Origin of the sequence: Chromobacterium sp. LK11, assembly GCF_001043705.1 — a bacterium.
Lineage (GTDB): Bacteria > Pseudomonadota > Gammaproteobacteria > Burkholderiales > Chromobacteriaceae > Chromobacterium > Chromobacterium alkanivorans.
Genome location: NZ_LDUR01000016.1, coordinates 342,728 through 400,217 on the forward strand (window position 1 = coordinate 342,728; position 57,490 = coordinate 400,217).

Sequence of the window (57,490 nt, forward strand, 5' to 3'; positions counted from 1 at the left end):
CCTGGCCACGCTGTGGGCCGGCGGTTGCTATGTGCCGCTGGACCCGCACGGCCCGCCCACGCGGCTGGCCATGGTGCTGGACGACGCGCGGCCGCGGTTGGCCGTCACCCTGAGCGCCTGGCGTCCGCTGCTGGGCGAGGTGCCGGCGCTGTGCTTGGACCAGCCGCCGCAACAGGACGCGCTGGCCGCCGCGGACCCGGCGCCGGAAGCCGGCCAGGCCGCCTATGTGCTGTACACCTCCGGCTCCACCGGCAAGCCCAACGGCGTGCTGGTCAGCCACGGCGCGCTGGCCCAGTTCGTCAGCAGCGCCGGCCAGCTTTACCGCATCGGCGCGGACGAACGCATCCTGCAATTCGCGCCGCTGCATTTTGACGCCAGCATCGAGGAAATCTTCCTGGCGCTGTGCCACGGCGGCACTCTGGTGCTGCGCACCGACGCGATGCTGGAATCGATGCCGGCCTTCGCCGCCGCGGTGGCGCGCCAGCGCATCAGCGTGCTGGACCTGCCCACCGCCTTCTGGCACGAGTTGGCCTTCGCCATGCAGCCGGAACTGGCCGCGCAACTGGCCAGCGTACGGCTGACCATCATCGGCGGCGAAGCCGCGCTGCCGGAACGCGCCGGCCGCTGGCAGGCCCTGTTGCCCAATAGCGTGCTGCTCAACAGCTATGGGCCCACCGAGGCCTCCATCATCGCCACCAGCGCCATCCTGTCCGGCCCCGGCGCGGTGTGGGACGGCGGCGACAGCGTGCCCATCGGCCTGCCGCGCCCCGGCGTGCGCGCCGCCATCGTGGACGAGCGCCTGCAGCCGGTGGCGCAGGGCGAGGACGGCGAGCTGTGCCTGCTGGGCGAGGCGCTGGCCATCGGCTACCTGGACCGCGAAGAGCTGACCGCGCGCCGCTTCGTCATGCTGGACGCCTTGCCCGGCGCGCCGCGCGCCTACCGCACCGGCGACCGCGCGCGCCTGAGCGACGGCCAGCTGCGCTTCCTGGGCCGGCTGGACCATGAAATGAAGATCAGCGGCCTGCGCATCGACCCGGCCGAAATCGAAAACGCGCTACTGGCCTGCCCGGACGTGCGCGAGGCCGCGGTGGTGGGCCTGCCGCTGGCCGGCGGCGGCTATACGCTGGCCGCCTTCCTCAGCGGCGGCGAGACCGAGCCGGCGACGCTGCGCTCGCGCCTGGCCGAGGTGTTGCCGGCGGCGGCGATCCCGGATCACTGGCGCTGGCTGGACAGCCTGCCGCGCAACGTCAACGGCAAGATAGACCGCAAGCAACTGGCCGCCGGCATCGAAGCGCAAGCGCCGGCCGCCGCGGACGACGCCAGCCCGCTGGAACGCCAGGTGATGGAGGTGTGGCAGCAGGTGCTGGGCGTGACCCCGCCCAGCCGCCACGCCAACTTCTTCGAACTGGGCGGCAAATCGCTGCAAGCCATCCAGGTGGCCAACCGGCTGGCGCAGCGTCTGAACCGCGAAGTGGCGGTGTCCGCGTTGTTCAGCCACAGCACGGTGGCGGCGCTGGCGCAGGCGCTGAGCGCGCCCGCCGCGCATCGGCCGCCGTCAGCCAGCGAGGGTCAGGAGTTCGCGCCGCTGCTGACCATCCAGCCCGGCGCGCTGCCGGCGCTGTTCTGCCTGCACCCGGCGGAAGGTCTGTCCTGGTGCTATCTGGGCCTGGCCAAGCACCTGCCCGGCGTGGCCATCTACGGCCTGCAGGCCAGCGGCATCACCGGCGACAAGCCGGCCAGCTTCGACGCGATGGTGGCGGACTACGTGGCCCGCGTGCGCGAGGTCCAGCCGCAAGGTCCGTACCGCTTGCTGGGCTGGTCGCTGGGCGGCGGGCTGGCGCAGGCGATGGCGGCGCAGCTGCGCGCCGCCGGCGAAACCGTGGAACTGGCGGCGATGATGGACAGTTATCCCACCGCCAGTTGGCAGGGCCGGCCGCAGCCGACATTGCACGACGCGCTGGTGACGGTGCTCAGCGTCAACGGCGAAGTGGACGCCGACGAGAACGGCCAGCCGCTGGACAATGAGGCGATCTACCAACGCCTGCTGCGCCCCGGCAGCCCGCTGGCGCCGCTGGGCCGCGCCGCGCTGGAGCGGCTGGGCGAGGCCTCGCTGCACGGCATGCAATTGTTCCGCGATAGCCAAACCCCGCGTTACGACGGCGACTTGCTGCTGTTCCGCGCCGGCGTTCACCCGGAAGACGCGCCCAAGCCGGAAGATTGGCAGCCCTTCCTCGGCGGCAAGCTGGAATGCGTGGAGCTGGACTGCGATCACTTCGGCATGAGCGACCCGGAGCCGATGCGGCGGATAGGCGAGGAGTTGGCGCGGCGTTTGGCTTGAGCCGCGCCGGTTTTAGGAAAAACGCCGTTCACCTTGGGGGGAGCGGCGTTTTTGCTTTTTGAGCGTTTGTTGTTCTGTACGGATTGGTTTTTTAGACGGCCTATCGCGCGGTGAATTTGCCATAGATGTTCCCCGCTTTAGCGGGGTAGGGATCAATACGGCGTTAAATAATATGGGCTTCATTCACCCGTGCCGGTTCAGCCGCAGGGCATAGCAGCCATGCGCGGGGAAACGCAGCATCGCGAAAGCGATATCTGGTCGCGCCTCCCAGCGCGCCAGTGCCGTCTCTACCTCATGCGTTGGCAGCAGCACGGCTTCCAGCATGGTCTGTTCGGTGTCGTAAGCGCGCAGCGCCACATGGTCGCCGAGGTAGGGATTGCTGCCGACACGGCGCAGTATTGATGTCAGTTCGGGCGGGGGCTCTGGCTGTGGCCCTGCCGCCAGGAAAACCGGCCCATATTCGCGGTATGGCCCGACTTGGTGGAATGGGCTGTAGCTCGCCAGAATCAGTTCCTCTCCCGGGATGGCGCGGCGCAGCGCGTCGCGGAAAGGTTCGCCGCCGGCGGCCGTCATCCGCCGCACGGCTTGGCCCTGCGCGTCTATCCCTTTGTGTCGCGCCCGTTCGACGAAAGCCGGGTCCAGGGTTTCCAGTTGCCAAGCCATGCCGTTCTCCTTCGCATTATTGAAATGTCCGAAGTCTATGGCGGCGCGACCCTGTGGGCGACCCGATTCTTGCTGCGCTCGCTTTCAGAACATTGGGTGTGCATAGCGAGTTGAGTTGCCTCGCTTTGGCTTTCTAAGCTGCCTATCCGGCAGTGAACACCCGCGAAGAGGCCGAAGTGCAGATCGCACATTTCTAAGCTGCCTATCCGGCAGTGAACGCAGTTAGCCAGTTAACAGTCCGCCGAGAGTGTTTCTAAGCTGCCTATCCGGCAGTGAACTCAGACGCGCGGACACCTTCGACACGCAGACTTTTCTAAGCTGCCTATCCGGCAGTGAACTATTTTGATCGCCGTGACCGACGGCGTTTTGATTTCTAAGCTGCCTATCCGGCAGTGAACGACTGCCCCGTACTGCGAGAGATGCTTGGCATTTTCTAAGCTGCCTATCCGGCAGTGAACATGGAGTATTACCGCATCGAGCTGGACCGGCATTTCTAAGCTGCCTATCCGGCAGTGAACATAACGGGCGATATCGACGAATGAGCCGTAGTTTTCTAAGCTGCCTATCCGGCAGTGAACAGCCTGCCAATTCTCGTGATGTAACAGCAAATTTTCTAAGCTGCCTATCCGGCAGTGAACGATAGCCGCCTGGCTCTGGCTGATGTGCCATTTTTCTAAGCTGCCTATCCGGCAGTGAACTCAGTCGCTTCCACTCCGCCCAGCGCGCTTCCTTTCTAAGCTGCCTATCCGGCAGTGAACGCCGCGATCCGCGCCCAAGCCGCCAAGAAAGTTTTCTAAGCTGCCTATCCGGCAGTGAACGAGAACGACAGCTTGCCGGTTGTCACGAACTTTTTCTAAGCTGCCTATCCGGCAGTGAACTTGTCTCTGGCCGTTTTGATGGTGTTATCGGTTTTCTAAGCTGCCTATCCGGCAGTGAACCGCCGCCGCCAGCGAAGACGACCTTGCCGTCATTTCTAAGCTGCCTATCCGGCAGTGAACTGGCCTTGGCCGTTGGCGATAGCCGGGGTCAGTTTCTAAGCTGCCTATCCGGCAGTGAACGCACGAGCACAGCAAAATGCCGAGTCGCAGATTTTCTAAGCTGCCTATCCGGCAGTGAACCGTTTTCGCGTAATCAGTACCCGCCGCCGGCATTTCTAAGCTGCCTATCCGGCAGTGAACTCGCCGCGAGCGCCGAATTGCAGCTTGCTGTATTTCTAAGCTGCCTATCCGGCAGTGAACGGTTCAAACTTTGCCATCGCTCTTTCCTCTCTTTTCTAAGCTGCCTATCCGGCAGTGAACTAGAGTCTACACCGCCCCCTCGCCTTATGGCGTAGGCACTTCAGTGATTTTTCCGGCTTTGACCCAAATTTTCAGATACAGGCTAAGTGATTGTTTTTACATGGGAAGATGTGGGGGCTGGAAAAAAGGGTTGATCTCGTCGGCTGTCACACCCTTCATGCTAATGGCAAAATGCGCTGTCGCGTTCCATCCCGAAGGTATCGCCATGTCCGATTTTTCCCCGTCCGATCTCAAGACCATTCTGCATTCCAAGCGCGCCAATCTTTACTACTTGCAGCACTGCCGAGTGCTGGTCAACGGCGGGCGGGTGGAGTATGTCACCGACGCGGGCAAGGCTTCGTTGTATTGGAATATCCCCATCGCCAACACCAGCTGCATCCTGCTGGGCACCGGCACTTCGGTGACGCAGGCGGCGATGCGGGAGCTGGCCAAGGCCGGGGTGATGGTGGGCTTTTGCGGCGGGGGCGGCACGCCCTTGTTCAGCGCCAACGAGCTGGAGCAGGAGGCGGCGTGGTTCGCGCCGCAAAGCGAGTACCGGCCCACGGAATATCTGCAGTACTGGGTGCGCTTCTGGTTTGACGACGCGCAGCGGCTGGCCGCCGCCAAGGATGTGCAGCTGGCGCGGCTGGGCTGTTTGCAGCGGCACTGGCTGAGCAGCCGCGCCAAGCGCGGCGCCGGCACGGACCCGGCCAATGCGTTTCTGGATCATGGCAATTATCTGGCTTACGGCCTGGGCGCCACCGCGGCCTGGGTGCTGGGTTTGCCGCACGGCCTGGCGGTGTTGCACGGCAAGACCCGGCGCGGCGGGCTGGTGTTTGACGCGGCGGACCTGGTCAAGGACGCGCTGATCCTGCCGCAGGCCTTTGTCTCCGCGATGCGCGGCGACGATGAGCAGACCTTCCGCCAGGCCTGCATCGAGGCGCTGACCCGCGGCGAGGCGCTGGATTTCATCATCGACACCTTGAAGGACATCGCCGAGCGGCGGGGGCGGGCGGCATGAATATCCTGCTGATCTCGCAATGCGACAAGAAGGCGCTGACGCGCAGCCGGCAGATCCTGGACCAGTTCGCCGAACGCCGTGGCGACCGCGTCTGGCAGACGCCGATCACCCAGGCCGGGCTGGACACGCTGCGGCGCTTGCTGCGCCAGAGCGCGCGCAAGAACACCGCGGTGGCCTGCCACTGGATACGCGGCCAGGACCATAGCGAGCTGTTGTGGATAGTGGGCGACGCCAGCCGCTTCAATGCCGACGGCGCCACGCCCACGCACAGTACCCGCCGCAATGTGTTGCGCAGCGCGGACGAGAACGATTGGCACAGCGGCGAGGACATCCAGCTGCTGGCCGGCCTGGCGGCCTTGCTGCACGACCTGGGCAAGGCCAGTCAGGCGTTTCAGCAGCGGCTGCGCGGCGAGCGGACCGAGCGCAATCTCTACCGCCACGAGTGGGTGTCCTTGCGCTTGTTCCAGGCCTTTGTCGGCGACGACGACGACGCCGGCTGGCTGGCGCGCTTGCGGCAGCCGACGGAGCAGGACCATGCCAGCTGGCTGGAGCGCTTGCAGGCGGACGGCATGGGGGCGGAGTGCGAGCCGCCGTTCACCCGTTTGCCGCCGCTGGCCGCCGCGGTGGGCTGGCTGGTGCTGACGCATCACCGGCTGCCGCTGATGCCGGACTTCGCGGAGGGCAAACAGTGCCGCTTGGGCGGCAAGCTGCAGGGTTTTCAAAGCCGCATGTTGTTGAATATCCCCGCTCATATCGACGCGCGCTGGAACGAATGGCGGGAGATGGAAGCCGAGCCGGCGCAGCTGGCGCCGTACTGGCGCTTCCCGCTGGGCCTGCCGGTGAACACGCCGGCCTGGAGCCGCCGCGCCGCGCGGCTGGCGGACAAGCTGGCGGCGCGTTTGGCCGCGCGCGGCGAGACGCGCTGGCTGGACAATCTTTACGCGATGCACGTGGCGCGGCTGAGCCTGATGCTGGCGGACCATCATTTCTCCAGCCTGGATTACGCGCAGTTGCGGCACAAGCGCGGCCAGGCCGGCTATCCGCTGTGGGCTAACACTCATGGCGGGTCCGGCGATTTCAATCAGCCGCTGGACGAGCATTTGCTGGGCGTGGCGGAGCATAGCGCGCTGGTATGCCGCGCCTTGCCCGGCTTCGAGCGCGAGCTGCCGCGGCTGTTGCGGCGCAAGCGCTTGCTGCAGCGCAGCCCCGACGCGCGTTTCCGTTGGCAGGACCGCGCAGCGGATCTGGCCGCGGGAATGCGGGCGCGGGCGGCGGAGCAGGGCGCTTTCATCGTCAATATGGCGTCCACCGGCTGCGGCAAGACCTTGGGCAATGCGCGGATCATGTACGCCTTGGCGGACCCGGCGCTGGGCCTGCGTTGCGCGTTCGCCTTGGGCCTGCGCGCGCTGACACTGCAAACCGGCCGCGCCTTCCGCCAGCGGCTGAGCCTGAACGACGAGGATCTGGCCATCTGCGTGGGCGGCAGCGCCAATACCCAGCTGTTCGAGCACTATCAGCGGCAGGCGGAGGCCAGTGGTTCGGCCTCGCGCCAGGCCTTGTGGGACGAGGGTGGCGAGGTGCGTTACGAGGCCGGCGGCGAGCACCCGCTGCTGTCGCGCGCGTTGCGCGATCCGCAAACGGCCAAACTGCTGCAGGCGCCGCTGCTGGTGTGCACCATAGACCACCTGACGCCGGCAACGGAAAGCCTGCGCGGCGGGCGGCAGATTGCGCCCATGCTGCGGCTGATGAGCGGGGACCTGGTACTGGACGAGCCGGACGATTTCGATCTGGCGGACTTGCCGGCGCTGACCCGGCTGGCCCATTGGGCCGGCTTGCTGGGCAGCCGGCTGTTGTTGTCGTCCGCCACCTTGCCGCCGGCGCTGATTGAAGGTTTGTTCGAAGCGTATCTGGCCGGCCGTCGGCAGTTTCAGGCCAATCGCGGCCAGCCGGGGCGGCCGCTGGCGGTGTGCTGCGCCTGGGTGGATGAACAGGACCGGGCCCAGGAGGATTGCGCCGATGTCGACGCTTTCCGCCGGCGGCAACGGCAGTTTGCCGGCCGGCGCGCCGATTGGCTGGCCACGCAGCCGGCGCGGCGCCATGCCGAGCTGCTGCCGTTGAGCTTTGGCCAGGGGCAGGCGCCGGCGTTGCGCCGCGAGTTCGCCGCCCAGTTGCAGCCGGCCATTGAGCGCTTGCACCGGCTCAATCAGCAGCGGGACCCGATCAGCGGCCAGGCGGTCAGCTTCGGCCTGGTGCGCATGGCCAATATCCAGCCCTTGTTCGAGGTGGCGCTGGCCTTGTACGCGCTGCCGTGGCCGGCGCACTGGCAGCTGCATTTATGCGTTTATCACTCGCAATACCCGTTGCTGTTGCGTTCCGCCATCGAGCGCCAGCTGGACCAGGCGCTGAACCGCGAGAAAGCGGAAGCGATGTTCACGCTGCCGGCCATCCGTCGCGAGCTGGACGCGGAAGCGGAGCGCGAGCATGTGTTCATCGTGTTGGGTTCGCCGGTGACCGAGGTGGGGCGGGATCACGATTACGATTGGGCGATTGTCGAACCCTCGTCGATGCGTTCGCTGATCCAGCTGGCCGGCCGGCTGCGCCGTCACCGTCCAGATCCTTGGGAGGCGGTGAACGTGCTGATTTGCGAGCGCAATCTGCGCAGCGTGGAACAGCCGGATCAGCCGTCCTTCCGCTGGCCGGGTTTCGAGGACGAGGCCTTCCCCTTGGACAGCCATCTGTTGAGCGAGCTGCTGGAGGAGGACGAGTACCGGCATCTGGACGCGCGGCCGCGCATCGTGCAGCCGGAGCCGCTGCAGGCGAAGCGGCGCTTGTCGCACCTGGAGCACGCGCGGCTGGCGCAGCTGATGTCGCCGGCTGGCCAGGTCAGAGCCGCCAGCAGCCGGCCTGGGCGAGAGGGCCAGGCCATCGCGCCGCTGGGCGCGTATAGCTGTTGGCAGCAGCCGCAGGCGCTGCTCAGCGGGGTGCTGGCTCAGCAGCAGCCCTTCCGCGCTAGTCGCAAACGGGAGGTGGATTTGCTGTTGTTGCCCACCGAGGACGGGGACGATTACGCGCTGCACCGGGTAGTGGCCCAGCCATGGCCGCAGCCGCCGGATTTTGTCCCGGCAGAGAAGGAGCGGAACCAGCGGGTGCCGGAGGCGGCGTTGACGCAGCCGAATATCCGGCCCTGGGGCGTCAGCGAATATCCGGCGGCTTTGGCCGAACTGGCGGCGGAGCTGGGCATGGAGCTGGAGGCCTGCGCGCGACGCTTTGGCGGGCTGAGTTTGCCGCAATCGGACAATGGCTGGCGCTTCCATCCGGCGCTGGGGTTTTGCAAGGCTTGAAGCCGGGCTGGCCATGAAAACGGCCGAGGCTGCGGCGTGGGTATCGCTGCGCTCCAGCCACCCTAGCTATGACGGGCAGCCGGGCGTAGGGTGGGTGGAGCCGTAGGCGATACCCACCGGCAGGTTGTGGAGTCTGTTTACGATCTCGCGAGCCAAGGCGTTGCGGCTGAGGCCGCCGCGGCACCCGCCGCGCCGCATCTCGCGACGCGCAGCAGGTGATAAAGCGGTCCTCAGCGCAAACCGCTATGCAGCCCATCCACCAGCACATGCGGCACGCCCTGGGAGCAGCGCTCCACCCGGCCGCTAACGCCGTAGACGCGGCGCAGGCTTTGGCTGTCTATCACCTCGTCCGGCGCGCCGTTGGCTTGCAAAGCGCCGTCCTTCAGCATCAGCACCCGGTCGCAGTGGCGCAGCGCCACGTTGAGGTCGTGCAGCACGATGACGGTGACCATGCCGCGGCGGCGGGTTTCGCGGCGCAACAGGTCCATCACGTGGAACTGGTAGTTGAGGTCCAGCGCCGACAGCGGCTCGTCCAGCAGCAGCACCGCCGGTTCGCGGATCAGCGCCTGGGCGATGCCCACCAGCTGGCGCTGGCCGCCGGACAACTGGTCCAGATAACGCAGCGCCAGTTGCTCGATGCCCAGCGACTGCAGCTGCGCGAACACTTGTTGGTCGTCATGGCGGCGCGACAGGCCGGCGGCGGTGGCCTGGCCGGCCACCATCAGCGATTCGAACACCGACAGATGCACGCTGGGAGGCAAGGTTTGCGGCAGATAGGCCACTTCGCCGCGCTGACGGCTGAGCGCGCGCTGGTCCAGGCGGACGTCGCCACTGCTGTGCTGCAGGCCGGCCAGGGCGCGCAGCAAGGTGGACTTGCCGCTGCCGTTGGGGCCCAGCAAGGCCGTGATGTCGCCCGCCCGCAGACAGGGCACGTCCAGCGCGCGTATCACCTGGCGCTTGCCGTAGCTGACCGAGAGTTGATGGATGGACAGGGCGGAGCTCATTGGCGGCCTCCGTTGCGCAGCACGATGGCGATGAAGAAGGGGATGCCCACCAGCGAGGTGACGATGCCCACCGGCACGATGACGCCCGGCACCAGGTTCTTGGTCACCACCGAGGCCATGGACAGGATGGCGGCGCCGGTCAGCGCGCTCACCGGCAGGTAGAAGCGGTGATCCTCGCCCACCAGCCGGCGCGCGATGTGCGGAGCGATCAGGCCGATGAAGCCTATGGTACCGACGAAGGCCACCGCCAGCGCGGTGAGCAGGCTGGCGCGCAGCAGCGAGCTGAGGCGCAGCCGGCGCACATTGATGCCGAAGCTGGCGGCGCGATCTTCGCCCAGCCGCAGCGCGGTCAGCCGCCAGGACTGGCTCAGCGACCAGGGCAGGATCAGCGCGAAGGCGCCGAACAGCAATGCGATCTTGGGCCAGTCCGCGCGCGACAGGCTGCCCATCAGCCAGAACACCAGATCTTGCAGCGAGTCCGCGGTGGAAACGAATTGCAGCAGCGACACCAGGGCGTTGAAGCTGAAGAACAGCGCGATGCCGAACAACACCACGCCGCTGGTGGGCATATTGCTCCAGCGCGCCACCACGTCCAGCAGCAGCGCGGAGCCGAGCGCGAACACGAAGGCGTTGACCGGCAGCATCCACGGGCCGGGGACGCCGGGAATGCTGACGTCCAGCAGGATGGCCAGCGCCGCGCCAAAGGCGGCCGCCGGCTGCAGGCCCAGGGTGAACGGGTCCGCCAGCGGGTTGTGCAGCACGGTCTGCATTTCGGCGCCGGCCAGGCCCAGCGCCAGGCCGGCGGCGATGGCGATCAGCGCGTAGGGCAGGCGGATCTGCCAGACGATGACTTCGGTGGCTGGGTCGGCGGCGGCCGGGTGCCACAGCGTCTGCCAGAATTCGGCCAGCGGCATGCCGCTGGCGCCGGTGGTGACATCCAGCGTCAGCGAGACGGCGAGCAGGCTCAGCAGCACGGCCACCAGCAGCAGCCGGCGCAGCAGGGTGCGGCGGTAATCCGCAGCCACCGCGGCGGCGGAAAGCGTCATGGTCTCGCTGCTCATTTAACGCCCTTGACCCAGTAAGTGCCTTGCGGCTCTATGGCCAGGAAGTCGCGATGCAGCTGTTTCCAGCTGGCGTCCGGGGCCAGCTTGGCGAAGCGCGCCGGCTGCAGCTCCTTGGCGAAGGCTTCCAGCAGCACGATGTGGTAAGGCGTGTTGTAGAAGTGGTGCCAGGCGCCGAAGGTGCGGCCCTCGCGCACCGCGCGCAGCGCGCCCACCGGGCTGCGCGCGGCGGTGCGCTTGAGCGAGGCCTGCGCCTGCGCCGCGCTGATGTTGGCGCCGAACTGGATGCCGGTCTTGTCGGCGGCGTCGGCGGTGCCGGTGCCGATGTACAGGTCCGGGTTGCTGGCCAGCACATGTTCCATATTCACTTCGCCCACCGCGCCGGGAATCAGCTTGTCGGCGATATTGACGCCGCCGGCGGCGTCCACCAGCTCGCCCAGGCTGCCGCGGCCGGCGCTGGTGACGTTGCTGAAGGCGCCGGCGCGCAGGTCCAGGAAGGCCTTGGGTTTTTGCTGCGCCGGGATGGCGGCCACCACTTTGCGGATGGCGTCCATCTTGCCCTGGTAGAAGCGGATGAAGCGTTCAGCCTCGGCTTCGCGTTGCAGCGCCTTGCCCATGATGCGCAGGCTGGGCACGGTGTGCTCCAGCGGCGCGTTGCGGAAGTCGACGAACACCACCGGCACCTTGGCCGCCTGCAGCTGCTGCACGATGGGGTTGTTCAGGCCCGGGCCGTGGCCGGAGATGCTGAACACGGCGATGTCGGGGCGCAGAGTCAGTACTTTTTCGGCGCTGACCGAGTTCTCGCTGGTCTTGCCGATCAGTGGAATCTGGTCGATGGCCGGGAAGCGCTGCTTGTACTGGGCGTAGGTTTGCGGGTCCAGTTGGCGAAAATCGCCCTGCCAGCCGGCGATGCGGGCGATGGGCTGCTTGCCTTCCAGCAAGGCCAGCGCGTAGAACAGCCGGCCTTCGCCCAGCAGGATGCGGTTGACCTTGGCCGGCACTTCCACTTTGCGGCCGGCGATGTCGGTGACGGTGGCGGCTTGGGCCGCCAGCGTGGCCGCGGCCAGCGCGCCGGCCAGCAGCAGACGGGAGAACAGTGTTTTCATTGTGATTCCTTGAGCGATACGGCTCCGCTGCCAAAGCCCGCCGCGGGAGAAAGGGCGGGTGGACGGGCTTTAGCCGTGGAGCGGGTGGCAAGCATCATACAGAAACGGGAGCGGCCGGGCAGGCCCGGCGCGCTCGGAAAACGCCGCTGGGTTGTGGCTCTTACTCGGCCTTGGCCCAATCCAGCTTCAAGTCCGGCGTCTTGGCCATCAGGCCCAGGTGCTCGTCCATGATGAATTCGATCTTGGCCAGCTTGTCGGCGGCGTCGGCGGCACAGATCATGTCCAGGGTGTCGTCCTGGCGCTGGATCCGGCATTCGCCGATGGGGAAGTGCACATGGGCCTGGTGGCTGTCGAACTCCACCGGCACTTTCAGCGCGTAGTGCTTGCACAGCTTGTACAGCACCTTGTCGGCATTGGGCGTGGTCAATTGGGCGCGGCTGCTCAACATCATCAATTCTCCAATCGTAAAAACGGGAACAGGCAGTTGGCGAATCCGGCGGATTCGGCAACTGCCGTGCGGTGTTTCCGGCCCGTCCGGGGACGGGCCGTCAGGGTGCGGCTTAGAAGCTGTTCACAATCTGCTGCGCGTCGGCGATACCGCGTTGCCAACGGCTTCGGAATGCTCATGTACCAACTTGTACATTCCGCTTCCTCAACCGTTTGCGCCTTGTCTCGCTCTAGCTCGCGAGATCGTGAACACCTTCTTAGAACTTGCCGGTCAAGGTCAGCCAATAGCGGCGGCCCTCGTCGACCATCCAGTTGCCATCAAGACCGCCGTCGCGATCGCGATTGTCGACAGCGACGGTGCGGTCGGCCAGGTTGTACACGGCGAAGTTGACGTCAAAGCTCTTGTTCAGCTTGTAGCTACCGCCAAAGTCCCAGGTGCTGGAACCGCCTCGGGTACGTACGTTGTTGGCGCCGTTGCGGAAGCCGGTGTAGTACTGCTTGCCCTCGAAGTTCATGCGCGTGTACAGATCCAGCTTTTCCATCGGCGCCCAAGCCAGTTTCACATTGCCGGAGTGTTCCGGTGTTTTATCCAGCGGCTTGCCATCTAGAGAGTGACCATCGAAAGTGGTTTCCTTGCCGCCTTCGCGTTTGGACTTGGTGTAGGTGTAATTACCGGACAGCGTCCATTTCGGCATGAAGGTCCAACTGCTGGACAGTTCTAGGCCGCGGATGTTTACTGAGTCAACATTGTCGTATACATAGACAGTTTGCGGAGTGCCTTGAACCGGTGGAACGAGGGGGTTGACGACGCCAGTATCGAAGCTGACGACTTTATTCTTAAAGTCGTTATTGAACAACGTAGCGTTGGCGCTCAAGCCTTTCTCATTGTCAAAGTACAAGCCTACTTCATAAGAAGTGCTTTCCTCTGGCTTCAGGTTTGGATTACCGCATAGTGTGCCACGCTTTTTGGAGGAAGACCCCGTCGGCATGCAGAAGTTTGCGCTGCTTTGCCGAATGGTTGGTGCCTTGAAGCCTTTGCCTACGCCACCTTTTAGCGTCCATTGCGAGTTTAGGTGGTCAACAAAATACAAGCGTGGAGTAAAGTGCGTGCCGAAAGTACTATGGTGATCGACGCGAGCGCCAGCAGTAATGGTGAGGCTATCAGTGGCCTCATAGCTATCTTCTGCAAATAAGGCCCAAGTGTTGACCGTGATTTTTTCTGGGTTGCCGGCGCCTTGATATCCACGAATAGCTTCAGTATTACTCAGTCCGCTAGCTTCCTGGTTGCCGAATTGAACTCCCGTCTTGAGAGTATGACGATCCAGCAAGAAGGAAAGTTGGCCATCTAGGGTGGTGTTAGTAATTTTTATATTTTGATTGTTGCTGACATTGTTAATGTCTTGGCGATTTTTTTCAATCTCTTGATAAAGGGCGAGATTAGAGCGGACATTGCCGTATTTGCCATTGTGGCTGAGGCTCCAATGGTCGCGGGTATCCAATTGGTCGTATTTTTTATCGCTACCGTCTAAAGACTTACCGGGCGTTGTAGTTTTGCGAAGCTTATTATGCCCGGCTTCAAACGTAATATCGTGGTCTTGATTTGGAGTAAATGTCAGCTTGGCGTTGATGTCGGCTACATGATTGGCATCTTTGCCACCAATATCACCCGGAGAGTAGTAGATATTGTCCTCAGCCTGGTTGTTCAGCGCGCCGTAAACTTGCAGCGACAGCAGGTCCTTCACCAACGGGCCGCCCAGCCAGAAGCTGCTCTGGCCGGTATTGCCTTCGTTCGAATGCTCGGTGATGGTGCCGCCCAGAGTCATCGAGCCATGCCATTCCTTGGGCGCTTTGCGGGTGATGATGTTGACCACGCCGCCCATCGCGTCGGAGCCGTACAGCGAGGACATCGGGCCGCGCACCACTTCGATGCGCTCAATCGCTTCCATCGGAGGGATCTGATATTGCTGGAAGCCGCCAGTACCGCGACTGCGAGCCTCACGGGTATTCTGGCGGCGGCCATCCACCATAATTAGAGTGTATTCGCCTGGCATGCCGCGGATGGAGATATCTTTGTCCGTTGGGTCTGCGCCATTGATATTCACACCTTCCAGATCACGAATAGCATCGGTCAGATTGGTGAACGGTTTTTTCGCCAGATCTTCACGGGTGATCACCGAGATGCTGGCCGGAGCCTGTTTGATCTTCTGCTCGTAACCGGAAGCGGTCACCACCACCGAGGGTAGGGTGGCTTCGGCTTCCGCCGCATGGGCGGCGGGCAGGTAGAGCGCGGAGACGGCGGCGGAGAGCAGGGCTAGGCGCACGCCGTGGCGGGCGGCGGAGTCAAAGGTTTTCATTATGGTGGATACCTGGAAATCATCACATGAACGAAGCCCATTTGATCCGCGTCCCGGCATGGCCGGCGCTGTATGCATGCCGTTGGCGTTTAGTTTGCGCAAGGAATGTCAAATGGGACCACAAGTATCCCACTGAATTGATGAGAACGCAAATGCGAATCGTTATTGATTGGATTGGGATTTTAGCTTGCGCAGGCTGCCGAGCATAGAACATGATCTGGCTCAAACTTTTGAACGGGCCGCAAATAATCTGCAAAACCTTGGGAACCAAGGCTGTAGCGATGGGTCACAGGCCTGTTCTTCTCCACGCGGCGCGCTTGCCTCATGCCCCTTCGTCTGCCCTTGCTGCTGTTGCTAACTTGTCTGCTGCTCTTGCCGCAGGCGGGTTGGAGCATGGGCGGGCGCGTGGCCGCCAGCGCGCCCTGCGTCTGGATGGCCGACGACGGCGCGGCTTGCCACACCCAGCCCTCCAGCGCGGCCCAGGCCGCGGCCTGTTGCCAGTTGCCGGCCGCTCCGTGGCCGGCGGCGCCCTGTCTGCCCTTGCAGGCGATCCGCCCGGTTTTGCATGCCAAGGCTGAAACGGTGTGGTCCGGTTTCATCCCCGCGCCGCCGGAGCGCCCTCCCCAATCTTTTGAATGAGCCGTTTTTTGCGTCAGCCGCGTGTTTGAGGGCTATAGCGCTTTTTCATTCAAACAGCATTGGAATTCTCGTCATGAATAAACGTTTGTACTGGGCCGCCGCCGCGCTGGCCGTTTCCCTGCTTTCTCCGCTTGCCGCCGCCGCCGCCGACGGCGTGATGCACAAGGACCCGTATTGCGGTTGCTGCACCGCCTGGGCCGAGCATATGCAGAAAAACGGGGTGGCGATGCAAAGCCGCAACGAGGCCGACATGTCCGCGCTCAAGGCCCGCTTGAAGGTGCCGGCGGATCTGCGTTCCTGCCACACCGCCGAGATCGGCGGCTATGTGTTCGAGGGCCATGTGCCGGCGGACCTGGTGAAGAAGGTGCTGAAGGACAAGCCCAAGATCGTCGGCCTGGCGGTGCCGGGCATGCCGATGGGTAGCCCGGGCATGGAGGGGCCGAGCAAGCAGCCTTATCAGGTGCTGAGCTTTGACGAGCAGGGGAGGCGCAGCGTCTACGCCACGCGCTGAAGGTCAGCTTAGACCCGCTGACAAAACCCCTGATCCTGCGTTGCGCCGACTTGTCGTACTACTTGTACTGCCTGCGTCGGCGCGCCTTGGCTCAGGTACGCTGCTCGGTTTTGTTAGCGGCTCTTAGAACCTGTTTACGATCTGCTGCGCGTCGTGAAGCCCTGCACGGTGAGTACCAGCTCAAAATGCTCATGTACCGCTCGTACATTCCGCTTTTTCGCTCGTTTTCGCCTTGTCTCGCCTTAGCTCGCGAGATCGTAAACACGCTCTTAGGGTTTGAGTGAGCGACGGGCGGTCCGGCATGCCGGACCGCCCGTTTTACGTCAGCGCATCGCGAAGGCTTCGTGGTGGAAGACCGGCGCCTGGGCGCCGCGTTGCCGCAGGCCGCGTTGCAAAGCCGCGCCCAGGCCCTGCGGGCCGCAGAACCAGACCTCGTCCACCTCCGGCAGCATGTCGGCGCTCAGCAGCGCGCCGGCCTCGCTCTCGATCAGATGCAGCCGCACGCCGCGCTGACGACAGGCTTGTCGCACTTCTTCCAGCCGCGCCGCGTCGCCGCGGCTGCGCACGCAGTAGTAGAAGTCCACGTCCTGTTGCCCTTCAGCCAGTTCCCGGCTTTGCAGCCAGGCCAGGAAGGGAGTGACGCCGATGCCGCCGGCCACCCAGGCCTGACGCGCGCCGACGCGCGGCTGGAAGCAGCCGTAAGGGCCTTCCACGGTGACGGCCTGGCCGATCTCGAGTTCGTCCGGCAGGCGGCGGGTGTAATCGCCCAGCGCCTTGATGATGAAGCGCAGCCGGCCGTCGTCGTGGTCGGCGCTGGCGATGGTGAAGGGATGAGCGCCTTCGGCGGCGGAAAAGCTGACCAGGGCGAATTGTCCTGCGCGGTGGCCGGGCCAGCCGTCCATCTGGCAGATCACTTCCAGCTGTCCGGCGGGCAGCGCTTCGACGCCCTGCACCCGGCCGGCGTATTGCCGCTGCTTGCCGATGCGGCCGGCCAGCGAATACAGCGCGCAGCCGGAGCCGGTCAGCATCAGCGCGGCCAGCAGCCAGCCCACCGGCTGCGCCCACATCTCGGTTGGCATCAGGATCAGGCCGTGGAAGACCCCCATCAGGTAGAGCGGGCCGAACAATTTGTGCAGCTTGCGCCAGAAGCGGTAGGGAACGGCGCGCAGCAGCGCAAGGATCACCATGGCCAGCACCGCCCAGGCAGCCCATTCGCCCACGTCCTTGGCCAGCGATGTCAGCGGGTTTTTGCCGTCGCCGCTCTTGACGCGCGGAGCGACCCAGGCCATCGCCAGCATCAGTTTGGGCGAAAGCTTGATCAGCCAGTGAGTGGCCAGCAGCAGGCCGGCGGCGATGCCCAGGCGCTTGTGCAGCGCGTACAGGCGGTCCAGGCCGCCCAGCAGCGGTTCCAGCCGGCGCGGGCGCGCCGCCAGCAGCATGGAGGCGCTCATCACGGTCATCAATTGCACGCCGCTGAGCATCACCAGTTCGTGCCGCCATTGCCAGTAGTTGGCGGGCAGGCCGTTTTGCCACAGGCTGGCGGCGGCGTACAAGGCGCCGCTGATGAGCAGCAGCAGGCTGAGCAGGGGAAGGTTGCGCTTCATCGCCATATCCTTTCTTTTAGTAGGGGGATTAAGGCGATTGGAACATTGCAAGCTTAAGCCAAGCTTAAACGCGGCGCTCGGGCCGGCTTAGCGTGAAGATTCTCCGGGTGGTTGACGCGTTGGGGTGCCGCCAAGCGCCTTGTACAGCGCGATCAGGTCGGCGGACAGCGTTTGCCGCGCCGCCAGCCTTTGCTCGCGCAGCGCGGCGAGCTGCAATTGCGCTTCCAGCGCGTGGCTTTGCGCGGCCTCGCCGACGGCGACGCGCTGGCGGGCGAAGCCGAGCTGGCGTTGCAGCGCGGTTTCGCCGTCGCTCAGCCGCGCCTCCTGGGCGCGGCCGGCCTGGCTGCGCGACAAGGCGGTTTCCACGTCGGCCAGCGCTTGCAGTACGGCTTTGCGGTATTGCGCCAAGGCGGCGTCGTAGCCGGCCTCGCGCGCCCGGACTTGCGCCTGCAGCCGGCCGCCGGCGAACAGCGGCAAGCTTAGTTGCGGACCCAGGCTCCAGTAGCGGCTGGCCTGGGCGGCGAAGTCGCCGGGGCGGACGCTGTCCCAGCCGCCGCTGGCCAGCAGGCTGAAGCGCGGGTATTGCTCGGCGGTGGCCACGCCGATGTCGGCGCTGGCGGCGGCCAGCTGTCGTTCCGCGGCGCGCAGGTCCGGCCGGCGCAGCAGCAGCTCCGACGGCAGACCGGCGGCGGGCGTCGGCGGCAGGCGCGGTTCCGGCGCGACGCCGTCCAGCTGCGCGCGCAGAGCGGTCGTCGGCAGCGCAGTCAGCGGGCTTAGCGCGGCGAGCGCGGTCTGGCGGGCGGCGAGCAACGGTTGCAGCTGCGCGTCGGCGCGCAAGCGTTCGGCCTCGGCCTGCTCCAGCTCGCCGGCGCCGGCCAGGCCGGCCTGGACTTGCAGCCGGGTCAGCCGCGCCAGCTCCGCGCGCCAGCCGGCCTGGGCTGCGGCGTTGTCGGCGCGCAGGCTCCAGTAGCGGTAGTCCAGCGTCAGCCGCGCGGTTTCGGCGGCCACGCGCAGCGCGGCGTCGGCGGCTTGCTCGCGGCTGGCGTCCAGCCGGGCGCGGCCGGCTTCCACGCCGCGGGCGGTGTGGCCGAACAGGTCGATTTCCCAACTGGCGTCAAAGCCGGCGCGGTAATCGGTGAACAGGGTCTGCGGGTTGGCGAACGGTATATTGGCCAGCGCCTCGCCGCGCCGGCTCAGCTGGTCGCGACTGACGCGGCCGGCGGCGTTGAGCTGCGGCCATTGCGCGCCCGCGTTCATCTCCAGCGCGGAACGGGCCTGGCGGATATTGGCGTCGGCGCTGGCCAGGTCCGGACTGTGGCGCAGCGCGGCGCCGACCAGCCGGTTCAGCGCCGGGTCCTGGAAGGCCTGCCACCAGCCGGCGGCTTCCGGCTCGGCCTCAGCCGTGGCGGCGGGCAGCAGTTGCGCCGGCGTCGGCGGCTGGTAGTCGGGGCCGACGGCGCAGCCGGCGAGCAGGACGAGGGACAGCGAGACGGCAAGGCGGGATGGGGTCATTGTCCGCTCCGGTGACGGAAGATCAGGTAGGCGAGGCTCAGGGTGGCGGCGGCGATCAACAGCAGCGGCCACAGATGAGGCCAGGCCTCCGCCGCGCCGTAGCCTTTGAGGAACAGGCCCTTGACCACGACGATGAAATGGCTGAGGGGGTCCGCGGCGCTGAGCGCGCGCAGCGGCCAGGGCATGTTTTCCACCGGCGCCATATAGCCGGACAGGATGATCGCCGGGGCCATGAAGCCGAACACGCCGAGGAAGGCCTGTTGCTGGTTGGCGCAGACCGAGGAAATCAACAGACCGCAGCCGGACAGGGCCAGGCCGTAGCACAGCATGGCGAGGTAGAGCAGGGCGATGCCGCCGCCGAAGGGCACTTGGTAGAGCCACACCGCGGCGGCGGAGATGACGCTGCCTTGCAGCGCCGCCACCAGCATGCCGGGCACGGCCTTGCCGGCCATGATGTAGCCCGGGGTCAGCGGGGTGACCAGCAATTGGTCGAAAGTGCCTTCCTCGCGTTCGCGCGCCAGGGACAGCGCGGTGACTATCAGACAGCCTATGGTGGTGATGATGGCCACCAGGCTGGGCAGCACGAACCAGCGGTATTCCAGATTGGGGTTGTACAGATGGCGGAGCTGCAGCTGGGCCGGCGGCGGCGCGGGGCTGAGTTCGCGCGCGTATTGGGCGACGATTTGCTGGGCGTAGCCGAAGGCGATCTGCGCGCTGTTGGAGCGGCGGCCGTCGATGACGGCCTGCAGCCGCGGCGTTTCGCCCCGAGCCAGCCGCCGTGAGAAATCCGGCGGAATGCGGATGGCCAGCAGCGCTTGCTGACGGTCGATGACCTCGCGCAGCCGGGCTTCGCTGTGGAGATTGAGCAGATGCGGAAAGGCCTGGGCCGCGGCCAGGCGCTGAGACAGTTCGACGGACGCCGCGCCGCCGTCCTGGTTGTAGATGGCCAGCGTGCTGTTCTTGACCTCCAGCGTGGCGGCGAAGGGAAACAGCAGCAATTGCAGCAGCACCGGCATGATCAGCAGCCGGCGGCTTTGCGGGCTGGACAGCAGGGCCCGCAGTTCTTTATGGATCAGAGTCAGCAGCGCGTGCCACATGGTGTGTCCTCCTAGCTCGCGTCCAGCCGGCGGCGGAATTTGAGCGCGGTCAGCCCCAGCCAGAAGCAGGCGGACAGCAGCAGCCAGCCGGTGTTGAGCAGCAGCACCGGCCAGATGTCGCCGGCCTGGAACAGGGTTTGCAGCGCGCTGACGAAGTAGCGCGCCGGCACCAGATAGGTGGCGGCCTGCACCGGAGGCGGCATGCTGTTGATTTCGAAAACGAAGCCGGACAGCATGGTGGCCGGCAGGAAGGCGGCGGTGAGCGCGCCCTGGGCGGCGACGAACTGGTTGCGGGTGACGGTGGAGAGCAGCAGGCCCAGGCCGAGCGCGCTGCCGAGGAACAGGCTGCTGACGATGAACAGCAGCCACCAGGAGCCGCGCAGCGGCACGTTCATCAGCAAGGTGGCCGCTAGCACGCAGACCAGCATAGCGGCCATGCCCAGCAGGTAGTAGGGCAGAATTTTGGACAAGAGCAGTTCGGCGCGGGTCACTGGGGTGGACAGCAGCGCCTCCATGGTGCCGCGCTCCCATTCGCGCGCCACCACCAGCGAGGTCAGCAGCGCGCCGATGATGGTCATGATCACCGAGATTGAGCCGGGCACCAGGTAGTTGCGGCTGACGGTGTCGGGGTTGAACCAGTAGCGCGGCTCCAGTTGCAGCTGGGCCGGCGGCTGCTGGCCGCGGTCCTGCGCGCGCTGGGTCAGCCAGACTTGCCAGGCCCCTTGCAGATAGCTGGCCAGGAAGTTGGCGGTATTGGGCTCGGCGCCGTCGGTCAGCAGCTGCGCCGCGGCCGCGCCGCGTCCCTGCGCGGTCTTGGCGGAAAAATCGGCGGGAATCACCACCATGCCGCGCACTTCGCCGGCGGCCAGCCGCGCGCGCATGTCGGCGCGGTCATGGCCGGGGCGGACCTCCAGATAGGGCGAGCCGGCCAGCGCGGCGGCGAAGCGGTGGGCTTCTGCGCCGTTGTCTTCCAGCACCACGCCGATGCGCACCTTGTTGGCGTCCAGATTGATGCCGTAGCCGAAGATGAACAGCAGCAGCACCGGCAGCACGAAGGCGATCAGAATGCTGCTGGGGTCGCGCACGATCTGCATGGCCTCCTTGCGGCACAGCGCCAGCAGGCGGGCGGGCTTGACGGCGGCGCTCATATTCCTGCTCCGGCGCGGTCGTTGGCCGCCACCAGGCGGATGAAGGCTTCTTCCATCGCGATCTCCTCTTCCGGGCCGGCGGCCTGGCGCTTGAGTTGGTCCGGCGTGCCGCTGGCGATCAGCCGGCCGCGGTAGACCAGGCCGATGCGGTCGCAGTATTCGGCTTCGTCCATGAAGTGGGTGGTGACCATCACGGTGACGCCCTTGTCCACCAGGCCGTTGATGTGGGTCCAGAATTCGCGGCGGGTGATGGGGTCGACGCCGGAGGTGGGTTCGTCGAGAAACAGCAGCGGCGGGCGGTGCATCAGCGCGCAGGCCAGCGCCAGCCGCTGTTTGAAGCCCAGGGGCAGCGCGCCGGCGAGCATGTCCAGATAGGGCGCGAGCGCGAACACGCGGACCATCTCCGCGACGGTGTCGCGCCGCGCCTGGCCGCTCAAGCCGTAGATGCCGGAGAAGAAGTCCAGATTGTGGGCGACGCTGAGGTTGCCGTAGAGCGCGAATTTCTGCGCCATATAGCCCAGCTGCCGGCGCGCGCGGCTGGCGCTGCGCTTCAGGTCTATGCCCATCACGCTGGCCTCGCCGGCGCTGGGGCGCAGCAGGCCGCACAGCATTTTGAAGGTGGTGGATTTGCCGGCGCCGTTGGGGCCGAGCAGGCCGTAGATCTCGCCGCGCCGCACCTGGAAGTCGATATTGTCGGCGGCGACGAAGTCGCCGAAGCGGCGGGTGAGCTGTTTGGCGCGGATCACCGCGTCAGGGTCCACGCCGGCCGGCAGCTGCGCCGGCGGCATCCGTTCCGCCAGCGCCGAATCGCCGCCGGGGCCGCCGCCCAGCAGTTCGATGAAGGCGTCCTCCAGCCGCGGCGGAACAACGGCGAAATGGGCGTCCGGCCCGGCTTGCAGCGCCGCCAGCTCAGGCGGCTGGCCGGCCTGGCGCAGCACCAGCCGCAGCGCCTGGCCCTGGATCACGCCGTCCAGCACTTGCGGCTGGCGCAAGGCGCGCCGCAGCGTCTGGCGGCGGTTGCCGGCGATGCCGCGCAACTGCACGCTACGGCCTTCCATGCGGCGGATCAGCTCGCCGGGCGCGCCGGCGTAAGCCAGCTGTCCGGCGTTCATCAGCAGCACTTGGTCGCAGCGCTCGGCTTCGTCCAGATAGGAGGTGCTCCACAGCACGGTCATACCGTCCGCGGCCAGCTCGCCCACCATCTTCCACAACTCGCGGCGGGAAATCGGATCGACGCCGACGCTGGGCTCGTCCAGCAGCAAGACCCGCGGCTCGCCCAGCAACGCGCAGGCCAGGCCCAGCTTCTGCTTCATGCCGCCGGACAGCTTGCCGGCCGGCCGCGCGGTGAAGCGGGCGAGGTCGGTGAAGGCCAGCAGGCGCTCGAAGCTGTGTCGGCGGCGCTCGCCGACGACGCCGCGCAGATCGGCGTACAGCTCCAGGTTCTCCTGCACCGTCAGGTCTTCGTACAGACCGAATTGCTGCGGCATATAGCCGATCAGCGCGCGCAGCGCGTCGCCGTCGGCGATCGGGTCCAGGCCCTCGATGCGGATGGCGCCGGCGCTGGCTTGCAGCAGGCCGGCCAGCAGCCGCAGCAGCGTGGTCTTGCCGGCGCCGTCCGGCCCGGCCAGGCCGGTGATCGCGCCGCGGCGTATCGTCGCGTCGACGCCGGCCAGCGCCTCGTGCGCGCCGAAGCGCTGGCAGAGGCCGCGGAGGATGATGGCGTCCGGCGCGTCCATCTCAGTCACCGTCCGCCAGCGTTACCGTCACCGGCATGCCCTGGCGCAAGGCGGCGTCCGGGTTTCGCACCACCACGCGCAGCCGGTAGACCAGCGCGGTGCGCAGATCCTGGGTTTCCACGTTCTTGGGGGTGAATTCGGCGCTGGGGGAAACGAAGCCGACCACGCCGTCGTAAGGTTGGGCGCGACCGTCGCTGCGGACCTTGACCTTGGTTCCGGGCGCCATCTTGCCCAGATCGGGCTCGGCGACGTAGGCGCGCACCCATACCGGCCGGGTCAGCGACAAGGTGAACACCGCGCCGCCGGCGGGCAGCATGCCGCCGGGTTCGACCGCGCGGGTGAGAATGACGCCGTCGGCCGGGGCCAGCAGCCGGGTGTCGGCCAGCTGCAGCTTGGCCTGGGCCTGTTGCGCGGCCGCGCGCTCGGCGTTGGCGTCGGCCTCGGCGACTTCCTCCTTGCGGTAGCCGCGCTTGAGCGCCTGCCACTGCTGGCGCGCCGCTTCGGCCTGCGCGAGGGTCTGGTCGCGCTGCGCGCGAGCCTCGTCCAGCGCGCGCTGGGCGGAGGCGCCGGTGTCGGCCAACTGGCGCTGGCGTTGGTAAGTCTGCTCGGCGTTGAGCTGCGCGGCGCGGCGCGCGTCCAGATTGGCCTGCGCCTGCTCGATGTCCTCGCGGCGCGGGCCGGCGCGGTACAGCGACTGCCGCGCCTGGGCGGCGGCCAGGCCGGCGTCGGCGTCGCGCAAGGCGTTGCGGTAAGGGGCGGAGTCCAGTTCGCCCAGCATGTCGCCGGCGCGCACGGCGGCGCCCTCGTCCACGTTCAGGCTGTGCAAGCGGCCCGCCACCCGGAAGGATAGGCTGACTTCGCGGATGTCGACGTTGCCGGACAGGCTCAGACGTTCTTGGGCTAATTGCCGCTGCCGCCAGGCGTAGCCGCCGCCGGCGAGCAGGGTGACGACGACGAGGCCGATGAGCAGAGGGGGACGCTTCATGGCTGTGGCTCCAATGGGCGCAGACCGCGCAGCGCCCATTGCAGGCGTTGCTCGATGTGGCGCGGATCGATGGCGTAGGTGTTGAAAGCCTGCTGGATCAGGTCGGGCAGCAATGGTTTGCCGGCGATGATGTGCTGAGCCAGCGCCGGCAGGCCCAGCGCGGACATCAGGAACAGGGCCTGGTGCAAGGGATCGCCTCGCTCCAGCTCGCCGGCCTGCTGCGCGTCGACAATGCTTTGCAGCAGCAGCTTGGGATGGCGCGGCGCCAGCGTGGACAGGAAGGCCTGCGCGGCGGCTTCGCCGGCGGCGGCGTCCAGCAGCATGTGGGCGACGAGGCCGCCGTGCTCGGCGACGAATCCCAGCAGCTGGCGCAACAGGGTCTGCAGCCGCGGCAGGGCCGATGCTTGTTGCTGCAAGCGCGCTTGCATTTGCCGGAACAGCGGCGCGTACCAGTTTTCCAGCAACTCGGCCAGGTAGCGGTCGCGGCTGCCGAAGTGGTAGACGAAGCTGCCGGGGTTGACGTCGGCGCGCTGGCACAGGCCGCGCACGGTGATCGCGCGTAGGCCGGCCTCCTTGGCCATGGCCAGTCCGCAGTCCAGCAATTGCTGTCTAGTCGCGTTGTTGGGTTTCATATCGTTATTTTTATACGAGCGTATAAGTTCATGCAAGCTAAATTTGTACGGTTGTATAAATTGTTGGAAATCCTGGCGGGAACGCCAAGTGCTTGTTTTAAAAAGCGGCGGCCGCAAGCCTTGTCGCCGCGGGCAAATTCACCGCGCGGCGGCATGTGCCGGCGGAAAATAATCGGCCATAATTGGAGCGGCGGCGCAAGCCGCCACCAAGAATCCCGCAGCCGCGCCGGGCGTCTTCAGCCCAGGTTACGGTGAAAACAGCGATCCGTCGCACCATTATCAAAGGGGACACATAATGTTGGCCATCATCGGCGGCAGCGGCCTGGCCCAGCTGCCCGTACTGGAAGTCACCCATCGTCAAGTTGTGCGCACCCCGTATGGCGACCCGTCCTGCGCGCTGACCTTCGGCCGCCTGAGCGGTCAGAACGTGGTGTTCATCGCGCGCCACGGCTACGGCCATTCGCTGGCGCCGCATGAAATCAATTACCGCGCCAATATCTGGGCGCTGCACGATCAGGGCGTGAAAGGCGTGGTGGCCATCGGCACCGTGGGCGGCATCCGCCCCGACATGCCGCCGGGCCGCCTGGTGGTGCCGGACAACATCATCGATTACAGCTGGGGCCGCAAGCACACGTTCTTTGAAGGTCTGGACCGTCCGGTGGTGCACGCCGAATTCTCCGCTCCTTATGACGACGCGCTGCGTCAGCGGCTGATCCGCGCGATGGCGGACAGCGGCCACAGCGGCGTGGTGGGCGGCGTTTACGCCTGCACCCAGGGGCCGCGCTTGGAAAGCGCCGCGGAAATATTGAAGTTGGAGCGGGATGGCGCCGATATAGTGGGCATGACCGGCATGCCGGAAGCGGCTTTGGCGCGGGAGATGAACCTGCCTTACGCGCACCTGTGCCTGGTCAGCAATTGGGCGGCCGGCAAGGGCGGCGCGGCGACGGTGGAGTTTAATCCGGAGACCGGCGCGCGGGGCACCGAGGGCGTGATGGCTGCGCTGGCGGCGTTTTGTTGCTCGAAGTAGCTTAAACCGCAGAGGCGGTCGAAGAATATTTTCGCTTGGAGCAGGGGGCGAAGGCTTGTTGCCGGGAGCGCCGCATTGCAAAGCGTGTGTTTCATTTTGCGAAAATAATAAATGGGAGCAAATGTGAAAGCGGTGATACTTGCAGGCGGGCTCGGCACTCGGATATCCGAAGAATCTTATTTGAAGCCTAAGCCGATGATTGAAATCGGCGGCAAGCCCATTTTATGGCACATCATGAAAACTTATTCGCATTATGACGTGAACGAGTTCGTGATTTGCTGCGGCTACAAGGGCTACATCATCAAGGAGTATTTTGCCAACTACTTCTTGCATATGTCTGATGTGACCATCGATATGTCCAACAATGAAATCGAGGTGCATCAGCGTTATGTCGAGCCTTGGCGAGTGACTCTGGTCAACACGGGCGAGGATACTCTGACCGGCGGGCGTCTTAAGCGGGTTAGGGAGCATTTGAACCATCAGCCATTTTGTTTTACCTATGGCGACGGGGTTGCCGATATCGATATCAAAGCGTTGATTGAGTTTCATCGCTCGCACGGCAAGGCGGCCACGGTGACCGCCATTCAACCGCCCGGCCGTTATGGCGCCCTCAAAATCAAGGGCGAAACGGTGAGCGGTTTTCAGGAAAAGCCAGCTGGCGACGGGGCTTGGATCAACGGCGGTTTTTTCGTATTGGAACCTCAGGTATTCGATTACATCGAGGATGATCAGACCAGCTGGGAGGCGGAGCCTCTGGTGCGTTTGGCCAAGGAGGGGCAGCTGATGTCCTATCGGCATAAAGGCTTCTGGCAAGCGATGGATACGCTGCGCGACAAGAATCAGCTGGAAAAACTGTGGGCGGACGGCAATCCTCCGTGGAAGGTGTGGTCGTGAGACTGTTTGGCGATCGCTATCGCGGCCGCAGGGTGCTGTTGACCGGTCATACCGGCTTCAAGGGCAGTTGGCTGGCCGCCTGGCTGACGCGTCTGGGGGCCGATGTCACCTGCCTGGCTTTGGACCCGGAGGGGAGCCCCAATCATTGGGATCTGCTGGCGTGCCCGGTACGGGATCTGCGTGTGGATATTCGCGATTCCGCGGCGGTGCGCGCGGCCTTCGACCAAGCGCAGCCGGAGATGGTGTTCCATCTGGCGGCCCAGGCTCTGGTGAGGCGTTCCTATCGCGATCCGCTGGAGAATTGGTCCAGCAATGTGATGGGAACCGCTCATGTTCTCGATGCGTGTCGGCAAACCTCCAGCGTGCGCGCCGTGGTGGTTGCGACAACCGACAAGGTCTACGCCAACCGCGAATGGTCGTGGGGGTATCGAGAGGTGGACGCGCTTGGCGGCCATGATCCTTACAGCGCCTCCAAGGCGGCCTGCGAACTGTTGGTGGACAGTTATCGGAAGTCTTTCTGGCAGTGCGATGACGCGCCGCTGTTGGCGACGGCCCGCGCAGGCAATGTCATCGGCGGAGGCGATTGGTCGGCGGATCGATTGATTCCCGACTTGGTGCGCGCTGTGACGCAAGAAACCGCTTTGCACATCCGGTCGCCGGGCTCCACCCGTCCATGGCAGCACGTTCTGGAGTGTTTGTCCGGCTATCTGCTGCTTGGCCAGCGTTTGCTTGAGGGCGAGAGGGCGCTGGCCGAGGCCTGGAATTTTGGCCCGCAGCCTGAGGCCAACCGCAGCGTGGCGGACGTATTGGCTAAGCTGCAGCGGTTTTGGCCGCAATTGGACTGGCAAGTGTCGTCCGAGGAGCACGCGCATGAAGCCGGGCTGCTGTACCTGGATTGCGCGAAGTCCCGCAGCCGTCTGAATTGGTGCCCGGTGCTGAGCTTGGACCAAGCTCTGGAGATGACGGCGGACTGGTACCGGAGCCACCATGCTTCCGGTCAGGTCATCACCTTCGATCAAGTCGCGAACTATATCGAGTCCGCTCGCGCGGCAAACGCGGTTTGGGTTTCCTGATGCAGATTCGACAAACAGGCATAGATGGCGCTGCGCTTGCGGAGACGACGCCTTATGCCGACCACCGAGGCGCATTTTCCCGCTTGTTTTGCGAGCAGGAACTGACTGATTTGCTGGGTGGCCGGCGCATCGTCCAGATCAATCACTCGCGGACCCGAGCGCTTGGCGCGGTGCGAGGGATGCATTTCCAGCACGCGCCGCATGCGGAGATGAAAATGGTGCGTTGCATTCGAGGCCGGGTGTGGGATGTGCTGGTGGATCTGCGCGCGGGCTCTCCCACTTTTCTGCGTTGGCACGCCGAGGAGCTGAGTCCCGACACGGGACGCATGCTGGTGATTCCCGAAGGCTGCGCGCATGGATTCCAGGTGCTGGAGCCGGACAGCGAACTGTTGTACCTGCACACGGCGCTCTATCAGCCCGCAGCCGAAGGGGGGGTGCGTTACGATGAGCCGCGGGTGGGCATCCGCTGGCCGCTGCCGGTTCGCGATCTCTCCGAACGCGACCAAAACCATCCCTTGTTGTCTTTTGATTTCACCGGGCTTGCACCATGAATTGCCGACACTGCGCAGAGCCGTTGCAGCATACCTTTCTCGATCTAGGCTTCGCGCCGCCGTCCAATGCGTATTTGAGCGAGGCGGAGCTGAGCGCGCCGGAAACGTATTTCCCGCTCAAGCTGAAAGTCTGCGGCCATTGCTGGCTGGTTCAGACTGAGGATTACGCCAAGGCGGATCTGCTTTTTTCCAAGGATTACGCGTATTTCTCCTCGACTTCCAGCAGTTGGCTGGCGCATGCGGCCCGCTATGTCGACGAGATGGTTGGGCGCTTGGGGCTTGGCGCGGACAGTTTTGTCATCGAGGTCGCCGCCAATGACGGTTATTTGCTGAAGAACGTGCTGGCCGCCGGCATTCCTTGTCTGGGCATCGAACCGACCGCCAGCACCGCCGCGGCCGCGGAGCGGCTGGGCATTCCGGTGTTGCGCGAGTTTTTCGGAGAAGGCCTGGGCCGGCGCTTGGCGCGGGAGGGAAAACAAGCGGATCTGATCGTCGGCAATAATGTGTTTGCCCACATTCCTGACATCAATGATTTCAGCCGCGGGCTGAAGGCGGCGCTCAAGCGCGGGGGAAGCATTACGCTGGAGTTTCCGCATCTGATGCGCCTGATCGAGCATGTCCAGTTCGACACGGTCTATCACGAGCACTTTTCCTACCTGTCGCTGCATACGGTCTCTCGCATTTTGGCCGCCGCCGGTCTGCGGGTGTTCGATGTGGAAGAGCTGCCGACCCACGGCGGCAGTCTGCGCGTGTTCGCCTGCCACGCCGACGACGAGAGAGTCGACGCTCCTTCCATCGCGGAGGTGTCGGCCGCCGAGGACGCGGCCGGGCTGCGGGGGCTGACGGTCTATTCCGCTTTCCAGCGGCGGGTGGATGAGGTGAAGGATGGCCTGCTGACGTTTCTGCTGGAACAGAAGCGAGCAGGCCGGAAAGTCGCCGCCTACGGCGCCGCGGCCAAGGGCAATACCCTGCTCAACTACGCAGGGGTCAAGCCGGATCTTCTTCCTTTCGTCTGCGACGCCGCGCCGTCGAAGCAGGGCAAATACCTGCCGGGCAGCCATGTGCCTGTTTTCGCGCCGGCGAGAATGGCGCAGGAAAAACCCGACATTGTGCTGATCCTGCCCTGGAACATCGCCGCGGAGGTCATGCAACAGCTTCACTATATCCGGGAGTGGGGCGGCCGCTTCGCCACCGCGGCTCCCGCGCTGGAGATTCGATGAAACCGCGTATCCATTACACCAAGCCGTCCATCACCGAGCTGGAGGTCGAATACGCGACCGATGCCGCCCGCAACGGCTGGGGCGAACGCTGTTACGACTACATCGTCAAGTTCGAGACGGCGTTCAAGAGCCATCTAGGAGTGGGGTACGCGATTGCGACTTCCAGTTGCACCGGCGCCTTGCACATGGGGATGGCCGCGCTGGGCATCGGTCCCGGCGATGAGGTGATTCTGGCCGACACCAATTGGATCGCGACAGCCTCTCCCATTGTTCATCTCGGCGCCCAGCCGGTGTTCGTCGATGTTCTGTCAGACTCCTGGTGCGTGGACCCGGCCAAGGTGGAGGCGGCGATCACGCCGCGGACCAAGGCCATCGTGGCGGTGCATCTATACGGCAATGTTTGCGATATGGACGCTTTGCTGGCGATAGGGCAGCGTTACGGAATTCCCGTCATCGAGGACGCGGCGGAAGCGATCGGCTCCGAGTATCGCGGCCAGCGGGCTGGTTCGATGGGGCGGTTTGGCGCATTTTCTTTTCATGGCACCAAAACCTTGACCACCGGCGAGGGCGGCATGTTCGTCACCAACGACGCCGCGCTTTATCAGCAGGTGCTGACCCTCAGCAATCATGGCCGCGCCAGCGGGCAAAGCAAGCAGTTCTGGCCGGACATGGTGGGTTTCAAATACAAGATGTCGAATATTCAGGCCGCGCTGGGCTGCGCTCAGATGGAGCGCATCGAGGAGCTGATCCGGCGCAAGCGCGAGATATTCGACGCTTATCGTCAGCGGCTGGAGCCGCTTCCCGGCGTGAGGATGAATCCGGAACCGGAGGGCGTCGTTAACGGCGCCTGGATGCCTACCGCCGTGTTCGCGCCGGAGACCGGGGTCACGCGCGAGGCGCTGCAGGCGGCGTTCGCCGAGGAAAACGCCGATGCGCGGGTGTTTTTTTGGCCTTTGTCGGGTTTGCCGATGTTTGAGCCCAAACCCGATAACCGCAATGCCTGGTCCTTGCCGGCCTGCGCGATCAATTTGCCCAGCTTCCACGATATGACGCAGGATGACATCGAGCGCATCGCGGGCGTGGTGCGCCATGTGCTGCGAAGCCGTTGAGCGGATTAAGAGGCATGCCAAGGAGCGGATGGGCTGAGCGATGACGACGCAGAGTCTGATTGAAACCCTGACTGGCGCGTTTGCGCAGCATGCCGCGCGTCCGCTGTTCGAGTCGGAGGAAGGCGACGTCGTTTCATACGCCGAAGTGCTGACGCTTGCCCGCCCATCGTTGGCGAACGAGTTGTCGCGGCGATTGGTGTTCTGCCTTTGCGAGAATGATATTGGCGGCTTGGCCGGTTATTTCCATTTGCTCTGCGTCGACGCGGTGCCCTTGATGCTGGCGGCCAACTTGCCCAGTCAGCAACTGCAGCCTTTGTTGGATGCTTATCGGCCCGCATTCATCTGGTTGCCGGCTTCTAGGCTGGCCGAGTTTCCCGGCGCCAAGGCCGTGTTCGCCTACCGCGATTACCGCCTGATCGCTCATGAGGAGGCCGACTATCGCGTTCACGACGAGCTGGCTCTGCTGCTGAGCACCTCGGGCAGCACCGGCAGTCCCAAATTTGTGCGTTTGTCGCGGCGGAATGTGTTGAGCAACGCCACGGCTATTGCCCAGTATCTGGCGCTGGACGCCGATGAAGTGCCGATTACCACGCTGGCGCCCAGCTATACCTACGGGCTGTCGATTCTGCACAGCCATGCTTTGGCCGGCGGCAAGGTTGCGGTGACCCGGAAGACTTTTTTCGAGCGCGGGTTTTGGAGCTTCCTGCAAGCCGTGCGCGCGAGCAGCTTCGGCGGTGTGCCCTACCATTACGAGATGCTGAAAAAGTTGCGCTTCACCGGCATGGAGTTGCCCTGCCTGCGCACGCTTACCCAGGCCGGCGGGCGGATGGCACCTGAACTCAGCCGCGAGTTCGCATTGCATTGTCAGAGCCGCGGCATGCGATTTTTCACCATGTACGGCCAGACCGAAGCCACGGCCCGGATGTCCTATCTGGCGGCGGACAAGGCGGCGCTCAAGGCGGGCAGCATAGGCGCGGCGGTGCCGGGCGGGGCCTTCTGGCTGGAGGACGAGAACGGCGGGAAGCTGGAAGGCGCGGAGGCGGAAGGGGAGCTCGTGTACCAAGGGCCTAATGTATCGATGGGCTATGCGAGCGGATTCAAGGATCTTGCCCTGGGCGACGAGCGCAAGGGCGTGCTGAGAACCGGGGACGTCGCGCGTAGGGACGGCGATGGCGATTACTACATCGTCGGGCGCTTGAAACGCTTTTTGAAACTGTTCGGCCATCGCATCAATCTGCAGGAAGTGGAGCAATATCTGCTGGACGCCGGCCATGTCGCCGCTTGCGCCGGCGCCGACGACAGGCTTGAGGTTTATGTGCCGCAGGGCGACGCCGCCTTGGCCAAGGAGATCAAGATCATGCTGGCGCGCTATCTGACGGTGACGCCGCAGTCGGTCAAGGTGATGGCCGCTGGCAATTTGCCGCGCAATGCTTCGGGGAAGATCCAGTATTCGGAATTGACGCCGCAAGCTTGGGAGATTCAAGCATGAGCGCGCCGGATTTCTCGCCATGGCTGGAGCTGGGGGCGTATTCGCTGGATGCGGCGGCTAAGTCCGCGGCGCTCTCCGCGGCTTTGCGGGAACTGACGCAATGGCATGCGGATCAGTGTCCGGAATACGCGCGGATCTTGGCATTGCAAGGCATGAAAGACGCGTCGGCCGGCGGGCTGGAGGACATCCCGTTTCTGCCTGTCCGCTTGTTCAAGGAGTTTGACTTGCTTAGCGTGGAGCGCAGCCAGGTATTCAAGACCATGACTTCGTCGGGCACCTCCGGCCAGCAAGTTTCGCGCATTTATCTGGATAAGGAGACTGCGGCATGGCAGACCAGAATACTGACCCGATTGATGGGAACGGTGCTGGGCAAGAAAAGACTGCCGATGCTGGTGATCGACTCGCCTAGCGTGTTGCGGGATCGGGCGGCGTTTTCCGCGCGTGGGGCCGGCATACTGGGTTTCTCCATGTTTGGACAGGATGTGACTTACGCGCTGAATGAGAAGATGGAGTTGGACCTGGATCTTGTGCAGGCCTTTCTGGAGGGGCATGCGGGGAAGCCTGTCTTCATCTTCGGTTTTACCTTCATGATCTGGCAGCATCTGGTGCTGCCGCTGCGGAAAATGAACAAGCGGCTGGCTATCTCGGGCGGCATCGTGCTGCATGGCGGCGGCTGGAAAAAGTTGCAGGATCTAGCGGTGGGCAACGAGGACTTCCGGCGCGCGCTTCAGGAGTGCGCCGGCGTGGAACAGGTGGTCAATTATTACGGCATGGTCGAGCAGACCGGGTCCATTTTCCTGGAGTGCGGGCATGGACATTTGCATGCCTCCATTTACTCCGACGTCTTGATCCGCCGACCCGGTGATTTCAGTCTCGCGAGCACGGGAGAGGAGGGCTTGATCGAAGTCCTGTCCCTTGCACCGCGCAGTTATCCCGGCCATGCGCTGCTGACCGAGGACCTGGGCGCCGTACTGGGAGAGGATGACTGTCCGTGCGGGCGACTGGGCAAGTATTTCAGGGTGGCCGGCCGAGTGGCGCGGGCCGAGGCGCGTGGTTGCAGTGATACCTATGCTTATGAAGCGCATGTCTGATATCCCCGTAGAGATTCTGGCCGGCGCAAGCCCGGAGCGGATTGTTAGTCGGCCGCTGCCGCCTTACTCGCCGAGCGTCGTCGCGTTTTTGGCGGCTCTTTCCAAGGCTTTGTTGGCGCGCCGGGAGCTGCGGCCTTATCCGGATATCGCCGCGTTTGCCTTCTGGTGCCGCAAAGCCAATCTGCGGCAGCTGGCCGGCGAGTTTGGCGCTGCCGGGCAAAGACTTGGCCGCGGCTTGGTCCTGCATATCGCTCCGTCGAACGTACCGGTCAATTTCGCGTTCTCGTTCGCCTTCGGTTTGCTGGCCGGCAACGCCAATATCGTGCGCGTGCCCGGCGCGTCTCATCCGCAAGTGGCGATGATTTGCGAGGAGATCGAGCGGTTGTTCTCCTTACCGGAGCACGCGAACATCGCGGCGATGAACGCCTTGATCCGCTACCCGCGCAACGACGAGGTGACGGCGGCGCTGTCCCGCGCCAGCCATGCGCGAGTGCTTTGGGGCGGAGACGAAACCATCGCCCATTTGCGAGCGATACCGACGCAGGCGCGTTGCGTGGATGTCGCGTTTGCCGACCGTTACTCGCTATGCGTGATGGCGGCGGAGGCGGTGCTGGCTGCGTCCGAGACGCAACTGGCGGGGCTGACCGAAGGGTTTTACAACGATGTGTTTTTCCTGGATCAGAACGCGTGCTCGTCGCCGCATCTGATTTTATGGCAGGGCAGCCAAGAGCAGGCGGAAGCGGCGATGCTTCGCTTCTGGCCGGCGATGCGGCGTTTGTTGGCGAGCAAGGGAAGAATGCCGGCCTTGCACGCTGTTGAGAAGTTTACGCATTTGTGCCGCACGGCCATTCGTTTGGACGCGGCCGCATCTTCAAGCAGGCATGCCAACGATATTTATCGCGTGCGTTTGGCGGAGTTGCCCGAAGGCATCGATATGCATCGAGGGCGTTATGGTTTCTTTTTTGAATATGTCTGCGCCGATCTGAATTGCCTGAAGCGGATAGTGGGCGAGCGTTATCAAACCCTGAGCTGTTTTGGTGTGGATAGGCAGCAGTTGATCCAGTTTGTCGTTGCCGAAGGCTTGATCGGTATCGACCGGGTGGTGCCGGTAGGCAAAGCGTTGGATATCGGTGTGATTTGGGACGGTTACGACTTGGTCGGCACGCTATCTAGAGTGATCAGCGACCGGTAAACTAAGGCTTTTAAACTTTCGACAGGTTAAGCGATGAGTCATCTTGAAAAATACGACCAGGCTTTCATGGAAACCTTCATGGTGGAGCAAAAGGATTTGGCTGCGCTGAAGTATCAAGACATCGCGGCTTGGGACAGCGTTGGGCATATGGCCTTGATGGCGGCGCTGGAAGATGCATTCGACATCGAGATGGATATCGACGACATCATCGAGTTTTCCAGCTATGCGGCGGGTCAGGCGATTTTGGCCAAGTACAACGTCGTCGTCGAGCCGGCGGCATGAGCACCCTGAACGGACCGGCGGCCCTCGACATCAAGGAGATCATCCAATGTCAGCGCAATCGGTATCCGGTGCTGTTGATCGACAAGATCGTGGAACTGCTGCCCGGTGAACGGGCTACCGGCATCAAGCGTTTTACTTACAACGAGTGGTTTTTCCCCGGCCATTTCGATGATGAGCCCAATGTGCCCGGCTTTGTGCAGATCGAGACCCTGGTTCAGGCCTTCATCCTCACTTTCTTGTGCAAGGATGAGTACAAGGGAATGAAGACCAACTTCGTCTCAATCAACAATATCCGGTTCAAACGCAAGATCGTGCCGGGCGATACCCTGCGCGTCGAAGCCAGCTTGAAGTCCTTCAAGCGCGGCATCGCCATCGGCTCGGCCGAAAGCTATGTGGACGGCGAGCCGGCGTGCAGCGCCGAATTCGTGGTGGCGGTGCCGGACATTCTCGATCAATTCAAGCCCAAGGCCGCGAGGGAAGCGTGATGATGCGGGTTGCGGACTACATCATGCAGCGGCTGGCGCAAGCCGGCGTGGAACATGTGTTCCAAGTGACCGGGCGCGGGTCTTTGTTCCTGAACGACGCCTTGGCCAAGCATGCGGCTTTGCGGCCGGTGTCCTTGCACCATGAGCAGTCCTGCGCGTTTGCCGCCTTGGCTTACGCCGAGCAAAGAGGCGGTTTGGGCGCTTGCCTGGTTTCGACTGGCTGCGCATCCACCAATACCTTGACCGGCGTGCTCTGCGCCTGGCAGGACGCGGTGCCATGCGTTTTCATCTCGGGCCAGAACACTTTGCGCGAGACCAGCCGCCACACCGGCATTCCCCTGCGCACTTACGGGCAGCAAGAGGCCGACATCGTGAGCCTGGTGAGCCCGATGACCAAGTTTGCGCGCATGATCTCCACCCCGGAGGAGATCGTGCCGGCGATGGAAGAGGCGCTGCGGCAAGCCATGTCCGGCCGCAAAGGCCCGGTTTGGCTGGACATCCCGCTCGACCTGCAAAGCGCGCTGATCGACCCCGAGCAGCTGGAGCGTCCCGCAGCCCCTCCAGACGCGCCGCCGCTTCCTGCGCCGGCAGACGTGGCCGCGGTGCGCGCTCGCTTGCGCGACGCGCAACGACCGGTATTGCTGATTGGCAGCGGCGTGCGCGCCGCGGGGGCGGAGGATTTGCTCAAGACTCTGGTCGAGCGCTGCAATATTCCGCTGACCTATACCAGCGCCGCGCCGGACAGCTATGGCGCGGCCCATGATTTGTCCATAGGCTCGGTTGGGTCGATGGGCTGCTCGCGCGCCGGCAATTTCGCGGTGCAGAACGCCGACTTCGTGCTGGTGCTGGGCTCGCGGCTGTCTTCGCTGACAACCGGTCCTGACTTCTGCAAATTCGCGCGCGGCGCGCATACCGTCGTCGTGGACATCGATCCGGTGGAACACAGCAAGGACGGCGTCCGCATCGACCAATTGCTGCAAGCCGACGTCTATGCCTTCCTCTGCGCGCTGTTGAGCGAGAATATGCCGACGGCTCCGGCGCCATGGGCCGACAAGTGTCGGCATTGGAAAGCGCTGTTCGGCGCGGTTGAACCGGCGTTCGCCTCTGACGACGCCGTCGATCTTTATCAGCTGGCCGAGACCCTGGGGCGGACGCTGCCAGCGCCGGCCACGCTAGTGACGGACTCTGGCCTGGTCGAAGTCATTCTGCCGACCAATATGCGTTTCGCCGACGGGATCCATTGCATCCATCCGGTTTCCCAAGGCGCTATGGGTTTCGCCTTGCCTGCGGCCATCGGCGCATGGCATGGTCGCGAGCATCCAGTGGTCGCCGTCATCGGCGACGGCTCCATCATGATGAATCTGCAGGAGCTGGAGAGCATCCGCTACCAGCGTTTGCCGATCAAGGTGGTGGTGATCAACAACAATGTTTACTCCATCATCCGGCGGCGGCAGCGCGATCTGTTCCGCAAGCGGACCATAGGCACGGATCCGGACAACGGCGTCAGTTGCCCCGATTTTGCCCAATTGGCCCAGTGTTTCGGTTTCCATTACCAGCGGATCGAGCGGGCTGGCGAACTGGATGCCGGCTTGGCCTCCATGCTGGCCCACGAAGGGCCGGTGTTGTGCGAAATCATGGGGCGCGTGGACCAGGGGTATATCGAGCTGGGCCATGCCCGCAGCGAAACGGACCGCAGGTTCGTGCGTCGCCCGCTGGAAGACCAGCAACCTTTTCTTGAGCGCGAATTGTTTTTGCGAGAAATGATAGTCGAGCCTATCGACCAGTAAGTCGGAGACCTTGCATGTCAGTTATCACCCTAGGCAATGGACGCCAAATTGGGGATTATCTAAAGCCCTATGTGGTCGCCGAACTCAATACTAGCCATTTCGGCGATCTGGGCATTGCGCGCGCGATGATAGACGAGGCCAAGGCGGCCGGCTGTGATTGCGTGAAGTTTCAGTCCTGGAGTGCGGAGACGCTTTATTGCGACAGCTATTACCAGGCCAACGCCATCGCCAAGCGCATCGTCAAAAAGTTTGCTCTGGACAGCGCCCAACTCAAGGAGCTGGCCGGATACGCCGCCGCGCAGGGCATCGATTTCGCCTCGACGCCTTACTCCATTCAGGAGGCGAAATTCCTGGTGGCCGAGTGCAAGGCGCCCTTTATCAAGATCGCTTCGATGGAGCTCAACAATCTGCCTTATCTTGAGCAACTGGGGCGTTTGGGCGCGCCGCTGGTGCTGTCCACCGGCATGGGCACTTTAGAAGAGATTCGCGAAGCCGCGCGCGTGATCGAAGCCAGCGGAAACCGTCAGTTGATCATCCTGCATTGCACCTCGATCTACCCGTCTCCCCCGCAACTGGTTCGTTTGCAGAACATCATCGGTCTGCGCAGCGAATTTCCGGCCTTCCCCATCGGTTATTCCGATCACAGCCAGGGAATCGAGATACCCGCCGCCGCGGTGGCGCTGGGGGCTTGCCTGATTGAGAAGCACTTCACCTTGGATAGCTCGCGCATAGGCATGGACAATCAGATGGCGACCGAGCCCGAAGAAATGCGGGCGATGATAAGAGCCTGCCATCGGGTGCACGAGGCCATGGGCGGCGCCGGACGCGTGCTGAGCGTGGAAGAGCAGGCTCAGGCGCGGAAAATGCGGCGCAGCATCGTCACCCGACGCGCTTTGCCCGCCGGCCATGTGTTGACCGAGGCCGATCTCGACGCCAAACGTCCCGGCGACGGCATCGCGCCATCGCTGCTGGCGATGGTGCTTGGGCGGACGCTCAAGCACGATCTTGGCGCTGAGACGGTGCTGAGCTGGTCGTCGCTGGCGGACCATGAGCCAGCCTCCATCTAAGACCGGGATTGGATATTGAACGTGATAACGCCTAATGCCATCCAGCCCCGCCTGGACGACGTGATCGCAGGCCGGCAGACGCTGGAGCTCGACATTCTGGACGATGACGGCCAGCTGTGCGGCGTGTTGCGGCCGCTGACGCGGGCCGATTTGGACGACGCGGAGATCATTCGCAAACTCACCGAGTGGCGCAATCAGAATATGGCGAACTTTCTGAGCCATTTTGTCGCGACGCCTGAGCGGACCCGAAACTGGATGAGCGAGGTGCTGTTCAAAACGCCGGGACAGTTGTTGTTTCTGGTTTGCGCGGATGGCCAGGTGGTCGGGCATTTCGGCTTCAAGGACCTGAGCCGCGACGAGGTTTTGCTCGACAACGCGATGCGAGGCGAGCGCCTGGGACATCCCAAGCTGTTTGTCCACGCCGGCAGGCGATTGGTCGCCTGGCTATTGCAAGAGGCCGCCGTGCGGCGCGTTCATGCTTATGTGATGACGGACAACGTGGCCTCGGTGATGATGAACAAGCAGATCGGCTTTGCCGGCTGGCTGCGTCACCCGCTGATCAAACGCGCCAAGGACGGGGAAACGCGCTGGGAGATGGGCGAGCCGGGAGAGGCCAGCCCCGATGCGCGTTATTGTTTCCTGCTCGTGATCGAACAGCCAGAGTGATGTTTTTCTCCGAGCTCGGGGCGGTTTCGCCGTTCCGCTGCCGGATTCCATATTGAAGGAAGCACCCAAATGGACGAGATTCAAAAGTTTGCTCGAGAAGTTGAGCAAAATATTCAAGGCCTGGCGGAAGACCAAGAGCTCCAGCAACTGTCGCGCGTCTGGACCCGCGAGGTGGCCCGGCACAAGTGGTCCTATAATTTCGCCTGGATGGGCCGGCCGGCGATCCAGTTTCCCAACGACGCCTGGGCGATGCAGGAATTGATCTGGCAGGTGAAGCCGGATCTCATCATCGAGGCGGGCATCGCCCATGGCGGCTCTCTGGTGTATTACGCTTCCTTGCTGGCCATGCTGGACATGTGCGAGGCGGTGGAGAGCGGCGTGGCTTGCGATCCCGCCAAGACGCGGCGAAAGGTCTTGGGCCTGGACATCGATATCCGCTCGCATAACCGCGTGGCGATCGAGAACCATCCGATGGCCAACTGGATTCAGATGATAGAGGGTTCCAGCGTGGCGCCGGAGACGATAGCCAAGGTCGCCGACATCGCCAAAGGGTATCGGCGCATCTTGGTGAGCTTGGATTCCAACCATACCCATGAGCATGTGCTGGCCGAGTTGAAGGCGTATGCGCCCTTGGTGACGGCTGGAAGCTATTGCGTGGTTTTCGACACCATCGTCGACGAGATGCCGGCGGAGCTCTCGGCGGATCGGCCTTGGGGGCCGGGCAACAACCCTAAAACCGCGGTGCGCGAATATCTGGCCCAGCATCCCGAGTTTGAGATCGACGCCGATATTCACCACAAATTGCTGATCACCGTTGCGCCGGACGGCTATCTGAAGCGTATCGCCTGAACCATCAAGACGGCTCGGGCTGCCAGACCCGCCACGGCGCCCGGCCGCTTTCCCACAGTTCGTCCAGCTGGATTTTTTCGCGCAGCGTATCCATCGGCTGCCAGAAGCCGGCATGCTCGAAGGCGGCCAGTTGTCCCATGGCGGCCAGCTTCGCCATGGGTTCGCCTTCCCAACTGGAGTGGTCCCCGTCGATCAAGGCGATGACTTCGGGCTGCAGGACGAAAAATCCGCCGTTGATCCAGCCTCCGTCTCCCGGCGGCTTTTCCTTGAAGCCAGTGACCCGGCCGCCTTTGGTCACTAGCGCGCCAAACCGTCCCGGCGCCTGCACCGCCGCCACCGTCGCCAATTTGCCGTGTTCACGGTGAAAGGCGATCTCCGCCGTCAGGTCGATGTCGGCCAGTCCATCGCCATAAGTGAAACAGAAGGCTTCACCAGCCGGCAGATAAGCGGCCACGCGCTTGAGCCGGCCTCCGGTCATCGTGTGCTCCCCGGTATTGACCAGGGTCACATGCCAGGGCTCCGCATGTTGGCGGTGTACTTTCATCTGGTTCTGGGAAAAATCGAATGTCACATCGGACATGTGCAGGAAATAGTTGGTGAAATATTCCTTGATCACATAGCCCTTGTAGCCCAGACAAATGATGAAGTCATTGATGCCGTGGGCGGAAAAAATTTTCATGATGTGCCATAGGATGGGCCGGCCTCCCACGCTGATCATAGGCTTGGGTTTGAGGTGGCTTTCCTCGGATATCCGGGTGCCGAGCCCGCCGGCCAGGATCACTGCTTTCATCTGCGATGTTCCAAGGCGTCAATCAACGAATGCTGCCGTAACGCTCGTGCAGCAGCACATCCATGAAGTTGGCGGCCGAGGTCTGCGCCTTGATGTATTCGGTCAGAATGGGCGAGGTTTCCTCGCTGATTTGAGGAAAGGACAAGCCATAGCATGCCAGGGTGTTGCGATACTTGAGCAGGCAGCAGCTGGTGATGCTGTTGATCATCATATCCCGTTCCGGCCCGGCGGGCAGGTTGCGCCTGATGACGTCTATGTAGGCGTTGATCTGGTTTTCGTAGCTGGCGAAACCGTCCAGACCGTCTAGCATCAGCTTGCGCTTATAGGCCTCCTGGTCGCCGTAGTCGTGAGCCTGACGCATGAAGAACAGAATTTCAGGATCGTAAGAGAACGAGCCTTGAGCGGCCATTTCAAACAACAGGACATGGTCGATGCCGACGATGGGCATCGCCACATTGCGGTATTGCACTTTGCGGAAGGCGGACATGCGGTTCATGCCGTAGGCCTGGTAGGCGTAGACCAGGCCCCAGGCCACCACATGCATGCGCGAGAAGGTGTCCATGCCGCGCGTATCGAAGATGCCGCCGATCTGGCTGCCCACGCCGCTTTCATTGAAAAAGGCGGAGGCGGTGACCGCCAGGACCACATCCGGCTGGTTGTCCAACTGGGCGACGCAGCGTTCGATGTATTGCTTGTGATACAAGTCGTGACCGGCGGCGAACATCATGTATTCACCGCGGCAGCGATCGAAAATCCGGTAGAAGTTCTGCGGTGCGGCCACCGTTTCCTCAGTGCGCAGCAAGGTGATGCGGGCATCCACCGCGGCATAGCTTTGCAGCAGTTCGTAAGTGCCGTCGTCTGAATGGTTGTCGGAGATGATCAGTTCGAAATCGCCGTAAGTTTGCCCCAGCAACGATTGCAAAGTCATGTCCAGATATCTTGCCTCCCGGTAGACGGGCATGCCGATGCTTACTTTTGGAATAGTCATTATTCTGCCTTGTATAGATTGGAAGTCGTTGCTGCTGCCTGCATTCTAGCCAAGCCCAATGAAAACCGGCGACTGCAAACCGCAGTCGGGGATGTCTTGAGCGTTACGGCGACAAGCGGTGAAGCCGCTGTTGCGAGCGCGATGGGAAGCGCGCTTATCCTACCCAGGCGGGATAGCGTGCCGCCGACTCCCTGCCCGGGAGGCGGGGAGGCCGAGCGCGGCAGACACGTCCTGTTGGGCGCGGCTGGAAGCGCGGGCCCGCTAGGCTGGGGCTTTACCGCAATGCGTACTGCCATGTTTGGAGTATCCGCGTTCAACTCAAGGCGCTCTGCGCAAATCAAGCTTATGCGCAAGGCCCGTCCGCCACCGTGTCGGCGTTGGCGGGCGCTGCCGCATTATAGCCACTATCCGGAGAGGGGACGCCGGTGGCCGGCATCGCCTGCATGCGGTAATCGTACCATTGATGACGCTTGCGTTAAGATCCGCCAACAAAATCCCTGATCCTGCGTTACGCCTCCTTGCCGTTACTTGTACTGCCTGCGTCGACGCGCCTTGGCTCGGGTTCTCTGCGTGGTTTTGTTAGCGGCTCGAAGTGTGCTTTGTCAGGTTCGCCTCGTTGCCGGAGGAGGGGGCCGTTCTGGACCGGTTCGGGGGGAAGGCGCCGTATCGCTTGGCGCTTCTTGCCGAGTCCCTGTACGAAGATGACATGGGATTGTGTCCGGCGGTCCTGTATCTTGTCGGCGTCCGCGGGCTATCCTTCGGAAAGGCCGGCCTGTCGCGTCGCAGGCGGGCGCTCATGCCGGCGTCGAGCTGCCGGAGTGCGGCCATGCTCTTTGATTTCGGGTATTTCGGCATGATTTGGGCTGTTGCCCATGACGTTTCTCAGTAATATATGGCAACCCGAATTTTAACCTGCCGTCTTAGCCTGGCGGGCTGTGCTGTCGCCATTCAGGAAACCAACAAGATGAACTCACTTTTTCTCACTGTCGAAACTCAAGCGGAGTTGGAGCAAGTCCAGGCCTATCTTGCCGCGCATGACCCCAATCAGTTTGAGTTGGTGCTGGTGATCAATGCCCAGTTGATGTCGCCGGCGCTGTCGACGCTGCAGGCCCGTTCCAAGGTGTGTTTGGTTCCGTTTGTCAATGGCTTGCCCATGCTGGACGCGCATAACCTGGCTGCGGCCGGCGGTGATTGGGTGGGCTTTGCTTGCGGTCTCTGCTTGCCTATCGATATGGCGCCGACCGCTGACGACGGCGCCCATTGGCGTGTGAGCGATAGCTGGGCTTGTCTGCCGGGCGGGGTGCCTTTGCGCCGCGAGCGCGCGCGACAGAGCGAAGACGATTATGGCCGCTTTCAATTGGACAGCACGGAGGCCTTCGCCGCTCATCTTCAGCAATGCGGGGAGCCCAGTTGGCTATTGGCGCAGCAAGCCAACGGCTGGCTGCGTAAAAGCTGGCTTTTGCAGTTGGCCGCAGGAGCGCGCCGTCTGTCGCCTCATCAATGGCTGCATCGTCGTTTGCGGCAGGCGTTTGCTGGCGGTGAAACCGTGGTCGTGACCCACGCGGCCCAGGCTGCGGCTTCCCATGTCGACGTGCTGGCCAAGGGGGAGGAAGAAAGAGTTCTGTGGTTGCAGCGCGAATTGGTGGGCTGGCTTGAGCTGCTGTGCGAGGTCTATGCCGACGAGTTGCTGGTTCGCTTGGCCTTGCAGGCGCTGTTGCCGGTCAATCGGCCATGGCTGCTGACCGATCGAGGCGCGGCCGACAACCTGGTAGGCCAGTTGTCCAGCGTATTTCGCCAGCAATATCCTCAGGCGCCGATGCTGAGAAGCCCGTTGCTGGAAGGCGCTCGCTGGCGAGTCATGGCTGAAGCGCAGATAGACCGGATCCAGGTTTCCAGTTTTGCTTATGCGGAATCGTTCGCCGCGCAGGCCGGGGTGATGACGCTGGCGACCATCCGTCATGAATGGACTCGTCTGGATCGTTTGCTGGGGGTGGAGTGCTTTGACGCAACCTTGCAAGACCCCGACGGGCAGTTCATGCAATTGATGGCGCTATACCGCGACGGGGATGGCCGTTGGGTGCTGCCGTCCTTGCTCGGCGCTTGGCCTGAGGACGCTTTGGATCGTCTGACCGATCTGTTGCAGGATGGCGCGAAGGGGATTCAGCCCAACCATGCGCAGGTTCGCGACTCGGCCTTGGCGCGCGAGCTCGAGCAGAGCGGAACCGGGCGTTTTCTGCCGGGGCTGGAGGGCTACGCAACCTTGGTTCAGCATGCTTTGCGCTATCGGACGGCTGCCGAGCTTGGTCCGCTGGGCCGGGTGCTGGACTGTGCGTCGGGAGCCGGCTACGGCTGGCATATCCTGGCGGACGCGGGCAGCATGAGCGATTACACCGGCATTGACCTCAATGCCGACGCGATTCGTTTTTCCCAGCGTTTCATCCCCCGGAACGCCGAGAATTGCCGATTTGAGGCGCGCCTGCTGAACACGCTGCCGCCCGCGGCCTACGATACGGTGATCTCGTTTGAAACCATAGAGCATACGGATGACCCCGAACTGTTTTTGTGGGAGCTTTCCGAGCGCATTGCCGCCGGCGGCCGGCTGCTGCTGAGCCTGCCCACTGAACGTTGGGCCGGTTCTCATCTGAACCCGACGCATTGGACCAACTGGACCGAGTCCAGAGTGCGCCGCTTGTGCTCGCGGGTGTTTGAAAAGGTGGATTTGCATCGCCTGCGGCTGTCGCTGGTGTCCCCGGAAACCTTCCAGTCCGGATTGTTGCATCGGAATTGCGCAGAGTCAGGCGAAGACGAAGGCTTCCTTCTGGTGCTGGAGCAGCCGAGGCCGCGGGCCTTGGCCAAGCGGGTGCTCGTTCAAAGACGCTTCGCGATGGGCGATGCGCTCTTGGCCGGCACGGTGTTGCCCGCTTTGCGCCGTAAATATCCGGATCGGCAATTATTGGTCAGAACCCAGGTGGTTGAGGCCTTCCAAGCCATCGAAGAGGCCGATATCGTCGGCTGCATGTCGCTGCTGCAGCGTCCGGACGACATTTTCATCGATCTGGACGGCGTTTACGAGCATGCCAGGGACTTGCACATCATCGAGGCTTATGCGCGGCGCAGCGGCGTTGCGCCGAGCGCCCCTTCGCTGCCGCGGCTGATGCAGGATTATCGGCCATTGGCCAACAAGATCGTAGCTTCTGGCTGGCTGGCGGCTAAAAAGCCGGAGCATCTGGTGGCCATCCATATGGCGGCAAGCTCGCCGGACCGCATCTGGCCGGCCGCGCGTTGGGGAGAGTTGCTGCCGGCGCTCGCCGCCCGCAATATCGGGATCGTGCTGCTGGGAAGCGGCAAGGACTTCACCTTGGACAACGTGCCCGAGGCGGCCAGAGCGGGCGTGGTGTCCTTGGTCAATGAGTTGCGTCTGGTCGAAACCGCCGCGGCGATTTCGGTTGCCGACATGCTGATCGCTCCGGATTCCGGGCTGATCCACATTGCCCATGCGGTTGGCACGCCGGTGCTTGGCTTGTTCGGCATGGCCGAGCCGGCGCAGCGCTTGCCGCTGCGCGGCGCGTCGCGAGGCTTGATCGCGGACATCGAATGCAAGGGATGCCTGGCTCAACTGCCGGCGGAAGCGGCGCCGCTGTGCCGTAGAGGACACGCGTATTGCATGGATATGCTGACGGTGGAGTCGGTGCTGAGCGCCGCCCTAGGCATGTTGCAAGCAGTGCCGAGCCATCAATGGCGCAGCCGCCTGCTGCAAAACATTCCGTTGTCGTATTCCTGGGGCAAGGCGAACCGTTTGCAGAACGAGGGCCAGCAGGAGATGGCAGTGCTGGCGAGCCCCGCTGCCGTTCCTTCCGAGGCGCCGCGCCGCAAGCCGAGAATCGGCGTATTGACCCGGGACGCCTTGGACGAGGCTTGTTATCGCTTGCGCTTGGGTGATGCCTTGCAGTTGGTGGGAAATGAGTTCGACCACTATTACTACAAGCATTCCGCCGCCTATCTGTATGACGGCGTGTACCCGTTCGACAGCGACGACGATTTCGTCCGGGAAATGGACATCTTCCTGGTGCAGCGCTTGTTCCCCAGGCCGGAGAGCAAGGCGCTGCTCGAAAAACTGGTCGAATCCGGCAAGCCCATCGTTTACGAAGTGGACGACTGGTTGCCGGAGATGCCGGAGTCGCACCTGATGTACAAGGAGTGCGAGTCTTCCTTCGAACAGATCAAATGGCTGCTGCCCAAATGCGCATTGGTGACGGTGACCACTGAGCCGTTGGCGGAGAAGGTGCGTCCCTTCAACGACAAGGTGTTTGTCTTCTCCAACACCCTGGCTCGGGACCGCTTCGTCACGCCCAGACCGCGCAACGACAAAGTCACCATCGGTTTTGCCGGCACCACGTCCCGCGGCAAGGAAATGGCGGCGATAGAACCGGCGCTGATGCGTATTTATCGAGAATACGCCGGCTTGGTGAAGTTTGTGTTCTGGGGCGAGGTCCCCAAATCCATGGTGGGGATGAAGGATGTCAGGCAAGTCACCTCCTTTGTGAATTACAGCAAGTTTCTGAACGACCTTGCTGACTTGCGCCTGGATATCGGCATTGCTCCGCTGGCTCACGGCGCGTTCAACGACAGCAAGTCCGATTTGAAGTGGCTGGAATACTCCGTCGTCGGCGCGGCGACGGTATTGTCCGATACGCCGGCCTACGCCTGGCTCAAGGACAGTGGCATGGCCAGCGTGGTGGAGAACACGGAACAGGCGTGGTTCGAGGCGCTGGCGGCCCTGGTCGAAGACGCGGACCTCAGGGAGCGGCGCATCGCGCTGTCCCAGCACTACATCAAGGAACGTCGGGTACTGGAAGACGCCGTGCCTTTATTGTTCGATCAATGGCGCCAGCTGCTGCCCAAGAGTTTGCGGCCAAACGGCATCAGCGAGATGGGCAAAGTCACCACGTATGCGTTCTCCGAGCCCGAGCAGTACGCGTTGCGAGACTACCGGCGCTGGCTGGGAAATCATAATTTGCGGGAAATTCACGCTGAGCAGTTGGCGGAGTCGATGTGCACCGCCTGGCAGAGCCGGCCTTGGTTCAACCTGATCGTATTGGCGCCGCAAACCCGCCTGACGCGCTTGGCGGAGAGCCTGGCCGCTTTGGAGAATCAGCTTTATCCGAATTGGAGGCTGATTGTGCTGTCCGACAGCGCAGTGCCGGATCCGGTGTTCAGCAGCAGCGATCAACTGGGTTGGGTGCAGTTGGATGATCTGACCGACTTTGAGGCGGTGGCCGCGACCATCAACGGCGTGATTTCCGAAGTGGCGGCCGACTGGACGTGGTTGCTGCCGGCGGGCTTCCGTCTACAGCCGCAGGCTTTGCTGCGTTTTGGCGAGGCCATCCATCAGCATCCGGATTGGAAGGCCGTGTACTGCGACAGCGACGTCGTTTCGCCGATGGGGGAGCGCTTCCTGCCTGCTTTCCGGCCGGACTTCTCTCCAGAATATCTGCGCTCGATGGACTACATCGGCGACGCGGTGGCGTTCTCCACGACCGCGCTGTCGATGCTGGGCGGCTTCCAGCCCTATCCCGGCGCGTACAACTTTGACGCCTTGCTGCGTCTGTTCGAACTGCAAGGCGCGCATGTCGTCGGTCATGTCGACGACATGCTGCTTTCCTTGCCGTGGCGGCATCCCGATCAACAGCCCTTGTGCCTGGCGTCCTGCCAGGTCGCATTGGAAGAGCATGCCAAGCGCGGCGACCAGCCCGCCAGCGTGGGGCCTGGCTTGGCGGACGGCACCTTCCATTTCGAGTACCAGGTTCAAGGCGATCCGCTGGTGTCCATCATCATCCCGACGCGGGACAAGCTTGAATATCTGGAGCCTTGCATAGACAGCGTGCTGCAACGCACCGGCTACCAGCATTTTGAGCTGATCATCGTGGATAACCGCTCGGAGCAGCCGGAAACCCAGGAGTATTACCAGGCGCTGCAGGCGAGCCATCCCGGACGCGTCCAGATCGTGGCATATGATCAGCCATTCAATTTCTCCGCCCAGTGCAACCTCGGCGCGGCGCACGCGCGCGGCGATTATTTGCTGCTGCTGAACAACGACACCGAACTGGCGCTGGAAAGCTGGTTGGAACGCATGCTGGCGACAGCTCAGCAGCCGGGAGTGGGGGTGGTGGGGGCCCGTCTGCTGTACCCGGAAGTCGGACAAATTCAGCATGCCGGCATTGTGCTGGGTTTGCCGGGCGGCATGCACTCGGTGGCGGATCACGTGTTCGAGCCGCAGGATATGAACCTGCCCGGCTATATGAACCGCGCGGTGACCATGCAGAACTACTCCGCCGTCACCGGCGCTTGCCTGATGGTGGCCAAGTCCACCTACCTGGACGTGGGAGGCATGGATGAGGAAAAATTCCAGGTTTGCTTTAACGATGTCGATCTGTGTTTGAAGGTTCAGGCGGCGGGTTGGCGCAATGTCTACAATCCGTTTGCGGTGATGTACCACCATCACGCCAAGAGCATAGGCCGCACCACTTCAGACCCGCGCGTGGCCTTGCAGGCCGCGGTTCGCGAGCGTGGAGAGATGGAGAACTTCCTGCATGCCTGGATGCCGGTGTTGAAGCGCGATCCCGGCTTCAACCGGCATCTGTCCCTGCGCAAACGCAGAATGGAACTGGAAACCGAGCGGCACGTGTCTTGGGATCCGAGCCTGGGCGGCCGGCAACGGGTATTGGGCGTGCCGGTGCCCGGCGGTAGCGGCGAGTACCGTTTGAGCCAGCCTTTGTCGGTGCTGCAAGAGCACGGCTTGCTGGACGGCGAGATTCTGCAGCCCGTGCATGGCTTGCCCTCTCTGGTGGAAATGGCGCGCATGGCGCCGGATGTCTTATTGCTGCATACCGCGGTGAACGATGGCGTTCTGGACGCGCTGGGGCAATACCGGTCCTACTTCCCTGGCATTCGAACCATCTTGGGCATTGACGACCTGGTGGGCGGCACGCCGCTGAAGAGCGACTTGTATGACCACTGGCGGCGTCATTACCCGGACGCCAAGCAGCGTCTGCGCCGGGCGCTGAAAATGTCCGATGCGCTGGTCGTGTCGACGGAGCCTTTGCGCGAATTCACTCGGGACATGGTCGACGAGATTGCGGTGATCCCCAACCGGCTGCGTCGCAGCATCTGGAGCGAACTGCAAACCCAGCGTCGCGTGGGCGCCAAGCCCAGAGTGGGGTGGGTGGGAGCGTCGCAGCACCGCGGCGATCTTGAGCTGCTGTTCGAAGTGATCAAACAGACTCACCAGGAAGTCGACTGGGTGTTCATGGGCATGTGCTTGCCCCAGTTCCGGCCGTACGTGGCCGAGGCGCATCAGGGCGTTCCCTTCGGCGAGTATCCGGAAAAGGTCGCAACCTTGAACCTGGACCTGGCGGTGGCGCCCTTGGAAATGAACGCGTTCAATGAGGCCAAGAGCAATCTGCGCTTGCTGGAGTACGGCGCGATGGGGTGGCCGGTGGTGTGCACCGACATCTATCCGTATCAGACCAACGACGCGCCCGTGTGCCGCGTGCCGAACGATGTCTCCGTCTGGGTTGAGGCCATTCGCAACCGCGTGCACGATCTGGACCAGGCGGAGCGGGAAGGAGCCATGCTGCGTGCCTGGGTGGAACGTGATTATTGGCTGGAAGACCACCATGAGGACTGGGCCAAAGTCTTGCGCGGCTGAGTCTTGGCGATGACAGGAGAGCCGCTTTGCGATCGTAGAGATCCAAAGCGGCTCTTTCTAATGGGCGGTTTGAATGGCGTTGATTGGTAAAAATACCATTTTGGTCAAGTTTATTAACCTTTGGACGATCTAATGGCTGTGCTGCGGAATACGGGCGCTCCGGTTGACGCAGTCTTGATCTCAAGGGGAATCACATGGCTATTACAGTAAACACCAATATTGCGTCGCTGAACGCTCAGCGCAACCTCAACCAATCCAGCAACTCCCTGCAGGTTTCGTTGCAACGCCTGTCCTCCGGTCTGCGCGTCAACAGCGCCAAGGACGACGCGGCGGGCCTGGCAATTTCCCAGACCCTGACCTCCGCCATCCGCGGCAACAACCAGGCGATCAAGAACGCCAACGACGGTATCTCCGTAGGTCAGACCGCGGAAGGCGCGCTGGGCCAGATCGCCAACAATATGCAGCGCATCCGCGAAATCGCGGTGCAGGCCGCCAACGGCTCGGTGAGCAACACCAACCGCTCGCAGCTGCAAAGCGAAGTGGACCAACTGACCCAGGAAATCTCGCGTATCGTGCAAACCACCCAGTTCAACGGCACCAGCCTGTTGTCCGGCGGTTCGGTACTGACCTTCCAGGTGGGCTCGTCCGGCGCGGCGACCAACCAGGTGTCGATTTCCTCCACCGACCTGACCTCGGCTGGCACGTTGAACGCCTACAACTCCAGTCTGACCAATACTGGCACCATCAGCGTGACGACGCAGGCCGGCGCCTCCGGCGCCTTGTCCTCGCTGGACGCCGACATCGCCCAGATCTCGAACATCCGTTCGACCTTCGGCGCGGTGCAGAACCGGTTTGACGCGGTGGTCTCCAACCTGCAGAACTACACCGAGAACCTGACGGCGGCCAACAGCCGAATCGTGGATGTGGACTTCGCCGCGGAAACGGCTACTCTGACCAAGAACCAGATTCTGCAACAGGCCGGCACTTCGATCCTGAAGAACGCCAACTCGCTGCCGCAGTCGGCACTGACGCTGCTGCAGTAATGAAGGACGGGGGCTTTGTCTTTTTGGGCAAAGCTCCGTTTTACTTTGGCGCTGGGACGGAGAATGGCATAGTTTGAGTGAGGTTTTTGGCAAAATTCACGTTTTGACCGTAAAGTTTATAGAAGCCCTGACGATATGGTGAGTAAGCAAGTCGCTTTGCCCAACTGAACATCAGGAGAATCACCATGGCTATTACCGTCAACACCAACATTGCTTCGCTGAATGCGCAGCGCAACCTCAGCAACTCCAACAACTCGTTGCAAGTTTCGCTGCAACGTCTGTCTTCCGGCCTGCGCGTCAACAGCGCGAAGGACGATGCCGCCGGTCTGGCGATTTCCCAGACCCTGAGCGCCGCCATCCGCGGTAACAACCAGGCGATCAAGAACGCCAACGATGGCATCTCCGTAGGTCAGACCGCGGAAGGCGCCTTGGGCCAGATCGCCAACAACCTGCAGCGTATCCGTGAAATCGCGGTGCAAGCGTCCAACGGCTCGGTGAGCAACACCAACCGTTCGCAGCTGCAAAGCGAAGTGGACCAGCTGACCCAGGAAATCTCGCGTATCGTGCAAACCACCCAGTTCAACGGCACCAGCCTGTTGTCCGGTGGCTCGGTACTGACCTTCCAGGTGGGCTCGTCCGGCGCGGCGACCAACCAGGTTTCGATCTCGTCGACCGACCTGACCTCCGCGGGGATTTTGAACAGCTACAACTCGAGCCTGACCAATACCGGCACCGTGAGCGTTACGACTCAAGGTGGCGCATCGGGCGCGCTGTCTTCGCTGGACGCCGACATCGCCCAGATCTCGAACATCCGTTCGACCTTCGGTGCGGTGCAGAACCGGTTCGACGCGGTGGTGGCCAACCTGCAGAACTACGTGGAAAACCTGACCGCAGCCAACAGCCGTATCGTGGATGTGGACTTCGCCGCGGAAACTGCTACCCTGACCAAGAACCAGATTCTGCAACAGGCCGGTACTTCGATTCTGAAGAACGCCAACTCGCTGCCGCAGTCGGCACTGACCCTGCTGCAATAAGTCTAGAATGATGGTATGAGCCAGCGGCGGCTCCGGTTGGTTGGGCAACCGGAGCTGCGCGCGTCAGGAGAGTTGTCATGCAAATACCTTCTTTACAATCGCTGCCGATTGCCAACGCGGGCGCATCCGCGCCGCGGCAGCAAACGGTGGAGTTGGCGCAAAGCGGGCAGGGCGCCGACAAGGCCGCTTCCGCTTTGCCGGACAATGCCCAGGCCGTTGCCGCCGCCGGACAGGCGCAGCAACAGCAAGCGCAGAACACCGCGGCCAAGGAAAAACCATCGGTTACCGAGCAGTTGCAGTCGTCGTTGAAGCAACTGAACAGTGTGGCCTCGCTGTACAATAACCAGCTGGAGTTTTCGGTGGACAAGGATACCGATCTGCAGGTGGTGAAAGTCGTGGACAAGGAAACTCAGAAGGTAATCCGGCAGATACCTTCCGAGGACGCGATCCGGATCGCCAAGGCGATCGGCGACTTCAAGGGCATGCTGCTGAAGGACAAGGCTTGAGTCCCGGGAGCGGCTCAACAAATACACATTAAAGGGTGATGAACATGGCAGGGATAACCACATCAGTCGGCGCGCTCGACGTCCAAACCATCGTAAGCCAGTTGATGGCGATCGATTCCCGGCCATTGGTCGCCAGTCAGAAGAAGCTGGACGGCTACAACACCCAGTTGAGCGATCTTGGCAAGATCGGTTCCGCGCTGTCCGCGCTGCAAAGCGCGATCACCAGCTTGTCGTCGGGATCGTTCTTGCAGGCGTTCAAAGTGTCCTCCAGCGATACCTCGGTGGCGGGCGTCAGCACCACCTCCGGCGGCGTCAACGGCACCTACGTCGTTAACGTGGCCAAACTGGCGACCTCCCGGCAACTGGTGTTCGACCAGTTCAACGGCGCCGACATCAAAGACGCGCAAACGGAAATCACCGGCGCGCCCAATGAGCTTAAGTTCACCATCAATGGCAAGGAACAGACGGTCAAGCTCAGGGACAATCCGGGCGACAAAGTCACCCTGCAGTCCATTTCCGACAAGATCAACGCCGAAGGCATGGGCATCAACGCCTCTGTCGTCAAAAACGGCGACAACTACAAGCTGGTGGTGGCGTCTACCGCTTCCGGCACCGACAATAAATTCACCATCAGCGCCGGCGGCGCCGATTCCGGCGGCACCAGCGGATCGACGCTGGCTGGCTTGACGCAAAGTCCAACCGCCAACGGCGAGTCCAAGGACGCGGCCAACGCCGAATTGACGGTGAACGGCGTGCAGGTGACCTCCGGCAGCAATAAGGTCAGCGGCGCGATTCCCGGCGTTGAGCTGGACCTGTATAAAGGCGGGACCGGCGTTTCCACCACGGTGACGCTGAATCAGGACACCGCTGGCATCGGCAAGAATCTGCAGGGCTTTGTCGACGCCTATAATCAAGTGCTGAGCGCGATCAAGGATGCGCGCGGCGGCAGCATGAAGGGCAATGCCTCGGTTTTGTCGATTCAGCAAAAACTGCAGGATGTGCTGACCAAGTCCATTCCCGGCGTCGATCCGGTTAACTCCTTTGCCTACCTGTCCCAGATCGGGATCGCCATTCAAAAGGACGGCACTCTCAAACTGGATCAGACCAAGTTCAACGACGCCTTGAAAAAGGACCCGACCGCGGTGAAGAACCTGTTCGGGAACACCAGCAGCAACGGGATTGCCCAGTTGTTGAACAAAGAGATCAACAGCCTGCTGGGGCCCAGCGGCGTGGTGGAAAGCAGCAAGAGCTCGATCAACTCGCGCATCAGCACCGAGAAAGCTTCGCAAGACGCATTGACCGCCCGGCTGACCGCGCGGCAGAAACAATACATCCAGCAATACACCGCATTGAACTCGACGCTGGCTAAAATGCAGGCTTCGACCAATAATTTGAGCGGTCTGATGTCTCAGGTGTGAATTTGGTTTTTCGTCATGATTTTACGCTGAGGCCGGATCGGGCTGCACCGCCCGCCGACCCGGCATTGCCGGTGGTAACACTATGCTGAACTCCAGAATGTTGAAGCAATTCAACAAGGCTTATGAAAACGACGCCTTGAAGGCCGCGGTATACGGCGCCAGCCCGATCGGGATCGTGGTCATGCTGTACGAAGGCGCGATCAAGGCGATCATGACCGCCGGCATCGCGATCGAGGCCCAGCGTTTTGACGAAAAGGCGCGCATGATTTCGAAGGCGATGGACATCATCGAAGGCCTGCGCATCGCCTTGGACGTGGAGGCCGGCAGCGAGGCGGCGGTCAATCTGAACGAGCTGTACCTCTATATGAAGACTCGTTTGGGGCAGGCCAGTCTCAAGAACGATCTGACCATACTGGCGGAAGTCCGCAGCCTGCTGGAAACCGTTCTTCCCGCCTGGCAGCAGGTCGACCGCAGCCAGCCCGCGGCCAGCGCGGCGGCGGGGGCATGACGGCGACGGCGCGCGCGACGGCCTTGGGGCCGTTGCTGGCGGAGCTGGAGGCCTTGACGCCCCAGGTGTCCGCCGCGGTGTCGGCCAAGGACTACGAGCGCTTCAGCGCCTTGCAGGCGCAGCAGGAAAAGCTGATGTCTCGGTTGTTGGCCTCGCTGACCCAGGAGGCCTTGTCGGGCCTGGAGGAGACCCAGCGCGACAGGCTGCGCGAACTGGTGCGGCGGCGCGAGGCGATCCAGGCGGATCTGACGCAATGGTCGGAGGCGCTGCGCTCGGAACTGGTGCTGATCAATCAGAACTCCCGGGTGCTGAAACACTATCGTTGACCGCAAGCCGCCGCGATTGCCCGGCCGGGACGGCGGGGCGATTTGATGGCGGGTTGGCCTTGGGTTGTTGGAGGTTTCGCCATAAAATTAAGTCACGGCGGAAACTCTTCCATGGGGAACCAAGATGTCCGGCACCTTCTTCCCATACCTGATGGTCGTGCTCTGGCTGATGCTGGCCATGGCGGTAGCGTATGTCTACTGGCGCGTGCTGCGTTTGGAAACCAAACGCGACAGCTTGACCACCATGTATCTTGATCAGCAGCAACAGCAGATCAGCGCTTTGCAGCGGGATATGTCGCGGTTGTTGTCCCGCGTGGAGCAGCAGGCGCACACGGATGTCGGACTCAGCCCTTACAACCAGGCGATCGAGATGATACGCCAGGGCTTGACGGCTTCCGAAGTGGCCTCCCGCTGCGGCATTTCCCGCAGCGAGGCCGAGTTGATCGTTTCCCTGTATCGAAATAGTCCCACCTCATGATTCCGTCGATCAATACCGGCGTCTTGCCGGCGCAGCAGATCAACCCCTCGCAGCTGTTGGGCGAGGGCGCCAAGCTGTTGCTGGAAACCGCGACCCTGCCCAGCCGGCTGCCGACGCTGCTGCTGGGCGAGCAGGTGACCGCGCGCGTGGCGGACCGGCTGGACAATAATCAGCTGGCGGTATTGATCAAGAATTCGCTGTTCACGCTGAACCTGCCTCAAGGCGCGACGGTGAGCGGCGACACCTTGCAGCTGAAAGTGGCGTCCTTGCAGCCGGCGCTGACCTTTTTGCTGCAGGACGGCAGCAAGGAGAGCGCGGAGCAAAACAAGGCCAGCTCGGTGCAGGTGGCCTTGAGCCCCGCCTCCAAGTATCTGACCCATTTGTTGTCCACCCAGACCAGCGACGCCGGCAAGCCGGTGCTGGTCAACGCGGCGCAGCAGCCGCCGCCCAAGGTGGCGGAGGATTTGCAGCAGGGCGTGGCCAAGAGCGGCCTGTTTTACGAGTCTCATCTGAAAGACTTCGCCGACGGCCGCACCAGCCTGGCCGAGATCAAACAGGAGCCTCAGGCCAAGATGAGCCAGGCGCTGACGAACGCCGAGCACGCGGCGACCAGCGCTCGGCCGCAGGCGCAAACGCAGGAGTTGGGCAATCTGGTGCAAAGGCAGCTCAATGGCCTGGAAAACCAGCAACTGCAGTTTCAGGGCATGGCCTGGCCCGGCCAGCCGATGCAGATGGTGATAGAGCAGGAAAAGACCGAGGCCGACCGCGAGGGCAACGGCCAGCAGGAGATGCAAGCCTGGTCCACCAGCCTGTCCCTGAATCTGCCGGCGCTGGGCGGCATGGCGGCGCGCATCCGTCTGGTGGGCCAGACGGTGCAGGTGTCCTTCGCCGCCGAAGACGAACAGGCAGGGCAGTTGATCACCCAGAACGCCAGCCGGCTGGAGGCGGGCTTGGCCTCGGCCGGTCTGGCCCTGGCCAGCCTGGTGGTGAAGGACGATGGCGCGGCCGCCGAGTGAGGACAAGCGCCGCTCGGCGGTGGCCTTGTCTTACCAGGAGGGCCACCGTTCCCCCAAGGTCGTCGCCAAGGGTTACGGCGAGCTGGCCGAACGCATCATAGACCGCGCGCGGGAGGCCGGCGTGTTCGTCCATGATTCGCCGGAGCTGGTGTCCCTGCTGATGCAGGTGGACCTGGACAAGAACATCCCGCCGGAACTCTACCGCGCGGTGGCCGAGGTGCTGGCCTTCGTCTATTTTCTGGAGCACCACGCCTCCGGCAAGGATTATGAATTCGAGGCCTGGCTGGGCGGCCGCAAGCCGGCGCCCCTGCCGGAGCCCTGATTTCCCTCCGCCGCGCGCTGGCGTTGCGGCGCGCTTCCCCTTATCCTCGATGAATGTCGTCGTTTTCATCGTGGAGTCGCAAATGAAAGTCGGTTATATCGGTCTGGGCATCATGGGCCGTCCCTGCGTATTGAATCTCTTGAAGGCGGGCCACCAAGTGGCGGTATGGGCGCGCAGCCGCGAACGGGCGGAAGCCTTGTTGCAGGCCGGGGCCAGCTGGGCGGACAGCCCGGCCGCCTTGGCCGCTCAGGTCGAGTTGCTGATCACCAATGTGTCGGACACCGCGGACGTTGAGCAGGTGTTGCTGGGCGAGCAGGGCGCGGCGCACGGCGCCGGCGCGGGCCTGGTGTGCGCCGACATGAGCACCATCGCGCCCAACGGCGCGCGCCGCATCGCGGAGCAGCTGGCGTCTTTCGGCGTGGACTTCCTGGACTGTCCGGTCTCCGGCGGCGAGGTGGGCGCCGTCAACGGCACGCTGACCATCATGGTGGGCGGCAAGGCCGAGGCGCTGGAGCGCGCGCGTCCGGCCTTGCAGGCGATGGGGCAGACCATCACCCATATCGGCGCCAGCGGCGCCGGCCAGGTGGCCAAGGCTTGCAACCAGATCGCGGTCGGCGTCGGCGTCGCCGCGGTGGCGGAAATCATGAAGCTGGCCCAGGCTTGCAATGTCGATCCCGCGCCGGTGCGGGCGGCCTTGCTGGGCGGTTTTGCCCAGAGCAAGGTGCTGGATGTCCACGGCCAGCGGATGATAGACGACAATTACGCGCCGGGCTTCAAGGCCAAGCTGCACGCCAAGGATATGCGCATCGTGCTGGAGACGGCGCGCGAGCAGGGTATCCGCCTGCCTGAGGCCGAACGGGTGTCGGGCCTGATCGATCAGCTGGTGGCGGAAGGCGAGGGCGAGCTGGACTCGTCGGCGATCGCGCGGCTGATCTGGCGGCAAAACTGAGACGGGAATGAGAAACGGCGAGGAGAGATCCTCGCCGTTGTCGCGGAAAGAGGGTTGAGCCGAGCTCAGGCCACCTTGTCCTTCAACTGTTTGCTGGGCAGAAACACCACCTTGCGTTTGGCGGCGATCTCGATGGTTTCGCCGGTCTTGGGATTGCGGCCGGTTCGCGCGGCGCTTTCCTTGACTTTGTATTTGCCCACCACGGTGGTGATTTCATCGCCGTTGGCCAACGCGTTTTGCAGCACTTCGTCAAAAGCGCCCAATACTCGGAGCACGTCGGCCTTGCTCAGGCCGGATGTCTCGGCCAACGCCGCGATCAGTTCTGCTTTGGTCATGTTTTGGTCTTTCCCTCAGGTCTAGGAGCGCTTGCCGCGGCGGCCCCGGCCGCCGGCGCCGTGCTTACTCGATATTCTGGATCTGCTCGCGCATCTGTTCAATCAGGACTTTCAACTCCACCGAGGCTTGGGTGGTTTCGGTGGACACCGATTTGGACCCCAGAGTGTTGGCTTCGCGATTCAACTCCTGCATCAGGAAATCCAGGCGCTTGCCGGATTGGCCGCCGGCCTTCAGGATGCGGCGCACTTCGCTCAGATGGGTGCTGAGGCGGGCAAGTTCTTCGTCGACGTCTATCTTCTGCGCGAACAGCGCGAATTCCTGCTTCAACCTGTCTTCGTCGACATTGCCCAGCGCCTCTTGCAGGCGGCTGGACAGTTTGGACATATGGGCGTCCAGAATGGCCGGCAGCTTGGGCTTGATGGCGGCGACGATGGCTTCCATGCCGGCGATGCGCTCCTCCAGTACCGCCTTGAGCTTTTCGCCTTCGCGGCCGCGCGAGGCGTTGAAGTCCTTCAAGGCCACGGTCAGGCTTTCCGCGCACAGTTGCTGCAGCACTTCCGGCGCCAGTTCATTGGTTTTCATCACGCCCGGCCAGCGCATCAGTTCGCCCACCGACAGGCCGCGGCTTTCGCCGGCCTGTTCGCGCACCTGCTGCGAGACTTCGATCAGACGCTGCAGCACGTTCTGGTTCAATTCCAGCGTCGGCACGGCGCTGTCCACCTGATTGATGCCTACGCGGCATTCCAGCTTGCCGCGGCTGACCTTGGCGGAAATCAGCTCGCGCAACTGCGGTTCGATCACGCGCAGCTC

At 63.2% G+C, this 57,490-nt stretch carries 48 protein-coding genes and 1 CRISPR repeat array (2 of these 49 cut by a window edge); of the genes, 31 read left to right on the forward strand and 17 right to left on the reverse strand.

Annotated features, from left to right (window positions below; translation table 11 throughout):
• On the forward strand, positions 1-2,338 hold the 3' portion of the coding sequence (locus VK98_RS12280) for a non-ribosomal peptide synthetase (protein ID WP_048414291.1). The gene continues 1,547 nt to the left of window position 1, outside the view; only the last 2,338 of its 3,885 coding nucleotides appear in the window; its start codon lies beyond the left edge, outside the window; its stop codon occupies positions 2,336-2,338.
• 183 nt (positions 2,339-2,521) lie between these two features.
• Here VK98_RS12280 and VK98_RS12285 read toward each other — a convergent pair whose 3' ends face one another.
• The gene (locus VK98_RS12285) at positions 2,522-3,001 is read right to left on the reverse strand and encodes a DUF1203 domain-containing protein (protein WP_048414292.1); all 480 of its coding nucleotides are present in this window, start codon (positions 2,999-3,001) and stop codon (positions 2,522-2,524) included.
• A 130-nt stretch (positions 3,002-3,131) separates the two neighbouring features.
• Positions 3,132-4,299: a CRISPR direct-repeat array (repeat unit 28 nt; unit sequence TTTCTAAGCTGCCTATCCGGCAGTGAAC).
• A gap of 205 nt (positions 4,300-4,504) precedes the next feature.
• Here VK98_RS12285 and cas1f point away from each other — a divergent pair.
• Both cas1f and cas3f read left to right on the forward strand, forming a co-directional pair.
• Positions 4,505-5,299 carry a type I-F CRISPR-associated endonuclease Cas1f gene (gene cas1f / locus VK98_RS12290; RefSeq protein ID WP_048414293.1) on the forward strand — a complete coding sequence of 265 codons (795 nt, stop codon included), beginning with the start codon at positions 4,505-4,507 and terminating at the stop codon, positions 5,297-5,299.
• Complete coding sequence (cas3f, locus tag VK98_RS12295; RefSeq protein WP_048414294.1) at positions 5,296-8,640, forward strand: type I-F CRISPR-associated helicase Cas3f; 3,345 nt, start codon at positions 5,296-5,298, stop codon at positions 8,638-8,640. Before cas1f ends, cas3f begins: the two co-directional genes overlap by 4 nt.
• A 230-nt stretch (positions 8,641-8,870) precedes the next feature.
• On the opposite strand, the gene VK98_RS12300 is transcribed toward cas3f, so the two are convergent.
• From VK98_RS12300 to VK98_RS23350, 5 genes are all read right to left on the reverse strand, one after another.
• Complete coding sequence (locus VK98_RS12300; protein ID WP_048414295.1) at positions 8,871-9,644, reverse strand: ABC transporter ATP-binding protein; 774 nt, start codon at positions 9,642-9,644, stop codon at positions 8,871-8,873.
• Positions 9,641-10,705, reverse strand: a complete 1,065-nt coding sequence (locus VK98_RS12305) for an iron ABC transporter permease (protein WP_048414296.1) — start codon at positions 10,703-10,705, stop codon at positions 9,641-9,643. The genes VK98_RS12300 and VK98_RS12305 overlap by 4 nt, the downstream gene beginning before the upstream one ends.
• Positions 10,702-11,811, reverse strand: coding sequence for an ABC transporter substrate-binding protein (locus VK98_RS12310; protein WP_048414297.1), 1,110 nt, complete (start codon positions 11,809-11,811; stop codon positions 10,702-10,704). Before VK98_RS12310 ends, VK98_RS12305 begins: the two co-directional genes overlap by 4 nt.
• 160 nt (positions 11,812-11,971) lie before the next feature.
• Positions 11,972-12,262: a DUF2218 domain-containing protein gene (locus tag VK98_RS12315; RefSeq protein WP_019101550.1), complete on the reverse strand. Its 291-nt coding sequence runs from the start codon at positions 12,260-12,262 to the stop codon at positions 11,972-11,974.
• Between the two features lie 253 nt (positions 12,263-12,515).
• Complete coding sequence (locus tag VK98_RS23350; protein WP_048414298.1) at positions 12,516-14,612, reverse strand: TonB-dependent receptor domain-containing protein; 2,097 nt, start codon at positions 14,610-14,612, stop codon at positions 12,516-12,518.
• Positions 14,613-14,936: 324 nt separating this feature from the next.
• On the opposite strand from VK98_RS23350, the gene VK98_RS12325 reads away from it, so the two are divergent.
• Together VK98_RS12325 and VK98_RS12330 are read left to right on the forward strand one after the other, a co-directional pair.
• Complete coding sequence (locus VK98_RS12325; protein ID WP_156187846.1) at positions 14,937-15,251, forward strand: hypothetical protein; 315 nt, start codon at positions 14,937-14,939, stop codon at positions 15,249-15,251.
• A 73-nt stretch (positions 15,252-15,324) separates the two neighbouring features.
• Positions 15,325-15,762 carry a DUF411 domain-containing protein gene (locus VK98_RS12330; RefSeq protein WP_048414300.1) on the forward strand — a complete coding sequence of 146 codons (438 nt, stop codon included), beginning with the start codon at positions 15,325-15,327 and terminating at the stop codon, positions 15,760-15,762.
• Positions 15,763-16,085: 323 nt separating this feature from the next.
• Here the strand turns inward: VK98_RS12330 and VK98_RS12335 are convergent, their stop codons facing one another.
• The 7 genes from VK98_RS12335 to VK98_RS12365 form a co-directional block, all read right to left on the reverse strand.
• Entirely contained in the window at positions 16,086-17,366 is a 1,281-nt protein-coding gene (locus tag VK98_RS12335; protein ID WP_053077356.1) for a ferric reductase-like transmembrane domain-containing protein, read from the reverse strand.
• An 87-nt stretch (positions 17,367-17,453) separates the two neighbouring features.
• Positions 17,454-18,878, reverse strand: coding sequence for an efflux transporter outer membrane subunit (locus VK98_RS12340; RefSeq protein ID WP_048414301.1), 1,425 nt, complete (start codon positions 18,876-18,878; stop codon positions 17,454-17,456).
• Positions 18,875-19,975 carry an ABC transporter permease gene (locus tag VK98_RS12345; RefSeq protein WP_048414302.1) on the reverse strand — a complete coding sequence of 367 codons (1,101 nt, stop codon included), beginning with the start codon at positions 19,973-19,975 and terminating at the stop codon, positions 18,875-18,877. Before VK98_RS12345 ends, VK98_RS12340 begins: the two co-directional genes overlap by 4 nt.
• Positions 19,976-19,986: 11 nt before the next feature.
• On the reverse strand, positions 19,987-21,123 hold the full coding sequence (locus VK98_RS12350) for an ABC transporter permease (protein ID WP_048414303.1): 1,137 nt from the start codon (positions 21,121-21,123) through the stop codon (positions 19,987-19,989).
• A complete protein-coding gene (locus VK98_RS12355; protein ID WP_048414304.1) occupies positions 21,120-22,859 on the reverse strand; it encodes an ATP-binding cassette domain-containing protein in 1,740 nt (579 codons plus the stop codon). The genes VK98_RS12350 and VK98_RS12355 overlap by 4 nt, the downstream gene beginning before the upstream one ends.
• A 1-nt stretch (position 22,860) precedes the next feature.
• Entirely contained in the window at positions 22,861-23,844 is a 984-nt protein-coding gene (hlyD, locus tag VK98_RS12360; protein WP_048414305.1) for a secretion protein HlyD, read from the reverse strand.
• The gene (locus VK98_RS12365; RefSeq protein ID WP_048414306.1) at positions 23,841-24,476 is read right to left on the reverse strand and encodes a TetR/AcrR family transcriptional regulator; all 636 of its coding nucleotides are present in this window, start codon (positions 24,474-24,476) and stop codon (positions 23,841-23,843) included. The genes hlyD and VK98_RS12365 overlap by 4 nt, the downstream gene beginning before the upstream one ends.
• 295 nt (positions 24,477-24,771) lie before the next feature.
• Here VK98_RS12365 and VK98_RS12370 point away from each other — a divergent pair, with 295 nt between their 5' ends.
• From VK98_RS12370 to VK98_RS12440, 15 genes are all read left to right on the forward strand, one after another.
• Positions 24,772-25,503, forward strand: coding sequence for an S-methyl-5'-thioinosine phosphorylase (locus VK98_RS12370; protein WP_048414307.1), 732 nt, complete (start codon positions 24,772-24,774; stop codon positions 25,501-25,503).
• Positions 25,504-25,626: 123 nt separating this feature from the next.
• On the forward strand, positions 25,627-26,397 hold the full coding sequence (gene rfbF / locus VK98_RS12375; protein ID WP_048414308.1) for a glucose-1-phosphate cytidylyltransferase: 771 nt from the start codon (positions 25,627-25,629) through the stop codon (positions 26,395-26,397).
• Complete coding sequence (gene rfbG / locus VK98_RS12380) at positions 26,394-27,470, forward strand: CDP-glucose 4,6-dehydratase (RefSeq protein ID WP_197083035.1); 1,077 nt, start codon at positions 26,394-26,396, stop codon at positions 27,468-27,470. Before rfbF (VK98_RS12375) ends, rfbG begins: the two co-directional genes overlap by 4 nt.
• On the forward strand, positions 27,470-28,021 hold the full coding sequence (locus VK98_RS12385) for a dTDP-4-dehydrorhamnose 3,5-epimerase family protein (RefSeq protein WP_048414309.1): 552 nt from the start codon (positions 27,470-27,472) through the stop codon (positions 28,019-28,021). Before rfbG ends, VK98_RS12385 begins: the two co-directional genes overlap by 1 nt.
• Positions 28,018-29,241 (forward strand): class I SAM-dependent methyltransferase, encoded by a 1,224-nt coding sequence (locus VK98_RS12390; RefSeq protein ID WP_048414310.1) that lies wholly within the window; start codon positions 28,018-28,020, stop codon positions 29,239-29,241. Before VK98_RS12385 ends, VK98_RS12390 begins: the two co-directional genes overlap by 4 nt.
• The gene (locus VK98_RS12395) at positions 29,238-30,350 is read left to right on the forward strand and encodes a DegT/DnrJ/EryC1/StrS aminotransferase family protein (protein ID WP_048414311.1); all 1,113 of its coding nucleotides are present in this window, start codon (positions 29,238-29,240) and stop codon (positions 30,348-30,350) included. Before VK98_RS12390 ends, VK98_RS12395 begins: the two co-directional genes overlap by 4 nt.
• A gap of 40 nt (positions 30,351-30,390) precedes the next feature.
• Entirely contained in the window at positions 30,391-31,839 is a 1,449-nt protein-coding gene (locus tag VK98_RS12400; protein WP_053077358.1) for an AMP-binding protein, read from the forward strand.
• Positions 31,836-32,930 (forward strand): acyl-protein synthetase, encoded by a 1,095-nt coding sequence (locus VK98_RS12405; protein WP_048414312.1) that lies wholly within the window; start codon positions 31,836-31,838, stop codon positions 32,928-32,930. Before VK98_RS12400 ends, VK98_RS12405 begins: the two co-directional genes overlap by 4 nt.
• The gene (locus tag VK98_RS12410) at positions 32,923-34,122 is read left to right on the forward strand and encodes an acyl-CoA reductase (protein WP_048414313.1); all 1,200 of its coding nucleotides are present in this window, start codon (positions 32,923-32,925) and stop codon (positions 34,120-34,122) included. Before VK98_RS12405 ends, VK98_RS12410 begins: the two co-directional genes overlap by 8 nt.
• Before the next feature lie 33 nt (positions 34,123-34,155).
• Complete coding sequence (locus VK98_RS12415) at positions 34,156-34,404, forward strand: acyl carrier protein (RefSeq protein WP_048414314.1); 249 nt, start codon at positions 34,156-34,158, stop codon at positions 34,402-34,404.
• Complete coding sequence (fabZ, locus tag VK98_RS12420) at positions 34,401-34,889, forward strand: 3-hydroxyacyl-ACP dehydratase FabZ (RefSeq protein ID WP_048414315.1); 489 nt, start codon at positions 34,401-34,403, stop codon at positions 34,887-34,889. Before VK98_RS12415 ends, fabZ begins: the two co-directional genes overlap by 4 nt.
• Positions 34,889-36,676 (forward strand): thiamine pyrophosphate-binding protein, encoded by a 1,788-nt coding sequence (locus VK98_RS12425; protein WP_048414316.1) that lies wholly within the window; start codon positions 34,889-34,891, stop codon positions 36,674-36,676. The genes fabZ and VK98_RS12425 overlap by 1 nt, the downstream gene beginning before the upstream one ends.
• A 14-nt stretch (positions 36,677-36,690) precedes the next feature.
• Complete coding sequence (locus tag VK98_RS12430) at positions 36,691-37,743, forward strand: N-acetylneuraminate synthase family protein (RefSeq protein WP_048414317.1); 1,053 nt, start codon at positions 36,691-36,693, stop codon at positions 37,741-37,743.
• Between the two features lie 21 nt (positions 37,744-37,764).
• Positions 37,765-38,409 (forward strand): GNAT family N-acetyltransferase, encoded by a 645-nt coding sequence (locus tag VK98_RS22810; RefSeq protein WP_231589272.1) that lies wholly within the window; start codon positions 37,765-37,767, stop codon positions 38,407-38,409.
• A gap of 69 nt (positions 38,410-38,478) precedes the next feature.
• Positions 38,479-39,258, forward strand: coding sequence for a cephalosporin hydroxylase family protein (locus tag VK98_RS12440; RefSeq protein WP_048414318.1), 780 nt, complete (start codon positions 38,479-38,481; stop codon positions 39,256-39,258).
• Between the two features lie 4 nt (positions 39,259-39,262).
• Here VK98_RS12440 and rfbF (VK98_RS12445) read toward each other — a convergent pair whose 3' ends face one another.
• Both rfbF (VK98_RS12445) and VK98_RS22815 read right to left on the reverse strand, forming a co-directional pair.
• On the reverse strand, positions 39,263-40,048 hold the full coding sequence (gene rfbF / locus VK98_RS12445) for a glucose-1-phosphate cytidylyltransferase (RefSeq protein ID WP_048414319.1): 786 nt from the start codon (positions 40,046-40,048) through the stop codon (positions 39,263-39,265).
• Positions 40,049-40,070: 22 nt separating this feature from the next.
• Positions 40,071-41,036 carry a glycosyltransferase family A protein gene (locus VK98_RS22815; protein WP_082158955.1) on the reverse strand — a complete coding sequence of 322 codons (966 nt, stop codon included), beginning with the start codon at positions 41,034-41,036 and terminating at the stop codon, positions 40,071-40,073.
• An 892-nt stretch (positions 41,037-41,928) separates the two neighbouring features.
• Here VK98_RS22815 and VK98_RS23355 point away from each other — a divergent pair.
• The 11 genes from VK98_RS23355 (at position 41,929) to VK98_RS12510 (ending at position 56,344) form a co-directional block, all read left to right on the forward strand.
• Positions 41,929-48,744 (forward strand): glycosyltransferase, encoded by a 6,816-nt coding sequence (locus VK98_RS23355; protein ID WP_082158956.1) that lies wholly within the window; start codon positions 41,929-41,931, stop codon positions 48,742-48,744.
• Positions 48,745-48,938: 194 nt separating this feature from the next.
• A complete protein-coding gene (locus VK98_RS12465; RefSeq protein WP_048414321.1) occupies positions 48,939-49,787 on the forward strand; it encodes a flagellin in 849 nt (282 codons plus the stop codon).
• A gap of 185 nt (positions 49,788-49,972) precedes the next feature.
• Positions 49,973-50,821, forward strand: a complete 849-nt coding sequence (locus tag VK98_RS12470; RefSeq protein WP_048414322.1) for a flagellin — start codon at positions 49,973-49,975, stop codon at positions 50,819-50,821.
• A gap of 77 nt (positions 50,822-50,898) precedes the next feature.
• On the forward strand, positions 50,899-51,327 hold the full coding sequence (locus VK98_RS12475; RefSeq protein WP_043642102.1) for a flagellar protein FlaG: 429 nt from the start codon (positions 50,899-50,901) through the stop codon (positions 51,325-51,327).
• A gap of 44 nt (positions 51,328-51,371) precedes the next feature.
• The gene (fliD, locus tag VK98_RS12480; RefSeq protein WP_048414366.1) at positions 51,372-52,745 is read left to right on the forward strand and encodes a flagellar filament capping protein FliD; all 1,374 of its coding nucleotides are present in this window, start codon (positions 51,372-51,374) and stop codon (positions 52,743-52,745) included.
• A gap of 97 nt (positions 52,746-52,842) precedes the next feature.
• Positions 52,843-53,253, forward strand: coding sequence for a flagellar export chaperone FliS (gene fliS, locus VK98_RS12485; protein ID WP_231589268.1), 411 nt, complete (start codon positions 52,843-52,845; stop codon positions 53,251-53,253).
• Positions 53,250-53,579 (forward strand): hypothetical protein, encoded by a 330-nt coding sequence (locus VK98_RS12490; RefSeq protein ID WP_048414324.1) that lies wholly within the window; start codon positions 53,250-53,252, stop codon positions 53,577-53,579. Before fliS ends, VK98_RS12490 begins: the two co-directional genes overlap by 4 nt.
• Before the next feature lie 124 nt (positions 53,580-53,703).
• Entirely contained in the window at positions 53,704-54,057 is a 354-nt protein-coding gene (locus VK98_RS12495) for a DUF2802 domain-containing protein (protein ID WP_048414325.1), read from the forward strand.
• Complete coding sequence (locus VK98_RS12500; protein WP_048414326.1) at positions 54,054-55,073, forward strand: flagellar hook-length control protein FliK; 1,020 nt, start codon at positions 54,054-54,056, stop codon at positions 55,071-55,073. Before VK98_RS12495 ends, VK98_RS12500 begins: the two co-directional genes overlap by 4 nt.
• Positions 55,054-55,395: an EscU/YscU/HrcU family type III secretion system export apparatus switch protein gene (locus tag VK98_RS12505; protein ID WP_019103813.1), complete on the forward strand. Its 342-nt coding sequence runs from the start codon at positions 55,054-55,056 to the stop codon at positions 55,393-55,395. The genes VK98_RS12500 and VK98_RS12505 overlap by 20 nt, the downstream gene beginning before the upstream one ends.
• Before the next feature lie 82 nt (positions 55,396-55,477).
• Positions 55,478-56,344: an NAD(P)-dependent oxidoreductase gene (locus VK98_RS12510; RefSeq protein ID WP_048414327.1), complete on the forward strand. Its 867-nt coding sequence runs from the start codon at positions 55,478-55,480 to the stop codon at positions 56,342-56,344.
• Between the two features lie 65 nt (positions 56,345-56,409).
• On the opposite strand, the gene VK98_RS12515 is transcribed toward VK98_RS12510, so the two are convergent.
• Positions 56,410-56,679, reverse strand: coding sequence for an HU family DNA-binding protein (locus tag VK98_RS12515; protein ID WP_048414328.1), 270 nt, complete (start codon positions 56,677-56,679; stop codon positions 56,410-56,412).
• A gap of 64 nt (positions 56,680-56,743) precedes the next feature.
• Positions 56,744-57,490: the 3' portion of a YicC/YloC family endoribonuclease gene (locus VK98_RS12520; protein ID WP_048414329.1), read on the reverse strand. 120 nt of this gene lie beyond the right edge of the window; 747 of the gene's 867 nt are visible here — the last part of the coding sequence; its start codon lies beyond the right edge, outside the window; it ends in the stop codon at positions 56,744-56,746.

Coding starts and splice junctions, on each gene's coding strand:
- VK98_RS12310 (WP_048414297.1), bottom strand. CDS start 11,811: ATGAAAACACTGTTCTCCCGTCTGCTGCTGGCCGGCGCGCTGGCCGCG.
- VK98_RS12415 (WP_048414314.1), top strand. CDS start 34,156: ATGAGTCATCTTGAAAAATACGACCAGGCTTTCATGGAAACCTTCATG.
- VK98_RS12390 (WP_048414310.1), top strand. CDS start 28,018: ATGAATTGCCGACACTGCGCAGAGCCGTTGCAGCATACCTTTCTCGAT.
- VK98_RS12325 (WP_156187846.1), top strand. CDS start 14,937: ATGCCCCTTCGTCTGCCCTTGCTGCTGTTGCTAACTTGTCTGCTGCTC.
- VK98_RS12515 (WP_048414328.1), bottom strand. CDS start 56,679: ATGACCAAAGCAGAACTGATCGCGGCGTTGGCCGAGACATCCGGCCTG.
- VK98_RS12385 (WP_048414309.1), top strand. CDS start 27,470: ATGCAGATTCGACAAACAGGCATAGATGGCGCTGCGCTTGCGGAGACG.
- rfbF (WP_048414319.1), bottom strand. CDS start 40,048: ATGAAAGCAGTGATCCTGGCCGGCGGGCTCGGCACCCGGATATCCGAG.
- VK98_RS12305 (WP_048414296.1), bottom strand. CDS start 10,705: ATGAGCAGCGAGACCATGACGCTTTCCGCCGCCGCGGTGGCTGCGGAT.
- VK98_RS12410 (WP_048414313.1), top strand. CDS start 32,923: ATGTCTGATATCCCCGTAGAGATTCTGGCCGGCGCAAGCCCGGAGCGG.
- VK98_RS22815 (WP_082158955.1), bottom strand. CDS start 41,036: ATGACTATTCCAAAAGTAAGCATCGGCATGCCCGTCTACCGGGAGGCA.
- VK98_RS12405 (WP_048414312.1), top strand. CDS start 31,836: ATGAGCGCGCCGGATTTCTCGCCATGGCTGGAGCTGGGGGCGTATTCG.
- VK98_RS12345 (WP_048414302.1), bottom strand. CDS start 19,975: ATGTGGCACGCGCTGCTGACTCTGATCCATAAAGAACTGCGGGCCCTG.
- fliS (WP_231589268.1), top strand. CDS start 52,843: ATGTTGAAGCAATTCAACAAGGCTTATGAAAACGACGCCTTGAAGGCC.
- VK98_RS12470 (WP_048414322.1), top strand. CDS start 49,973: ATGGCTATTACCGTCAACACCAACATTGCTTCGCTGAATGCGCAGCGC.
- VK98_RS23350 (WP_048414298.1), bottom strand. CDS start 14,612: ATGAAAACCTTTGACTCCGCCGCCCGCCACGGCGTGCGCCTAGCCCTG.
- VK98_RS12440 (WP_048414318.1), top strand. CDS start 38,479: ATGGACGAGATTCAAAAGTTTGCTCGAGAAGTTGAGCAAAATATTCAA.
- VK98_RS12350 (WP_048414303.1), bottom strand. CDS start 21,123: ATGAGCGCCGCCGTCAAGCCCGCCCGCCTGCTGGCGCTGTGCCGCAAG.
- fliD (WP_048414366.1), top strand. CDS start 51,372: ATGGCAGGGATAACCACATCAGTCGGCGCGCTCGACGTCCAAACCATC.
- VK98_RS12300 (WP_048414295.1), bottom strand. CDS start 9,644: ATGAGCTCCGCCCTGTCCATCCATCAACTCTCGGTCAGCTACGGCAAG.
- VK98_RS12510 (WP_048414327.1), top strand. CDS start 55,478: ATGAAAGTCGGTTATATCGGTCTGGGCATCATGGGCCGTCCCTGCGTA.
- hlyD (WP_048414305.1), bottom strand. CDS start 23,844: ATGAAGCGTCCCCCTCTGCTCATCGGCCTCGTCGTCGTCACCCTGCTC.
- VK98_RS12365 (WP_048414306.1), bottom strand. CDS start 24,476: ATGAAACCCAACAACGCGACTAGACAGCAATTGCTGGACTGCGGACTG.
- cas3f (WP_048414294.1), top strand. CDS start 5,296: ATGAATATCCTGCTGATCTCGCAATGCGACAAGAAGGCGCTGACGCGC.
- VK98_RS12330 (WP_048414300.1), top strand. CDS start 15,325: ATGAATAAACGTTTGTACTGGGCCGCCGCCGCGCTGGCCGTTTCCCTG.
- VK98_RS12490 (WP_048414324.1), top strand. CDS start 53,250: ATGACGGCGACGGCGCGCGCGACGGCCTTGGGGCCGTTGCTGGCGGAG.
- fabZ (WP_048414315.1), top strand. CDS start 34,401: ATGAGCACCCTGAACGGACCGGCGGCCCTCGACATCAAGGAGATCATC.
- VK98_RS12430 (WP_048414317.1), top strand. CDS start 36,691: ATGTCAGTTATCACCCTAGGCAATGGACGCCAAATTGGGGATTATCTA.
- VK98_RS12315 (WP_019101550.1), bottom strand. CDS start 12,262: ATGATGTTGAGCAGCCGCGCCCAATTGACCACGCCCAATGCCGACAAG.
- VK98_RS23355 (WP_082158956.1), top strand. CDS start 41,929: ATGGCAACCCGAATTTTAACCTGCCGTCTTAGCCTGGCGGGCTGTGCT.
- VK98_RS12370 (WP_048414307.1), top strand. CDS start 24,772: ATGTTGGCCATCATCGGCGGCAGCGGCCTGGCCCAGCTGCCCGTACTG.
- VK98_RS12425 (WP_048414316.1), top strand. CDS start 34,889: ATGATGCGGGTTGCGGACTACATCATGCAGCGGCTGGCGCAAGCCGGC.
- VK98_RS12505 (WP_019103813.1), top strand. CDS start 55,054: ATGGCGCGGCCGCCGAGTGAGGACAAGCGCCGCTCGGCGGTGGCCTTG.
- cas1f (WP_048414293.1), top strand. CDS start 4,505: ATGTCCGATTTTTCCCCGTCCGATCTCAAGACCATTCTGCATTCCAAG.
- VK98_RS12495 (WP_048414325.1), top strand. CDS start 53,704: ATGTCCGGCACCTTCTTCCCATACCTGATGGTCGTGCTCTGGCTGATG.
- VK98_RS12475 (WP_043642102.1), top strand. CDS start 50,899: ATGCAAATACCTTCTTTACAATCGCTGCCGATTGCCAACGCGGGCGCA.
- VK98_RS12500 (WP_048414326.1), top strand. CDS start 54,054: ATGATTCCGTCGATCAATACCGGCGTCTTGCCGGCGCAGCAGATCAAC.
- VK98_RS12465 (WP_048414321.1), top strand. CDS start 48,939: ATGGCTATTACAGTAAACACCAATATTGCGTCGCTGAACGCTCAGCGC.
- VK98_RS12285 (WP_048414292.1), bottom strand. CDS start 3,001: ATGGCTTGGCAACTGGAAACCCTGGACCCGGCTTTCGTCGAACGGGCG.
- VK98_RS12335 (WP_053077356.1), bottom strand. CDS start 17,366: ATGAAGCGCAACCTTCCCCTGCTCAGCCTGCTGCTGCTCATCAGCGGC.
- VK98_RS12400 (WP_053077358.1), top strand. CDS start 30,391: ATGACGACGCAGAGTCTGATTGAAACCCTGACTGGCGCGTTTGCGCAG.
- VK98_RS12355 (WP_048414304.1), bottom strand. CDS start 22,859: ATGGACGCGCCGGACGCCATCATCCTCCGCGGCCTCTGCCAGCGCTTC.
- VK98_RS12395 (WP_048414311.1), top strand. CDS start 29,238: ATGAAACCGCGTATCCATTACACCAAGCCGTCCATCACCGAGCTGGAG.
- VK98_RS12340 (WP_048414301.1), bottom strand. CDS start 18,878: ATGACCCCATCCCGCCTTGCCGTCTCGCTGTCCCTCGTCCTGCTCGCC.